Source organism: Propionivibrio sp. (genome assembly GCF_017995515.1).
Taxonomy (GTDB): domain Bacteria; phylum Pseudomonadota; class Gammaproteobacteria; order Burkholderiales; family Rhodocyclaceae; genus Propionivibrio.
The window spans coordinates 1-46,192 of the sequence record NZ_JAGOIT010000015.1 but is presented as its reverse complement, the minus strand read 5'-3'; the positions used below and the strand labels follow the sequence as shown (position 1 = coordinate 46,192).

Sequence of the window (46,192 nt, the reverse complement as noted above, 5' to 3'; positions counted from 1 at the left end):
AACCTGCGCCACCGGCGCCGTCCGCTTGCGCTGCAAGCCCTCCAACTCGTCCCGCTCCAATTCACTCAGATTCATCTTTCCCATGCCCCCTATATGGGGTGCAATTTCATTGATTCAATGGACTAGGAGAAAGCCCAATGAGCCTGACCAGACAAGAAGTTCTTCAACGCTTGAATGACCAAAAAGCCAAACGTTCGCCGATTGTCGGCTGCGGCGCGGGTACGGGTATCTCGGCCAAGTTGGCCGAAGCCGGCGGTGCCGACCTGATCATCATCTACAACTCCGGTCGCTATCGGATGGCTGGCCGGGGATCCCTGGCCGGTCTGATGCCCTACGGCGATGCAAATGCGATCGTGATGGATATGGCGTCCGAAGTGCTACCGGTCGTTAAACATACGCCGGTACTCGCCGGCGTATGCGGGACTGATCCGTTCCGCCTGATGCCACGCTTCATTACCCAACTCAAGGAAGCAGGTTTCTCGGGCGTGCAGAATTTCCCGACAGTGGGACTGATCGATGGTAACTTCCGCGCCAACCTTGAAGGCACAGGCATGGGCTACGACAAGGAAATCGAAATGGTACGCGAGGCCAATCGCCAGGATTTCTTTACCTCGCCCTACGTTTTCGATGCAGAGGATGCACGCAAGATGGCCGAAGCCGGCGCCGATCAACTGGTTGCCCACGTTGGCCTGACCACGGCGGGCACGATTGGCGCTGCCGTGGCATTTAGTCTGGATGAAGCGATTGATAAGGTCATGACCATCGCTGAAGCCGGTCGTCGTGTGCGGAAGGATATTTTGGTCATCTGCCACGGAGGACCGTTCGATGAACCGGAAAATGTAGCTATCGCGCTGTCCAAAATGCCTGGAATTGATGGTTTCTTTGGCGCTTCGTCGATTGAGCGTTTGCCTACAGAGCGCGCGATCACTGCCCAGGTTAAAGCCTTCAAAGGGAGTCGGCTCGCGTAGGTAACCGAAGGCAGCTTTCGTAAAGACTACCGGCCGTTCGAGTCACATCGCTTCCTGTGTCTCAAACGGCCGGAACTGGCCGGTTGTTTGAGTTCCTCAACGACTGGTTTGTAGAAGCGAAACTTGAAAACTCATCGTCGGAGCCTACGGCAGCTTTCGGGCAAAACGAAGGACAAGTTTGGGTCGGCAAGAGCCTGTCAGGTGATCGAGATTCTGCGGTCAAGTGCTATAAGAATCATTGGTCAAATTGGCGCGATTTCGCAGCAAACCGTAGCCACTTCTTCGAAGACGCTAACTCGCTACCTTGCAACAAGCTCACAAATTCGTCGTCCTGAATTACGGACAGATCGGTCAGCGTGGACATCAATCACAAATATGACCCAAAAATTGCAATTTTCGTGGACATGATCCGTTCTCTCAAATAACCGAATACTTGCCTTCCATTTTCGCCATGTCCATACGCACGTACCTCGCGCTTACATACTGACGCACAACTTCCACTGGAACGTCACCGGCCCGCAGTTCAACAGCCTGCACCTGATGCTCATGGGGCAATACACCGAGCAGTGGAACGCGCTCGACATCATCGCCGAGCGCATCCGCGCGCTCGGCCATCCGGCGCCTGGAACCTTCTCCGAGTTCGCCAAGCTGACGTCGGTCAAGGAGGTGTCGGGCGTGCCCAAGGCGACCGATATGGTCCGTCATCTGGTTGATGCGCAGGAAACGACGGCGCGCACGGCGCGAAAGCTGTTCCCGGTGGTTGAAGCGGCCAACGACCAGCCGACCGCCGATCTGCTGACGCAGCGCCTGGAAATCCACGAAAAGACTGCGTGGATGCTGCGCAGTCTGCTTGAGGATTAAGCGGCGAGGATCGCCCGCAAGGCGTCGACCAGCGCAGCGCATTCCTGATCGGTACCGATCGAGATGCGCAAGTGCTGGTTGATACGTGGTTGCTTGAAGTGGCGCACGATGATCTGGCGCTCGCGCAACTGCGCAGCGAGCTTGGCCGCGTCGTGTTGCGGGTGGCGCGCGAAGATGAAGTTCGCTGCGGAGGGCAGGACGGCGAAGCCGAGCTGCTCCAGGCCCGCGACCAGCGTCGCGCGGCTGGCCATGACGGCTTGCCGCGCTTTCTCCAGATGTTCCTTGTCGTCGATCGCCGCGGCGGCGCCGACGATCGCCAGGCGGTCGAGCGGGTACGAGTTGAAGCTGTTCTTGACGCGATCGAGCGCCTCGATCAGATCGGCGTGGCCGACCGCGTAGCCGACGCGCAGGCCAGCGAGCGAGTGCGACTTCGACAGCGTACGGATAACCAGCAGATTCGGGTAGCGCGTGACTAAGGCGATGGCTGTTTCGCCGCCGAAGTCGATGTAGGCTTCGTCGATGACGACGACCGCCCGCGGATGCGCGGCGACCAGCCGTTCGATCTCGGCGAGCGGCAGCAGTTGCCCGGTCGGCGCGTTCGGGTTGGCGAGGATGATGCCGCCGTTCTCGCGTGCGTAGTCGTCGACGCGGATCTCGAACGCGTCTCCGAGCGGAATCGCGACGCTTTCAATGCCGTACAGTCCGCAATACACCGGGTAGAAGCTGTAGCTGATGTCCGGCAGCAGCAGCGGCTTGTCGTGCTTCAAGAGTGCCATGAAGGCATGCGCGAGCACTTCGTCCGAACCGTTGCCGACGAAGACGTTGCGTGTGTTGATGCCGAACTCGGCGAAGTGGCGGGCGACGGCTTCCTTCAGGCGATCGCCGTTCGGGTCGGGGTAGAGGCGCAGCGTGCCGCCATCGGCGCCCAGCTCGGCCTGCATCGCTGCGACGGCGCGCGGCGACGGCGGGTACGGGTTCTCGTTGGTGTTCAGCTTGATCAGGTTGGCCAGCTTGGGTTGTTCGCCCGGAACGTAGGGCGTCAGGCTGTGGACGAGGGGGCTCCAGAATTGGCTCATAACGGCTCGCAGGGGTCGGGTGCAGCGGGAGCGTCAGATGGTATCATGCAGCCGTGCCGGTTACAGCCCGCGGGCGGCTGGCTCGGGCCGTGGCAGCGCCTCCCTGAGTAATTGCCGGCGTGCCTGCGATGGCCTTACCACCAGTAACACATCCTTTGTCATGAGGCTTTCATGCGGCAAGCCGAAATCAGCAGAAACACCCTGGAAACCCGGATCACGGTGCGTCTCAATCTCGACGGCACCGGGCAATGTCGCCTTGCGACCGGCGTCCCCTTTCTCGATCACATGCTCGATCAGGTGGCGCGTCACGGGCTGATCGACCTCGAGGTCGAAGCCGATGGCGACCTGCACGTCGACGCGCACCACACGGTGGAGGATATCGGCATCACGATCGGGCAGGCGCTGAGCAAGGCCGTTGGCGACAAGAAGGGCCTCCGCCGCTACGGGCACGCCTACGTGCCGCTCGACGAGGCGCTTTCGCGTGTGGTGATCGACCTCTCCGGGCGCCCAGGGCTGGTCTTCGGCGTCGAATTCACGCGCGCCACCATTGGCGCGTTCGACGTGGACCTGATACGCGAGTTTTTCCAGGGCTTGGTCAATCACGCGCTGATGACGCTGCACATCGACAATCTGCGTGGCGCGAACGCGCACCATCAGGCCGAAACGATCTTCAAGGCCTTCGGCCGCGCCCTGCGCGTCGCGCTCGAAGCCGATGAACGCGCCGCCGGCAGTATTCCGTCGACCAAGGGATCGCTGTGATGGCTTCTTCCGCAGGGAAAATTGCCGTCATCGACTACGGCATGGGGAATCTGCGTTCGGTCTGGCAGGCGCTGGTGCACGTGGCCGATGGCCGGAAAATCGTCGTCACGGCCGATCCGGAGGTGGTCGCTGGCGCCGGGCGCGTCGTCTTTCCCGGGCAGGGGGCGATGCCCGACTGCATGCGCGAGCTCGATGCGCGCGGTTTGCGTTCAGTCGTGATCGAGGCGGCGCGAACGAAACCCTTCCTCGGCATCTGCATCGGCCTGCAGATGCTCTTCGAACAGAGCGAAGAGGGCAACGTGCCCGGTCTCGGCGTTTTCGCCGGCCCGGTCCGCCGTTTTCCGGCGGAGAAGATGATCGGCCCATCCGGTGAGAAGCTGAAAGTGCCGCACATGGGCTGGAACCGTGTGGTGCACGCCGGGAGTCATCCGCTGTGGAGCGGCATCGACGACGGTGCGCGTTTCTACTTCGTACACAGCTACTTTGTCGATCCGGTCGATCGTGCCTGCATCGCCGCCACGACCGAGTACGGCATCCCCTTTACCAGTGCGGTGGCGCGGGATAATATCTTTGCCATCCAATGTCATCCCGAGAAGAGCGCGCAAGCCGGACTCGCCCTGTTATCCAACTTCGTACGCTGGAACCCATAAACAGGACCTGCTTTTCTCCATTCCTTCCATTCCTTTTTCCCTCCACTACTTTCGTTTTCCAAAATGCTGATCATTCCCGCGATTGACCTGAAGGACGGGCAGTGCGTTCGTCTGAAGCAAGGTTTGATGGACGAAGCGACCGTATTCTCCAACTCTCCCGGCGAACAGGCCGCCCATTGGCTGGAACAGGGCGCGCGTCGCCTGCATATCGTGGATCTCAACGGTGCGTTCGCCGGCAAGCAGAAGAACGAAAGAGCGATCAAGGAAATCGTCGCAGCTTTGGGCGACGAGATTCCGATCCAGCTGGGCGGCGGCATCCGCGACCTCGACACGATCGAGCGCTGCCTCGACAACGGCGTGAGCTACGTCATCATCGGCACGGCTGCGGTGAAGAACCCCGGTTTCCTGCACGACGCGTGCAGCGCGTTCCCCGGCCAGATCATCGTCGGACTCGACGCCAAGGACGGCAAGGTCGCCGTCGACGGCTGGTCGAAACTGACCGGTCACGACGTGATCGATCTGGCCAGGAAGTGCGAGGACTACGGCGTCGAGAGCGTCATCTACACCGATATCGGCCGCGACGGCATGCTTTCCGGCATCAACATCGAAGCGACGGTCAAGCTGGCGCAGGCGCTGACCATCCCGGTGATCGCCAGCGGCGGCCTGTCGAACATGGACGACATCCGGGCGTTGTGCAGCGTCGAGCACGAAGGCGTCGTCGCCACCATTGCCGGGCGCGCCATCTACGACGGCTCGCTCGACTTCGCAGCGGCGCAGGCCGAAGCCGACAGCCTCAACGGCGATTGATCTTTTTCCCTCTACGAAAGAACGGTAAACGCTTTGGGTCTCGCGAAACGCATCATCCCCTGCCTTGACGTCACCGCCGGGCGGGTCGTCAAGGGGACCAACTTCGTCGATCTGCGCGATGCCGGCGACCCCGTGGAGATTGCCCGCCGTTACGATCTGCAGGGCGCCGACGAGGTGACCTTCCTCGACATCACGGCGTCGTCAGACCAGCGCGACATCATCCTGCACATTGTCGAAGCGTGCGCGTCGCAGGTCTTTATCCCGCTGACCGTCGGCGGCGGCGTGCGCACGGTCGCCGACGTTCGGCGCCTGCTCAATGCGGGTGCGGACAAGGTGAGCATGAACACGGCTGCCGTCAACAATCCGGACCTCGTCGCCGAATCCGCGGCCAAGGTCGGGAACCAGTGCATCGTCGTCGCCATTGACGCCAAGCAGGTCGAGCCGGGCAGGTGGGAGGTCTTCACGCACGGCGGCCGCAACCGGACGGGCCTCGATGCCGTCGACTGGGCGCGTCGCGTGCAGCTACTCGGCGCCGGCGAAATCCTGCTGACCAGCATGGACCGCGATGGCACGAAGAACGGATTCGATCTGGCACTCACCCGCGCGGTTTCGGACGCGGTCGATATTCCGGTGATCGCCAGCGGCGGCGTCGGCAACCTGCTGCATCTCGCCGACGGCGTGACCGAGGGGCGGGCCGATGCGGTGCTGGCGGCGAGCATCTTCCACTTTGGCGAATACACCGTGCGCCAGGCCAAGGAGTACATGCGCGACCGCGGCATCGAGGTGCGTCTGTGAGCGACCTGGACGCGGGCAAGTTCTGGCTCGACGCGTTGAGGTGGGACGAGAACGGCATGATCCCGGCCATCGCGCAGGATTCAGCGAGCGGCCGTGTGGTAATGTTTGCCTGGATGAATCGCGTCTCGCTGGAAGAGACCGTCAAGACAGGAAACGCCGTCTATTGGTCGCGCTCGCGCCAGCGCTTGTGGCGCAAGGGCGAAGAGTCGGGCCACTTCCAGCGAGTCAAATCGATTCGCGCGGACTGCGACGGCGACGTCCTGCTGTTGTCCATCGATCAGGTCGGCGGAATTGCCTGCCACACCGGACGAGAAAGTTGCTTCTTCCTGGAATTGCAGGGAGAGCGCTGGGTCGCCACCGACCCGGTTCTGAAAGATCCTAAGGAAATCTACGCATAATGAGCACTCACGATATTCTGCACCGCCTCTCCGAAACCCTGGCTTCGCGCCGTCACGCCGACCCGGAGACCTCGTATACGGCCAAGTTGTTCGCCAACGGTCCGGATTCCATCCTGAAAAAGATCGGCGAGGAGAGCGCCGAGCTGATCATGGCGGCCAAGGACGGCAAGCGCCTGAACATCGTCTGGGAATCGACGGACCTCATCTATCACATCATGGTGTTGCTTGCCTTCTACGGCATGGGAATCGAGGACGTGTCGCAGGAAATGCGTCGTCGCGAGGGGATTTCCGGCATCGACGAAAAGAAATCGCGGACGGCGAAGTAGGCGTCAGGAGGAGTCGGCATGGACAACTGCCTGTTTTGCAAGATTGCGCGTGGAGACATTCCGTCGCGCAAGGTCTACGAAGACGACGAAGTCTTCGCGTTTCACGACATCAATCCGGCGCGCCCGATGCACCTGCTGGTCGTGCCCAAGCGTCACATCGACTCGCTGCAAACCATTACTTCCGAAGACGAGCCGGTGCTCGGCCGGATGTTGTCGGTGGCCAGGCGACTGGCCGAAGAGAACGGCAGTCCGGACGGCTTTCGTGTCATCATCAACAACGGCCGGGTCGGCGGGCAGGAGGTGCCGCATCTGCACGCGCACATCGTCGGCGGCCCGGAACCGGTCGGGCCGATGCTCAAGCGGGTTTAAAGGAGATTCATCATGGGAAGTTTCAGCATCTGGCACTGGTTGATCGTTCTGCTCATCGTCCTGCTGGTTTTTGGCACGAAGCGGCTGAAGAACATCGGCGAGGACCTCGGTGGCGCCGTCAGAGGCTTCAAGGAAGGCATGAAGTCGGCCGAGGAAAAGGCCGCCGAGGCGGCGCAGCAGCAGGTGACCGGCGGACAGACCATCGAAGGCGAGGTCAAGGAAAAGACGAAGTCGTAGCCGATAACGGTATCGACCACTGGTTGCGCTGTGAGGATGTCATCATTCACAGCGCTTTTCGTTTCTGCCTTCCTCCTGGAAATCCAAACCCATGTTTGACGTCGGTTTTAGCGAGCTCGTCGTGATCGGTATCGTGGCGCTGGTCGTCATCGGACCTGAGCGTCTGCCCCGGGTGGCGCGCATGGCGGGGCATCTGCTCGGCCGGATGCAGCGCTACGTCAACGACGTGAAGGCGGACATCAATCGCGAGATCCAGCTCGACGAACTCCGGAAGCTCAAGAGCGACGTGCAGGATACGGCACTCAATCTGGAAGCGAGCATCCGCGGGGAAATGCGGGCGGTGGAGACGGCAGTCGGCGAGCACGTCCAGTCGGCGCGCAGCGCGCTGGATGATCTGGCGCAGACATCGGCAGCAGGTACTCAAGCCGAGCCGAATGCCGTAACGACCGCGCCCGTGGTCGAACCCGCAGTGGCTCCCGAACAACAACCCGCCGCAAAGGCCTGACGACCTATGGATCAGCAGGAAGACACCTTCCTTTCGCACCTCTTCGAGTTGCGTGATCGTCTGATCAAGGCGCTGCTTTCCATCGGCATCGTCTTTGTCTGTCTTTTTCCGTGGGCGAAGGAACTGTACGCGCTGCTCGCGCAGCCGTTGATCGCGACATTGCCGCAGGGCGGGCAGATGATCGCCACCGACGTCGTCGGCGTCTTCCTGGTGCCGATGAAGGTGGCGCTGATGGTTGCCTTCCTGATCGCGCTGCCGTATGTCCTGTATCAGGTCTGGGCCTTTGTCGCCCCCGGTTTGTACTCGCACGAAAAGCGGCTGGCCTTGCCGCTGGTCGCGGCGAGCGTCGTGTTGTTCTTCGTCGGCATGTCCTTCGCGTACTTCCTCGTGTTTCCGACGGTGTTCAAGTTCATGGCGAACATCGCGCCGGAAGGCGTTGCCTGGATGACGGATATCGAGAAGTACCTGTCGTTCGTGATGTCGACCTTTCTCGCGTTTGGCGTGACGTTCGAGGTGCCGGTCGTCGTCGTGGTGCTCGTCCGGATGAACATCGTCGCCCTGGAGACGCTGAAGGAATGGCGTTCGTACATGATCGTCGCCGCCTTCGTCATCGCCGCGATCTTCACGCCGCCGGACGTGATTTCGCAGCTGATGCTGGCGATCCCGCTCTGTCTGCTCTACGAACTCGGGATGCTGATGGCGAAATTCGTCAGCAAGCCCGTCAAGCCGGAAAGCGACGGTACCGACCTCGTCTGATTCCCGTCGCTCGTCGCGTTATTCACGCTCGCGCGTCAGCGGCGGGCGTTTGCCGATCCTGATCGTCGTCGAGAACTCGGCTTTCTGGCGCAGCAGTCTGAACGGCACGCTGGCGCCGGGTTTGAGCGCGGCGATCAGGTCGAGCATGACCTGTGGGTCCTTGACCGGCTTTCCTTCAACCGAAAGCAGAATGTCGCCCGGGCGGATTCCGCTCGCGTCGGCCGGGCTGCCGCGCTGGACGCCGGCGATCAGGGCGCCGCTGGCGTCCTTCAATTCGAACGATTCGGCCAGTTCCGGTGTGATCTCCTGCGCTTCGACGCCGATCCAGCCGCGCGTCACGGTACCGGTCTGGATGATCTGCTCCATGACGCTGCCGGCGGTCGAGATGGGGATAGCGAAGCCGATGCCGAGCGAGCCGCCCGAGCGTGAGTAAATGGCCGTGTTGATGCCGAGCAGCTTGCCGTGCGTGTCGACGAGTGCGCCGCCGGAGTTGCCGGGGTTGATTGCGGCGTCGGTCTGGATGAAGTTCTCGAAGGTGTTGATGCCCAAGTGTGAGCGACCGAGCGCCGAGACGATGCCCATGGTGACGGTCTGCCCGACGCCGAAGGGATTGCCGATGGCCAGCACGACGTCGCCGACGATCACGTCGTCCATCCGGCCGAGGCTGATCGCCGGAAGCTTGAGTTCCTCCGACGCTTCCGCCTCAATCTGCAAAACGGCCAGATCGGTCTCGGGGTCGCTGCCGACGAGACGCGCCTTCAGATCGCGGCCGTCGTTGAGCGATACTTCGATCTGCTCGGCGGCTTCGATGACGTGATAGTTGGTGAGGACGTAACCACTGGCGCTGACGATGACGCCGGAGCCGAGTCCCGAATTGGGCTGGTCTTCGGATTCGGCCGAGTCGCCAAAGAAATGGCGGAAGATCGGATCGTCAACGAGCGGGTGTTTGGGCGCGACGAGCTTCTGCGTGGTGTATACGTGGACCACCGAAGGCAGCGCCTTCCTTGCCGCTTCGCGGTATGAGCCGCCGGGCGCGGTCTCGGCCGGTTTGCCGGGCTCCCCGGTGCCGCTGATTGCCGGATCGGCGCTGCGCTGCGGCAACCAGTCGGGTTTGAGCGTGCTGATGACGAAGACAACCGCAACCGCTACGGTGACGCTTTGTGCAAAAATCAGCCAGAGTTTACGCATGGGGAACAGAGGAAAAGGAATAAGCGATGAAACGTGAAACGCTGGCGCACTATCTCGACGAATTACTGGAAACCGCGCGCTTCAAGGATTATTGCCCAAACGGTTTGCAAGTGGAAGGACGCGCGGCGATCGGGAAGATCGTCACTGGCGTGACGGCGAGTCAGGCGCTGCTCGATGCGGCGATCGCGCGCGGGGCTGATGCGATACTTGTTCATCATGGCTGGTTCTGGCGCGGCGAGGATGGGCGCATTGCCGGTTTTCGCAGGAATCGGCTCAAGGCGCTGCTGGCGCACGACATCAATCTCTACGCCTATCACCTGCCGCTCGACAGCCACGCCGAGTTCGGCAACAACGCCCAACTGGCGCAGCGGATGGGGTGGGTTGTCGACGGCCGTTTCGGCGAGCACGACCTGGGCTGGTTCGGGCGGCTCGATCAGCCGCTGCGGCGGGCCGAGCTGGTGCAGCGGTTGACTGCCGAACTCGGGCGCGCACCGCAGGTGATCGGTGATGACGACAGCGACCGACCGCTGCTGCGCATCGCCTGGTGCTCGGGCGGCGCGCAGAGCCTGTTCGAGCAGGCCGTCGAGCAAGGCGTCGATGTGTATTTGAGTGGCGAAATTTCAGAGCAGAACGTCCATCTGGCGCGCGAGTCCGGCGTTACCTACATCGCCGCCGGGCATCATGCGACCGAGCGCTACGGCGTACGGGCGCTGGCGGAGCACCTGGCCGAGCGTTTTGACCTGCACTGCGAATTCGTCGATATCGACAGCCCGGTGTGATGAGCCGGCGATACGGATTTGATCGGGCGGTGAGCGTCAGCCGCCCAGCCATTGCTTGCGCAGCGGGTAGGCACCTTCCCGGATGGCCAGCCGCGCGTTGTCTTCCGGCGGCGGGTCGAGGCGCACGGTGAATTCCATCAACTCGTCGCGGCGGAAGGCGTGGATGTGCACCGTGTCGCCCGGCTGATGGCGCGCGAGCAGCTGGTCCAGCGTCGTTGGCGTGACGCGCAGGCCGTCGACGGCGAGCAGCGCATCGCCTGCCGCGAGTCCCGCGGTCTGCGCGGCACCGCCGTCGAAGACGGTGGCCAGGCGAATCTCGTTGGCGCCGTTGTCCCCATTGGTTTTGATGCCGAGCGATGGCGTCTTCGCCGCCGGCGCGGTTTCGAGCGACAGATCGACGCCGAGCGGCGCCAGCAACTTCTTGAGCGGCAGGTCGCGCGTTCCGGAGACGCCTTCCACGAAGAGCCTTTTCAGCTTGAGTCCGGAACATCCCTCGGCTATTTCCCGGATGTCGTCCTCGTCGACGCCGACGCCGGTCTTGCCGTGTTTCTCCCACAGCGCGCGCATGACGTCGTCGAGCGCGACGCGGCCGTCGGTCTTCGCGCGTAGCGTGAGGTCGAGCGCCAGCGCGAAGAGCGCGCCCTTGGCGTAGTAGCTGACGACGGCGTTCGGCGTGTTCTCGTCCGGGCGGTAGAACTTGCTCCAGGCGTCGAAGCTCGACTCGGCCAGCGATTGCTTCAGGCGGCCCGGTGTGCGCAGCACGTTGCTGATCGTCTTGCCCATCAACTCCAGCCAGTCCTTGCGTTCGATGGCGCCGCTGCGCAACAGCGCCAGATCGTCGTAATAGGACGTGAAGCCCTCGAACGCCCAGAGCAGCGTCGTGTAGTTCTCGCGCTCGAGATCACAGGGCGTGAAGGCCGCCGGTTTGATGCGCTTGACGTTCCAGGTGTGGAAGTACTCGTGGCTGCACAGGCCGAGGAAGGTGCGGTAGCCCTCGGGTAGGCCGGTCATGCCGGCGTAGGGGAGGTCGTTACGCGAGCAGAGCAGCGCCGTCGAGGCACGGTGTTCGAGGCCGCCGTAGCCGCTGCCGACTGCAGTGACGAGAAAAACGTAACGCGACATCGGCGCTGGTTCGCCGAAGAAGCGGATCTGCCATTCGCAGATGCGCTTGAGGTCGCGGCACAGGCGACTCATGTCGCAATCGTGGCGACCGGTAATCACGATCTCATGTGGAACGCCACAGGCCTCAAAGGTGGCGTGGCTGAAGCGGCCCATTTCGACCGGGTGGTCGATCAGTTCGTCGTAGTTTTCGGCGCCGTACAGGCCGAAGCCGTGGCGCCTGGCTTTGCCGCGCTTGTCGCCGGCGGCTTGAACTGGATTCATCGCCGTGGCGACGCGCCAGTCCTTGTAGCGTTCGCCTGCCGGCGGCTGGATATCGACGTGGCAAGGCGACTCTTCCTGCCCGATCACGCGCAGGAAGACGCTGGTGCCGTTGAAGAAGGCGTGCGTCTCGTCAAAGTGCGCGCCGCGCACCGAGAGATCCCAGGCGTAGACCTCGACGACGACAGTCAGCGCCGTCGGGTGCTTCAGCGCCGCCGCCTGCCAGGTGTGCTTGTCGAGCTTCTCCAGCGCGACCGGCTTGCCGCCTGCTTCGGCGCGAATAGACACGATGTTGCGGGCGAAGTCGCGGATCAGGTAGCTGCCGGGAATCCATGCCGGCAGCGCGAAACGTTGCCCGACCGGATCGGGCAAATCGACGGTGCAGCGCACTTCGAAGCGATGTGCGGCGGGATGGGCTGGCAGGACGGTGTATAGGATGGGGGTTCGGTCCATGGCTTGCGGGTCGCTGTGGGGAATGCCTCGCATTCTATGGCTAACGTCCGCCAGGCTGGAAAACTGACCGACTGCGGCTTTTTCGCAACGGCCCGAGGCCTTAGTCAATGTCGGGGTGGCGCGCGCACAACACTTTTCTCCCTGCGACGGGCATTATCCGGCTTTGGATGTAGATCAAAATCGCTTTGATTCTTTTCAGAGAGCGTCTGTCAAGAAAACCGCCAAATCGACCCGAGGGAACCATGCGCAAGAATCTTCCAGTGACCAACATCGAAACCAGCCTCCCCGACAATCAGTTCATCTACTCGAGAACGGACCTGAAAGGAGTGATCACCGAAGCCAACGAGGCGTTCTGCAACGTCAGCGGCTATACCCGTGAGGAAATGGTCGGCCAGCCGCACAACATGGTGCGCCACCCGGACATGCCGGAGGCGGCGTTCAAGGACATGTGGGCCGACCTCAAGACCGGGCGGCCGTGGCGCGGCATCGTCAAGAACCGGCGCAAGGACGGCGGCTTCTACTGGGTTGTCGCCAACGTCTCGCCGGTGCGCGAGAACGGCCAGATCGTCGGCTACCAGTCGGTGCGCAGCCGGCCGAGCCGTGAAGAAATCGAGGCGGCGACGGCGGCGTACGAGAAGATCAACCGGGGTAGCTCATCGTTGGTAATCATTCACGGCCACGCCGTCTACAGACATTCGGCGCTGGTCAAGGCGATGACCTCGCTGCGCGGACAGACGTACTTTCTCGGATTCCTGGTGTTGCTGCTGGGCTGTATTGATCTTTCCGAAGTGGTTTTTAGCCTCGATTTTGGATGGGTTCATGAAGCGCTGATGGGCCTTGCCATTGCCTATGCGATCTACTTTGTGGGATTTTTCGTGCCGAAGCTCAGCCGTGATCTCGACAAGATGGCGGACTGGACCGAGAGTCTTTTGACGACCGGTAACCTTAAGCGACGCCTGCTGATTCGACGATCCGACATGCTTGGGTCGGTAGTGAACCGGATGGATGCCTTTGTTTCTTCGGTGCAGGCGACCGTGCAAGGCATGGCCGATACCGCCAGGCATGTGGCCGAATCGACGTCTGAGGTCGAAGCCGGCATGCACGTCGTCCATCGCTCGGCCGAGAAACAGAGCGAGGCGACGTCGGCCGCCGCCGCGGCCGTCGAGGAAGTGACCGTGTCGATCGGCGAAGTGGCCGAGCACGCATACACGACGAAGGAAGTCGCGTTGAACACCGGCGACGTGTCGCGCGAGGGCGCCAAACGCTCGGGCGAAGCGTGTGCGACGATCACGGCGCTGGCCGGGACGGTCAAGGAGTCGGCAGAAAAGGTCGAGACGCTCGGCCAGCGTTCCGCCGAGATCAGCCACATCGCCGGCGAAATCAAGGAGATCGCCGACCAGACCAACCTGCTGGCGCTCAATGCCGCGATCGAAGCGGCACGTGCCGGCGAGCAGGGGCGCGGCTTTGCCGTGGTGGCTGACGAAGTGCGCAAGCTGGCCGAGCGTACCGGCCGTGCGACGCAGCAGATCAGCAGCATGATCGACCTGATCCAGCAGGATACGCAGCGCGCGGTCGAAGGCATGCGCTCCGGCGCCTCGCAGGTCGAGGAAGGCGTTTCGCTCGTGCATTCGGCGCAGGATGCCTTGCAGAAGATCAACGACGAGATGAGCGACACCATCCAGCGCGTCAATGAAATCTCGCACGCGTCCGATGAGCAGCGCGAAGCGATGACGCTGCTCGCGCAGAACGTCGAGCAGGTGGCGTCGATGACCGAGCAGAACGTCGCCGTCGTCACGCAGACCGAGTCGATGGTCGGCCGCCTGACATCGATCGTCGAGCGGATGAACAAGTCGGTGAACCAGTTCACGGTCTGACCCGCCGCGAGAACGACACGAAGGCGAGCCGGGGCTTCCGGCTCGCCTTCGTGCTTTCGGCCCTTCGCCCATGGCGGTCAATAATCGTTAAATAATATTGAACATTTCGTTAAATCCGTACTCGAACGGGCAACGTGCGCCAGTTGCCGGGTTTTCGGCCTCGCCGAACGTGGCCTGGGCGGGTACGCGCTGATGTAACTACAAGAAAAGCAGTACGACGATCACGGTCGATGGCTGGCCGTGGAGAACAGCAGGGCGATCAGTCACTTGAAGCTTCTGCCCCATGTCTGACCGACGGGTTCGCGCCGTTGCGCGCGCGTTTTGGTCGGTCTGGTGGGTGGGCGGCAGGTGGCTGTCGGGAGACAGGGTTCGGCTTGCCGCTTGCAGGTGGTGTGCTAGATTGAAAATCGAAAGTTGAATCCGGAATAAATGCGCTACTGACTTGTCACTTTCGGGATTGACGATGCCTCTTCCTCCTCCGACTGCGGAACGCGCGCGCTTGCATCTGCGCAGCGTCGCGCTTGAAGGCTTCAAGCGTTCCGACGGCTTGTGGGATATCGAGGCGCGCATCGTCGATACGAAAGACCAGGACTACCCGCTTTCCTCCGGTTTGCGCCGGCCCGGCGAGGCGGTGCACGACATGTCGGTGCGCGTCACCATTGACGCGAAGATGAATATCCTCGAAGCGGCCGCGTGTACCGACGCAGCGCCCTACATGGGCCACTGCGACAGCGTTCCGCCGGACTATTCAAGGATCGTCGGGCTGAACCTCTTTCACGGGTTCCGCAAGGCGGTCAAGGATCTGTACGGCGGCACGCGCGGCTGCGCGCACGTCAGCGAATTGCTGATGCAGTTGCCGACCGTGGCTCTGCAGACCTTCGCCAGTGAAGTTCTCGACAACGACGACAGCAAGCACAAGCCATATCAGCTCGAACGCTGTCACGCCCTCGTAGCACATTCGGAAGCGGTCAGGCGCTTTTACCCGCGCTGGTATCGCAGCGGAAACCCCGGGCAGGAGGAGGATGCAAAAGATCTGCCCAATGCTCTTCACTTACATTCAGGCAAGGAAGGTAAATGAACATTCACGAATATCAGGGAAAAGAACTTTTCAAAAAGTTCGGCGTGGCCGTGCCGCGCGGGGTGTTCTGCCAGAGCGTCGACGAGGCCGTGCGAGCGGCCGAGACGCTGGGCGGCAAGGTGTGGGTCGTCAAGGCACAGATCCACGCCGGCGGACGCGGGCAGGGCGGTGGCGTCAAGATTGCGAAGTCGATCGACGAAGTGCGCCAGTATGCCAGCCAGATTCTCGGCATGCAGCTGATCACCTACCAGAACGCACCCGACGGGCAGAAGGTGCGCCGCCTGCTGATCGAGGAAGGCGCCGACATCCGCAAGGAATACTACGTCTCGGTGCTGACCGACCGGCGCTCGCAGAAGGTGACGATGATCGCTTCGGCCGAGGGCGGCATGAACATCGAGGAAGTCGCCCATCACTCGCCGGAGAAGATCCTCACGTATTACATCGATCCGGCCGACGGGCTGACTGACACGCAGGCGGCCGATCTGGCCATCGGCATCGGCATCCCGGACGCGTCGGTCGAGCGCGCGGTCAAGCTGCTCAAGGGCATGTACCAGTGCTACATGCAGACCGACGCCTCGCTCGTCGAAGTCAATCCGCTGATCCTCGAAGGCACCGGCGACATCAAGGCGCTCGACGCCAAGATCATCATCGACGACAACTCGCTCTACCGTCAGCCCGAAGTCATGGAAATGCGCGACTTCGACGAGGAAGATCCGAACGAGATCGCCGCCTCCAAATTCGGCCTGGCCTACATCTCGCTCGACGGCAACATCGGCTGCCTGGTCAACGGCGCCGGCCTGGCGATGGCGACGATGGACACGATCAAGCTGTTCGGCGGCGAGCCGGCCAACTTCCTCGACGTCGGCGGCGGCGCGACGACCGAGAAGGTGACGGAAGCGTTCAAGATCATGATCGGCAACAGCAACGTCAAGGGCATCCTGGTGAACATCTTCGGCGGCATCATGAAGTGCGACACGATCGCCAACGGCGTCATCACGGCGGTGCGCGAAACGCAGCTGAACGTGCCGTTGGTCGTGCGCATGAAGGGGACGAACGAGGAACTCGGCAAGCAGCTGCTGAGAGACTCCGGTCTGCCGATCATTCCGGCGGATTCGATGGCCGAAGCGGCCGAAAAAATCGTTGCGGCCGTCAAGTAAGGGAGCCAAAGAACATGTCGATTCTCATCAACAAGGACACCAAGGTCATCACCCAGGGCATCACCGGCAAGACCGGCCAGTTCCACACCGAGAAATGCCAGGAATACGCCAACGGCAAGAACTGCTTCGTCGCCGGCGTCAATCCCAAGAAGGCCGGCGAAGCCATCTTCGGCATCCCGATCTACGGTACGGTCAAGGAAGCCGCGCAGCAGACCGGCGCCACCGTCTCCGTCATCTACGTGCCGCCACCCGGCGCCGCCGCGGCGATCTGGGAAGCGGTCGAAGCCGACCTCGACCTGGCCATCTGCATCACCGAAGGCATCCCGGTGCGCGACATGCTCGAACTGCGCAGCAAGATGCGCGCGAAGATCGCCGCCGGCGGCAAGGAAACGCTGCTGCTCGGCCCCAACTGCCCAGGTCTCATCACGCCGGACGAAATCAAGATCGGCATCATGCCCGGCCACATTCACAAGAAGGGCCGTATCGGCGTCGTCTCGCGCTCCGGCACGCTGACCTACGAATCGGTCGCCCAGCTCACCGAGATCGGCCTCGGCCAGTCGTCGGCCGTCGGCATCGGCGGCGACCCGATCAACGGCCTGAAACACAAGGACGTCATGCAGATGTTCAATGACGATCCGGAGACCGATGCCGTGATCATGATCGGCGAAATCGGCGGCCCGGACGAGGCCGACGCCGCGCAGTGGTGCAAGGCCAACATGAAGAAGCCGGTCGTCGGCTTCATCGCCGGCGTCACCGCCCCGGCCGGCAAGCGCATGGGCCACGCCGGCGCGCTGATCTCCGGCGGCGCCGACACGGCGGCGGCCAAGCTGGCGATCATGGAAGCGTGCGGCTTCAAGGTGACGCGCAATCCGTCGGAAATGGGCAAGCTCTTGAAGTCGCTGCTGTAATCAGATCTTCTTCACGCTTGAAGGGCCGGGAGCCGATGCTCCCGGCTTTTTTTCGTCCACGGCGCCAAACGATCTCGACCGTGAAGATTTGTAGCGGTACGATCCAGATTCGACCAAGGATCTGGTGGGGCGTGGAATGGCGGCCGAGGAAAGCAGGCAGGACGAAATCGCCAAATTGCAGGAACTGGTGCGGCGCGAGCGCGTGGCGCGGCTCAGGGCGGAGTTGCTGCTCGACAAGAAAACCCAGGAACTCAACGACGAGCGCGAGGCGCTCGCCCAGGAGCGCTTCCTGCTGCAGGCCTTGATGGACAACATCCCCGATTATGTCTACTTCAAGGATAGAAACAGCGCCTTCATCCGTACCAGCCGCGCGCAGGCGACATTGTTCGGCCTGAGCGATCCGGTCGAGGCGGTCGGAAAGACGGACTTCGATTTCTTCTCGCCGGCGCACGCGCAGCAGGCGCGAGCGGATGAACTCGAAATCATCCGCACCGGCAAGACGCTCAACATCGAAGAGCGCGAAACCTGGTTCCACCAGCCCGACACCTGGGTGTCCACGACCAAGGTGCCGCTGCGCAACGAGGAAGGAACGATCATCGGCACCTTCGGCGTTTCGCGCGACATCACCGGAAAGAGACAGGACGAGGAACAGCTGCGCCTCGCGGCGAGCGTCTTCACTCATGCGCGCGAGGGCATTCTGATCACCGACCCGGATGCGATGATCATCGACGTCAATGAGGCGTTCTGCGCGATTACGGGTTATCGGCGCAAGGAGGTGCTCGGCACCAATCCGCGTTTTCTCGGCTCCGGCCTGCATGACGAAGCGTTCTACCGCGCCATGTGGCGCAGTCTGACCGAGGATGGTTACTGGAGCGGCGAGGTCTGGAACCGGCGCAAGGACGGCGAACTGTTCGCCGTACTGCTGACGATCAGTGCCGTGCGCGACAACGAAGGTAATACGACGCAGTATCTCGGCCTGTTCTCGGATATCACCGCGCTCAAGCAGCATGAGCGCGAGCTCGAGCATAACGCGCACTTCGACGCGCTGACCAATCTGCCGAATCGCCTCCTGCTGGCCGACCGCATGCAGCAGAGCATGGCGCAGTCGTTGCGCCGAGGCCAGAAACTGGCCGTTGTTTTCATCGACATCGACGGTTTCAAGAGCGTTAACGATCTGTACGGCCACGGCACCGGCGACCACATGCTGGTGAACCTGGCGAACCGGATGCGCGGGGTGCTGCGCGAAGGCGATACGCTCGCCCGCCTGGGCGGTGACGAATTCGTGGCTGTGCTTCTCGACCTGCCGGATGAGCGCAGCAGCGTCACGACGCTGGAGCGCCTGCTCGCTGCGGCGGCTGAACCGGTGACCTTCGGCGGAACCACCTTCGAGCGCTCGGCGAGCATCGGCGTGACGTTCTTCCTGCAGGACGGTGATCCGTCGGGCGATCAGTTGTTGCGTCAGGCCGACCATGCGATGTACGACGCGAAGCTCGCCGGCAAGAACTGCTACCGCTTCTTCGACCCGGCGCGCGCCTGAGCCGCCGCTTGCGTTCCGGCCGGGGATTTGCCGATTTTTGATATCAGGTCTTGGCTTTCGCCCCCTTGTCGCCGCATACTTGAGGCTACATCAGCCGATTCGAAAGTACCCGTCCGGATCTGTCTTTCCCGATGCGGTACGTCGAATCGACAGCACATCATTGGCTTTGCAGAACATCCGTATCAGAACATTGTAGGTAACGCCCGCGCGCTCATCGCCGGGGTTTGCTAAAGGTGCTTGTTCATGGTCATTGGGTTTCCCGGTGTTGTTGTGGCAGTCGAAGCGTTGTCGTTTTTCTCTCTTGCGGATCGTGTGGCGAGTGCTCGTGTCTTCGCCCGCGCCAGTTGCCTCCCGTCCGCCAGCTTGCCGGTGCCCAAACTCCCGGTGAGTGCCTCCGGATAATTTCTGCGCCACTGCCTGTAACGGATTGGCGTCGCTAAAGCCTTCGTCCGTTATTCCACTGTCTGGTCAGGTCGTTCCATAGCGTCTGGCTTTTTGCCGCGCATCCCTTTTTTCGGATTGGTCATCATGAAAGCCTCAAAAGTGAAATATCCCGGCATCTCCAGCGTCATCCACGGCAACGGCGCGGTGGCGCACGTCATGAGCAACGTCTGCGGCGGCGTCATCGGCTACCCGATCACGCCATCGACCGAGATCGCCGAGATCTATGAAGCGTTCCGTGCCGAAGGCGGCGTCAATGTCTGGGGCAAGCACCCGTTCTTCTTCGAGCCCGAGGGCGAGCATTCGGCGCAGAGCGGCGCGCTCGGCGCGACGCTGACCGGCGGCCAGTTCGTCTCGAACGCCTCGTCGAGCCAGGGCATCCTGTACGCGCTCGAATCGCACTATGTGACGGTCGGCAAGAAGGTCGGCGGCTTCGTGCTGCAGGTGGCCGCACGCGTCGTCTCCAAGCACTCGCTCAACGTGATGGCCGGACACGACGACGTCTACGCGCTGCTTTCCTCCGGCTACACCATCCTCTTCGGCTCGAACCCGCAGGAAGCGGCCGACCTGGCGGCGATTTCCTACCGCGTCTCGGCGCTCTCGCTGATCCCGGTCGCCAATGCGATGGACGGTTTTGCCACCAGCCACATGATGAGCGAGGCGCGCATGCCCGAACCCGAGCTGTTGCGCGAATACCTCGGCGACCCGGCCGGACGTATCAAGGCGCCGACTTTGGCACAGGAAGTTTTGTTTGGTTCCAAGGGGCGCGTATTTCAGTTGTCGCAGTACCTGATGCGGCGCGATAGCGACATCACGCCGACCAACCTCGCCGCGCTGAAGAAATTCCTCGCCACCAACGGCGAAAAGATCGAGAAGGACAACGAAGGCAAACTGGTCGCCAAGACGCTCGCCTGGCTGCCGGAGGAGCTGCACGGTCAGTGGCGGCGGCAGTGGCTCAATTCTTTCGAAAAGGGCACGCGCCAGCTGGTGCCGGCACAGGTCGACATCAACAATCCGGGCCTCACCGGCGCGGTGCAGAACCAGCCGGACTTCCAGGCCGGCTCGGCCGACCACCGCACGCACTTCGTCAGCGAAGTGCCGGGCCTCGTGCGTCAGGCCATGGATGAATACTCGGCGCTGACCGGTCGCACGTATTCGCCGGTCCATACCTTCATGTGCGACGACGCGGAGATGGTGATGGTCGGCCTCGGTTCGGTGACCGACGACGTCGAAGCGGTCGTCACCCATCTGCGCAGCCAGGGCAAGAAGGTCGGCGTCGTCTCGATCAAGCTGCTGCAGCCCTTCCCGGAGGCGGAAGTCGTCGCTGCGCTGAAGGGCAAGAAGGCCGTCACCGTGCTTGAGCGTTCCGAGCAGACCGCACTGACTACGCTGGTGACGCAGGCGCTGTTCAAGGGCTGCGAAAACGCGAGTCAGATGCGCCACGAAGGCATCCCGGCGATCAAGACGATGCCGCGTTTGACCACCGCGATCTTCGGTCTCGGCGGACACGACCTGCAGCCGCGCCACCTGATCGCTGCGTTCAAGAACATGGAAGGCCAGGGCAGCAGCGCACCGCTGATCTACCTCGGCTCGCAGTTCTTCTCCAAGAGCCCGTCGCCGCGCATGGCCGAGCTGCAGAAGCGGCTGCGCGAAGCGTATCCGGCGACCGAGCTGATGGCGCTCGAAACGGGAGACAACCCGCGCCTGCTGCCGGACTCGGCCTTCCGCGTGCGTTTCCATTCGGTCGGCGGCTACGGCACGATCGCCTCGGGCAAGCTGCTGACCGACATCCTCGCCGGCGTGCTCGACATGCACTCGAAGTCGGCGCCGAAGTACGGTTCCGAGAAGAGCGGCGCGCCGACCAACTTCTACATCACGCTCTCGCCCGAGCCGATCAAGATCACCAACGCCGAACTGGAGGACGTCGAGGTCGTCATCTCGCCTGACCACCGCGCGTTCAGCCACACCAATCCGCTACGCGGGTTGGCCGAGGGCGGCACCTTCATCATGCAGTCGAACGCCACGCCCGAGGAAGTCTGGACCGAACTGCCGCCGGCGGCGCGCAAGACGATCCGCGAGAAGAACATCAACTTCTTCATCATCGACGCCTTCGGTGTCGCCAAGCGCAACGCGCCATCGGCCGAACTGGCGACGCGCATGATGGGCATCGCCTTCATCGGCGCCGTCGCCGGGCATGTCCGGCAGGTCGCCGCCGGCGCCTCGGCCGACGCGATCCTCGAGAAGATCGGCAAGCAGATCGCCAAGAAGTTCGGCGCCAAGGGCGCAGCGGTCGTCGAAGGCAATATGGCCGTGATCCGCGAAGGCTTGCAGTCGACGACGCGCGTCGACTACAGCGCCGCGGCGTTCAAGAAGATTGACGCGCGGCCGGCGCCGATTACCCTGCATAACGCCTCGTTGTCGGCGGCGATGTGCCAGCCGGGCGGTTCGTCGGCCTGCGGCGGCATGTTCGACCGCGAGTACTTCGAGGAAATGGTCGCCAAGCCTTTCCGCGAAGGCACGATTGGCGAAGCGCCGGTGCTGCCGGGCACCGGCCTCTTCATGCCGGCCGGCACCGCCGGAGCGAAAGACAAGGGGCTGTTCCGGCGCGCCGTGCCGATCTTCAACCCCGACGTCTGTACCGGCTGCATGGAATGCGCGCTGGTCTGCCCGGATGCGGCGATCCCGAATTCGGTGCACGACATCCACGAACTGCTGCTCACCGCCATCGACACGCTCGACATCACCGAGGCCCAACGCGAAGCGATGCGCGGTCAGATCTTCGGTGTGACCGAAGCCGTGCGCGAAGCGTACCGGCAGAGCAAGACGCCGCGCGCCTTCCATGAGCTCGTCGCCGAAGCCGCCGCCAGGATTACGACGCGGCAGGCGACGCTGCTTGGTAACTTCACCAAACTGGTCGACGTGCTGGCTACCTATCCGGTCGCCAAGACGCGGCCGTTCTTCGACGCGATGGAGAAATCCGTCGCCGGTACGGGCGGGCTGTTTGCCGCCAATATCGACCCGTGGAAGTGCACGGGCTGTCTTGAGTGCGTCGATGTCTGCGGCCCGAAGGCGCTCGTCCCGCACGAACAGGACGCGGCGCTGCTGTCGACCCTGCAGCAGCGCTTCGACTTCATGAGCAAGCTGCCGAACACGCCGGCGCGCTTCGTTGACGACGCGATCGAACCGGGCGGCGAGATCAAGCGCCTGCTGCTCGACCGCTCCAACTACTACTCGACGACCGGCGGTCACGGCGGCTGTCGCGGCTGCGGCGAAGTGACGGCCATCCGTCTCGTGATGGCGACCAACCACGCGATCACCGACAAGCGGCGGCACGAGCACATCGCCGAACTCGAACAACTGATCGCCGACCTCGGCGCGAAGCAGGCGACGCTCGGCAAGAAGGACGCGGCGCGCGGCCAGCGCATTGGCGAACTGATCGCGACGCTGGAAAAACGGCTCTACCTCTACGAGAGCGGCCCGACCGGCAACGGCCCGGCCGGCGCGGTGATCGCCAACTCGACCGGCTGCAGCAGCGTCTATGCCTCGACCTTCCCGTTCAATGCCTACAACGATCCGTGGGTGAACAGCCTCTTCCAGGACGCACAACCGCTGGCCAAGGGCATCTTTGAAGGCATCTCGGCGCAGATGGTCGCCGACGTGCGCGCGCTGCGCGTCGCCCGCCTGGAACTGGAGGACGCGTACGTTCCCGAGGAACAGGAACCGGCGCTGCGCATGCTCGAGTGGAAGGATTTCACGGCAGAGGAAATCGCGCTCATGCCGACGGTGATGACGATCGGCGGCGACGGCGCGACCTACGACATCGGCTTCGGCGCGCTCTCGCGCATCCTGGCGAGCGACACGCCGATCAAGGTGCTGGTGCTTAACACCGGAGCCTACTCGAATACCGGCGGGCAGGCGTCGACGTCGAGCTTCATCGGCCAGGATTCGGATCTGGCGCGCGTCGGCGCAGCGTCCTCCGGCAAGCACGAGGCGCGCAAGGAGCTCGGTCTGATCGCCTCCTTCCACTCCAACGTCTTCGTCTGCTCGACGAGCACCGCGCTGCAGGGGCACTTCCTCAAGAACACGATGGAGTTCCTCTCCTATACCGACTCGCCCGCCGTGCTCGACGTCTATACGCCGTGCCAGGGCGAGCACGGGATCGCCGACAACATCTCGGCGCGCCAGTCGCGCCTGGCCGTCGAGAGCCGGATGAACCCCGTGTTCGTGCATGACCCGCGGCGCGGCAAGACGCTGCACGAGTGGTTCTCGCTTGACGGCAACCCGGATCCCGAGCAGACCTGGAGCAGCACCTCGCTCGAATACCTCGACGCCGAAGGCGAGCTGCAGTTGATGACGATGGCGCTGACGCCGGCGCACTTCGCGCTCGGCGAAATCCGCTTCAAGAAGCAGTTCAGCAAGCTCAACGGCAACGAGGCAGGACTGGTTCCGATCGACGAGTTCATCGATCTGCACGAGTCGCAACGCGCCGGCAAGACGCCGTTCATCTACTCGGCCGACAGCAAGAAGCGTCTGATTCGTTTGCGTGTCTCGCCTTCGGTCGTTGCGCTCGTCGAGGAACGGCGCAAGTACTGGCATCTGCTGCAATACCTCGCCGGCCAGCACGTCTCGAAGATGAGCGCCGAATACCAGGCCGGCATCGCCGCGCTGAAGGCACAGGTGCAGGACGGCATGAAGCAGCGCGACTCGTCGATCGACAGCTTTGCGCGCGCCATGTCGGAGCTGGCGGCGTCGAGCAAGGCGCAGGTCGGCAACGGCGTCACGATCCCGATCGTGCCGGTCTCCGGTGCCGCGCCTGCCGCCAATGCGCCGGCTGCGGCGACAGCGACGGCCGATGCGCTTGTCACGTACGACGAGGCCGATCAGGTGAAATGCACCAACTGCAAGACCTGCTACCAGGATCTGTCCGAGCTCTTTGAGAAGACGCGCATCGTCGTCAATGGCGAGAGCCGCGAAGTCGGGCGCCTGATCCCCGGCATCCTTGAGCGCGTGACGCCGACACCTGAGCTCAAGGCGCGCGTCAAGCGGGTGTCGGCCAACTGCGACGCGGAGATCATTCGATGAGCACGGGCAACTCCAACGCCGGTTCCGCCGGCCGGGAAGACCTCTTCCGTTACCTCGATGCCGGCAAGTCGCTGGAGAGCACGCAGGCCCAGCTTGAGGCGCTCGAGGAATCGGAAGCGGTCGAAACCTTCCACCACCAGATGGCGCTCCTGCAGCGCCGGCTGCTTGCCGACCCGCAGGCGTTCCGCGACATGTTCATCGCCGACGGCACCAACGCGATCGTCTGGGAGTTCAAACAGCCCGAGCTCGGCGCAGATTTCATCAAGACGTTCTGGAGTCTGCTGCTGCGCGACGACGATACGAGCAAGGTGCTGATGCGCTTTGTCTGGAACGTGCCGCTCGGCTTGAAGCGCAAGTTCGTGCGCGCCATTGACCAGCATCTGTCGGAGCGCTATCCGATGTTCAAGGGGCTGTCCGAAGGCTGGCCGGCGGAAAGTTTCATCCCGCCGTACATCCGTTCGCCCGAAGAGCGGTCCACGGACTTCGAGCTGGTGAACCAGGGCTACCTCGGCTACATGAACCTCGGCTACAGCGCGCGCGAAGTCGATCTCATCGTCTGGCTCGAAGTGCTGCGCGACAAGCAGTGCGAGGAGCGTCCCTGCGAAATCGGCCTGCACGTCGCCGGCAAGGCCGATCCGAAGGGCGGCTGTCCGGTCAAGATCCACATCCCGAAGGTGCTGGAGCTGATGGGTAACGGCAAGTTCCGCGAGGCGATGGAGCTGATCGAGAGCTGCAACCCGCTGCCCAACGTCACCGGCCGCGTTTGCCCGCAAGAGCTGCAATGCCAGGGCGTCTGCGCGCACACCAAGCAGCCGATCGAAATCGGCCAGCTGGAGTGGTTCCTGCCGCAGCGCGAGAAGGTCGTCAATCCGGACGGCGTGGTCGAACGTTTTGCCAGCGTGCCCGATCCGTGGGCGCGTGCGGTCAAGCCGCCGATCGCCATCGTCGGCTCCGGGCCGGCTGGTCTGATCAACGCCTACCTGCTCGCCGCCGAGGGTTTCCCGGTGACGGTGTTCGAAGCCTTCCACGCGCTCGGCGGCGTGCTGCGCTACGGCATTCCCGAGTTTCGCCTGCCCAATTCGCTGATCGACGACGTGGTCGCCAAGATCAAGCTGCTCGGCGGCGAGTTCGTGCAGAACTTCGTCGTCGGCAAGACGGCGACGCTGCAGGACCTGCGTGCGGCCGGCTTCTGGAAAGTCTTCGTCGGCACCGGCGCCGGGCTGCCGCGTTTCATGAACGTGCCGGGCGAGCACCTGCTCAACGTGATGTCAGCCAACGAGTTCCTGACCCGCGTCAATCTGATGCAGGGGCTGCGCGCCGATTACGAGACGCCGCTGCCTGAGACGAAGGGCAAGGAAGTCATCATCATCGGCGGCGGCAACACCGCGATGGACGCGGCGCGCACGGCACGCCGGCTCGGCGGCAACGTCACCATCGTCTATCGCCGCACGCAGAGCGAAATGCCGGCGCGCGTCGAGGAACTGCACCACGCGCTGGAAGAGGGGATCAAGCTCAAGGTGCTGCGCTCGCCGTGCGAATTCATCGGCGACGACAAGACGCACTTCGTCAAGGCGGCGAACCTTGAAGTCATCGCGCTCGGCGAACCGGATGCGTCCGGCCGCCGCAGTCCGGTCGCCACCGGCGAGAAGGAGCTGATGAAGGCCGATCTCGTCATCATGGCGCTCGGCAACGCCCCGAACCCGATCATCAAGGATTCGGAGCCGAGCCTCAAGACGACCAAGTGGGGCACCATCGACCTCGCCACCAAGGGGTCGATGAAGACCTCGCTCGACGGCATCTACTCGGGCGGCGATGCGGCGCGCGGCGGTTCGACGGCGATCCGCGCCGCCGGCGATGGCCAGGCCGCGGCGCGCGAGATCGTCGGCGACATCGACCTTTCGCACGAGCAGATCGCGCACATGGTCGAAACGGCGCGCGAATACACCGAGATGGGCGCGACGCCGCAGACCATCGTCGACAAGATCGAACTCGCCGGCGGCATCGTCGAGTTCATCGTCAAGGCGCCGATGATTGCCAAATCGGCGCGCGCCGGCCAGTTCGTGCGCGTGCTCGCCTGGCCGGACGGCGAACTGATCCCGCTGACGCTCGCCGACTGGGACGCCAAGGCCGGCACCATCTGCCTCGTCGTGCAGGGCATGGGAACGACCAGCCTCAACATCAACAAGATGCAGATCGGCGAAGCCTTCACCGGCATCGCCGGGCCGCTTGGGCAGCCGAGCGAACTGCATCAGTACGATGCCGAGAAGGAAACCGTCGTCTTCACCGCCGGCGGCGTCGGCCTGCCGCCCGTCTACCCGATCGCACGCGAGCATCTCAGGCTCGGCAACCACGTGACGCTGATCTCGGGCTTCCGCAACGCCAACCTGCTGTTCTGGGTCGGCGAGGACGAGCGCATGGGCCAGCTCAAGGCCGAATTCGGCGACCAGCTCGATCTCATCTACTGTAGCAACGACGGCAGCTTCGGCCTGCACGGCTTCGTCACCACGCCGCTCGAGGAAATGCTCAAGAACGGCAAGACGAGCAAGGGCCGCAGCATCGCCGAAGTCGTCACCATCGGCCCGCCGTTGATGATGCGCGCGGTGAGCGACCTGACCAAGCCCTATGGCGTAAAGACCGTCGCCAGCCTCAACTCGATCATGGTCGACGCGACGGGCATGTGCGGCGCGTGCATGGTGCCGGTCAACATCGAAGGCAAGATGGTGCGCAAGCACGCCTGCATCGACGGCCCGGAAATCGACAGCCACATCATCGACTGGGACAAGTTCCTGCCGCGCTTCGGGCTATTCAAGGTGCAGGAGCAGGAAAGCAAGGTGAAGCACGGGTTGGCGTGATCCCCGATTCGGCAAGGGGTCCGGGGCCGCGAACGGCCCAGGGTTGGTTCTTGCTCTATCCTGGAAAAAGCAGTTAACCACAACGTGCACAACGCGCACGACGGAAAAGCAAGGCTTTATGACTCATTCGGGATTCACCCGGCGGGTGACGATGCCGCAGGGTTTGAAAACCTTGCTTTTCGTTGTGTCCGTTGTGTCGTTGTGGTTTGAACTGAGGTTTCAAGGTTGATTGAGCATGGTTGCGAGTGAAGTCAGCGCAGTGGCGAAATAGCGCTTTCGGCCAGCAACCGGCATGGCGGGATGGAAGAATCCGGTAGCGCGAATGACAGATAACCGATCCGGAACCCGCCGTTCGGATTGTCCCGGCCAACTGACGCAAGTCAGTTGCGGCGATGCGGTGACAAGCGCTTTACCTGGCGGGGTCGCGTTCGGAGTAGCCGGCTTCGCGCTGGTTGCGGATCGCCAGCACGAATACCGCATCCATCTCGGGTACGTAGCGATACAAGGCGACATACCCATGTGAACGACGGCCGATCACCAGTTCGCGCTTGGCATTTGCCACCGGACGACCGATCAACGGGTTCTGCGCCAGAATTTCCAGAGCGGCAATGATTTCGCCAATGCGCTGCACAGGATTTTCCTCTTCGTGGCTGGCCAGATAATCGAGGATGCGATCGAAATCCTCCGCAACCTCCGGCGCCAACTCAATGCAAGACGCCATCAGCGTGCCAGTTTGCGTGCAACGGGGCGCTTCGTCGCCTTGCCGGCCATGCGCGCTTCCAGATAAACGCGCATTTCCTGCCACGGGATGGTTTTCCCGGTGGACACAACGCCGGCATAGCGATTTTCCGCTACGGCATCGAAATCGGCGCGGCGTTCAGCTTGCTCTGCTTTCTCGATAATTGCCTCGAGAATGAAGCCATGAGCCGTCGTTCCGGCGTGTTTGGCTGCGGCCGCAATGCGGGTTTTCAGATCATCCGGCAGGCGGATGGTGGTGGTTGGCATGTCAGGCTCCAGACAAAGTAATGGAGGCCAATGTAGCACGTTTGTGCTACGCAGCAAGGTTTTCCAGGCGTCGCCTTGCTGCCTTGCTGTTCTCTGAAGGCGCAGGCATTTCCATCGGCGAATGCGGAGGGCGCTGCAACTCCCGCGCTTGTCGCAAAGTACTTCAACGGCGGGAAATCGATATGGCGTTCAGCCTTGCTCCCTTCGGTCGCAGGGCGCTACGTTGAACGGCTTCTTTCCTGTACCTCGAATGGCTGGGTGCTCTACGGAACGTTCGGCGAATTCTGCAAGTCAGGCAAGTTTTCATGACTAATGGGTGGAGCTCCGTTCCGGACACCTTGGATGCCGTTCGTGCTCCGATCGATCCGACTAGATCTTTGTCTTGACGGCAAAAATGGCGCTCTGTAGCATCCGGCGGTTACTCCGATTCGATCGTTGACCATCACCAGGGGGCTTCCATGAAAAAGACATTTTCTCTCTTGACGCTCGCGGCAGCTTTGGCCGCCAGCGTCTCCATCGTCGGGTGTTCCGGCTCAAGCAGCAGCAGCGACGACGTCATCAAGATCGGCGTGTTCGAGCCGCTGACCGGCGCCAACGGCGCGGGCGGTGCCGACGAATACGACGGCATCAAGCTGGCCAACAAGCTGTCCCCGGAAGTGCTGGGCAAGAAGGTGCAACTGGTCGTTGTCGACAACAAGTCGGACAAGGTGGAGGCCGCCAACGCCGCGACCGTGCTTGCGCAGAAGGAGAAGGTCAACGCCGTGCTCGGCTCATGGGGCAGTTCGCTGTCGATGGCCGGTGGCCCGATCTTCGCCGAAGCCAAGATTCCCGCAGTCGCCGTTTCGGCGACCAACCCGGCCGTGACCAAGGGCAACGATTTCTACTTCCGCGTCTGCTTCCTCGATCCGTTCCAGGGCACCGTCGGCGCTGCCTACGCGTTCAACGAACTCAAGGCGAAGAAGGTTGCGATCATCCGTGAAGTGTCGAACGACTACTCCGTCGGCCTCGCCAAGTTCTTCGTCGATCATTTCGTCAAGCTCTCCGGCGACGAGAAGGCTATCGTCGCGACGGCCGACTACAACACCGGCGACCAGGACTTCTCGGCGCAGCTGACCAACATCAAGCAGTTCGAGCCGGACGTCATCTTCGCGCCGGGCAACTACACGGAATCCGCGCTGATCATCAAGCAGGCACGCGATCTCGGCATCACCGCCAAGTTCATCGGCGGCGACACCTGGGACATCAACGCCTTCCTCGAAGTTGGCGGTGCCGCGGTCGAAGGCGCAATTGTTTCCACCTTCTTCGCCAATGACGTGCCGATCAACAAGACCTCGGAAGCCTTCCTGAAGTCCTTCCGCGACGAATACAAGAAGGAGCCGCCGGCTGTTGCAGCGCTCGGTTACGACGCTTACCTCGTCGTCCTCGACGCGATCAAGCGTGCCAATTCTGCCGAGCCGGAGAAGATCCGCGAAGCGCTGACGCAGACCAAGGACTTCGAAGGCTCTGCCGGTTCCATCACCATCAACGCTGAGCGCAACGCCGACAAGGCGGCGGTGTTCAAGACGGTTAAGGATGGCAAGTTCGTCTTCCTGACGACCGTCAAGCCCTGATCCGGTAGTGTGCGGCGGCTAGTTCGCCGCGATGTGGTAGGAGCCCGGTTACACCGGGCGATTGAAGCGGCTCTACGAAGAAAAGCTGCTATCGCGCAGAGAATCTGTGCTCCTATCATCTACATTTATAGTCAGCTTGCACCAGGAATCCGAATGTGCGGCCGAGTTCGCCGGCGCATTCGGATTTTTCTTGAAGCATCCGCACGGTTATCAACGCCGAAAACAAGAGCGTGAAACCGCGCCGCCGCTTCTGAAAGAACGTCATGGATTTTCAAACTTTTCTCCAGCAGTTCGTCAATGCACTGTCGCTCGGCAGCCTGTACGCGCTGATCGCCATCGGCTACACGATGGTCTACGGCATCCTCCGCCTGATCAACTTCGCCCACGGCGACGTCTTCATGCTTGGCGGCTATCTCGCCTTCTTCGGCGTCAGTACCTTCTTCATGCCCTGGTGGCTGGCGGTCGTCGTTGCCATCGCGCTGACCACGGTCTTCGGCGTCGGGCTCGAGCGCGCGGCCTACCGTCCGCTGCGTGATTCGCCGCGCATCTCGATCATGATCAGCGCGATCGGCGCCTCGTTCCTCATCGAGAATCTGGCCATCGTGCTCTTCGACGCGCGTCCCAAGGCCTTCCCGGTGCCGGCGTTCTTCTCGCAGAACCTCATGTTCGGCGGCGTGCGCGTTTCCACCGTCAGCCTGGTCATCCCGCTCGTCACCGCGCTGATCCTCGCCGCGCTGCTCTGGATCGTGCATCGCACCAAGACCGGCATGGCCATGCGCGCCGTGTCGACCGACATCGACGCCGCGCGCCTGATGGCGATCGACGTGAACAAGATCGTCTCGATCACCTTCGCCATCGGTAGTGCGCTGGCGGCGGTCGGCGGCATCATGTGGGCGATGAAGTACCCGCGCCTCGAGCCGCTGATGGGCATCATGCCCGGCTTGAAGTGCTTCATCGCGGCCGTCATCGGCGGTATCGGCAGCATCGCCGGCGCCGTGCTCGGCGGCCTGCTGCTCGGCATCATCGAGCTGATGACCATCGCCTTCCTGCCGGAGTTCACCGGCTACAAGGACGCTTTCGCTTTCATCCTGCTGATCGTCGTCCTGCTCGTCAAACCCACCGGCTTGCTCGGCAAGAACCAGGGGGAGAAGGTCTAATGAAATCGGGTCAAATGAATACGCCACACACACAGCTTTCCAAGCGCCAGAGCACGCTGCTCTCGCTCGGCGCGGCCATCGTCGGCCTGGCGCTGCTCTTCGTCTTCGAGGGCACGTTCGACGTGTTTACGATGCAGATCTTCAAGCTCTGCGCGATCAACGTCATCCTCGCCCTGTCGCTCAACCTGATCAACGGCTTCACCGGCCTGTTCAGCCTCGGGCACGCCGGCTTCATGGCGGTCGGCGCCTACACCTGCGCCATCCTCACCATGTCGCCGGATCAGAAGGAAGCCAACTACGTCCTGCAGCCGATCGTTCCCTGGCTGGCGAACGTGCACATTCCGTTTGTCCCGGCGCTGCTGCTCGGTGGCGTCATCGCCGGCTTCATCGGCTGGCTGCTCGGCGTCATCGCGCTGCGTCTGCGTGACGATTACCTAGCCATCGCGACGCTTGGCTTCTCCGAGATCATCCGCGTCGTGCTCACCAACCTTCAGACGGTGACCAACGGTTCGCTCGGACTCAAGGGCCTGCCGCGCTTCACGACGATGTGGTGGGCGTGGGGTTCGGCGATTGTCGTCACGCTGTTCCTTGTACTGCTGATCAAGTCCAGCTATGGGCGAGCTTTCAAGGCGATTCGCGACAACGAGATCGCCGCTGAGTCGATGGGCGTCAACGTCTTCGGCATGAAGGTCCTGTCCTTCACCATCTCCAGCTTCCTTGCCGGGATCGCCGGCGGCCTGCTGGCGCACTACCTGACGACGATCGACCCGAAGCAGTTCATCTTCCTCAAGACCTTCGACATCCTGCTCATCGTCGTCCTCGGCGGCGTCGGGTCGATCACCGGTTCGGTGGTCGCCGCCATCGTCGTCACCGTCGCGATGGAGGCGCTGCGTTTCCTCGACGGGCCGCTCAATCTCGGCTTCATGGTGACCCACGGTGTTCCCGGCCTGCGCATGGTCTTCTTCTCGGCGCTCTTGATGGTCGTCGTCATCTACCGGCAGCAGGGGCTGATGGGCAAGTCGGAGTTCAACTGGAACTCGCTGTCCCGGATCGGTCTGCTGCCCAAACGCGCCTCCGCGCAAGGCAAGGGGGGCAAGTAATGACCTCGATTCTGAAAACGACCGACGTTAACAAGCAGTTCGGCGGCCTCGCGGCGGTGACCGCGCTCAACGTCGACGTCCAGTCCGGCGAGATCATCGGCCTGATCGGCCCGAACGGCGCCGGCAAGACGACCTCGTTCAACCTGATCACCGGGGTCTACAAGCCCACGAGCGGCAGGATCGAGTTCTGCGGCACGAACATCACCGGCATGAAGCCGCACGCGATCACCAAACTGGGCGTCGCGCGCACCTTCCAGAACATTCGCCTGTTCAAGGAAATGAGCGTGCTCGACAACATCCTCGTTGCCCAGCACATGCGCATGGGGACGAACCTGGTCGAAGCGACGCTGCGTCTGCCTTCCTACATGACCAAGGAGCGTCGCATCCACGAGCGCGCCCGCGCGCTGCTCGCCGAAGTCGGCCTCGCGCATCACGAGAACGCGCCGGCAGCAGCTTTGCCCTACGGCGCGCAACGCCGGCTGGAGATTGCGCGTGCGCTGGCGACCGATCCGAAGCTGCTCTTCCTAGACGAGCCGGCGGCGGGCATGAATCCGCAGGAATCGGTCGAGTTGATGGAATTCATCCTGAAGATCCGCGACCAGTTCGACCTGACCATCGTGCTCATCGAGCACCACATGCAGGTCGTCATGGGCGTCTGCAAACGCATGTACGTGCTCGACTACGGCGTCACCATCGCGCACGGGACGCCCGAGGAAATCCAGAACAATCCCAAGGTCATCGAAGCCTATCTGGGGGTGGAATAAATGCTGTCTATCAATAATCTCTCGGTCCACTACGGCGGCATCCGTGCGCTGCGCGGCATCAGTCTCGACGTCCCGGCCGGCAAGATCGTCACGCTGATCGGCGCCAACGGCGCGGGCAAGAGCACGACGCTCAACTCGATCATGGGGCTGGTCAAGATCGGTGGCGGCACGGTCAGCTGGAACGGCAAGGACATCACCGGCGAAAAGACCAAGGACATCGTCGAATCGGGCATCGTCCTCGTGCCGGAAGGCCGCCGCGTCTTCCCCAACCTGACGGTCGACGAAAACCTGACGCTCGGCGCCTACGCGCGCCACAACCGCGAGGAGGTCGAAGCCGACCGCGAGCGGATATTCAAACTGTTCCCCATCCTCGAAGCGCGGCACAAACAGAAGGCCGGCACTTTCTCGGGCGGCGAGCAGCAGATGCTGGCCGTCGGCCGCGCGCTGATGTCGAAGCCCAAGGTGTTGATGATGGACGAGCCGTCGCTCGGCCTCGCGCCGATCATCGTCGGCATGATCTTCGACATCATCCGGCAGATCAACGCCGCCGGCGTCACGGTGCTGTTGGTCGAACAGAACGCCAAGGCGGCGCTTGATGTCGCCGATACCGGCTACGTCATGGAGACCGGCGCGATCAGCTTCTCCGGCCACGGCAAGGATCTGCTCGCCGACGACCGGGTGCGCAAGGCCTACCTCGGCGAGGCGTGATCCCCGGAGTCAGCGCGATTCCTTGATCACGCGCCCGTTGGTTGGCTGGATCGGGCGGGCGTTGTTCTTGTAGACGGTGGCGAAACTCGCCAGCTGCTCCTTCGATACCTGGATCGGCGTCTTCATCACCAGCCAGAGGACGCCTTCGGAGCACGGCGGCGTCGTCAGCGAGCCGAGGAAGGTGTAGTAGCCCGGCTTCGGCGGGATGAGCTGCGTCGGGTCGATCTTCACGTCGTCGCGCACGACCGGCTTTTCCTGTTCCAGCGGCAGGTGCGTCCACAGTGTGCGGATCAGCTTCTGCTCCTTGCCCGCTTCCATCAGCACGCCGATGACGGCGAGCTTGCCGCCCTTAGCCTGATGCACCAGATGGACGACCATGTCGTAGGCCTTGCCGTTGATCTTCTCCTCGCTCGGCTTGTGGAAGTGGAACTGCACGAGCTCGTAGCTCTCGCCGTCGACCGTGATGCCGCCGGCGTCCGGCGTGTCGACCTTGATGCTGTGTCCGTTATCGACAATCGATAGCGGGATTGGCTTGTAGGCGAACTGGATCGGCGGCAGGTCGGCCTTGACCGTGCGTCGGATGTCGATTGGCGATTGCCGCTGCCCGATACCGCAGGTCGCGAACTCGTTGTCCAGGCTGCCCCACTTGTCGGCGCCGTTCGCGCCGCTGTAGCTCCAGTGCGGCGTGACGTGCGGTGGCGGCGGCTCTTCCTTGCCTTTCTTGCCCTTGGCCGGTTTCCTGGCCGGCGTTTCGACCGCTGGCGTGGTGGCTGCGGCCGCCGCCGCGACCGGGGCTTCGGCCGTGGCCGCCGGGGTGGGGGGCGCCTCGGCGGGCTTCGCGGCTTCCGTCTTCGCCTCCGGATTTTTCGCTTGCCGGCAGGCGTAGTTGAAGACGATCTCCATCGCCGAGTCGGGCAGCACCGGCTGCGCCTCGGCGCCATCGAAGGTCTCGGCTTTCAGCTCGCTGCCGTCCGGTGCCGTATGGATCTGCCGGAGCGGCGTTGTCGTGCGCTTCTCACAGTTGAATTCGGTCATCAGGGTGCGGCGGATGAAGGTGAAGGCGCCTGAATCGGGCACCTTCGGCGCCGGCTGGACCTCGCGATGCCACAGCTTCAGCTTCCCGTCTTCGCTTTTGACGACGCTTGCGCTGTCGACTTCGAGCCGCACCTTGTCCTTGGTCGCGATGCGCGACCACTGGGCGGCGTACGCGCCGGTGGATAGGAACAGCGAGAGTGAAAACACGACGGGCAGTAAGCGGCGCATGGCGGATCCGGGTCTTGGAGTCTGGGACGCCCAGGGCGGGCGTCGGGAATGCGAGGACGCGTCGATTATACGGACCCCCCTGTCCGGCATGGCCGCCCGCGTGCGCCGGAATGCCGCTAAAATCCAGCCATTGCCGTTTTGCATCCATTCCGGGGGATTTTATGTCGTTGTTTTTGAATGAATCGGTCGTCGCTCAATTGCTGACCATGGATCTGGCGCTCGACGCCGTCGAGGAAGCGCATCGCGAACTGTCGTTCGGCAAGGCCATCGACATCCCGCGCCAGCGCACGCGTCTGCCGCAGACGGCGTTGCACATCCTGCAGGGCGCGCTGCCGGGGCGCGACGCGATCGGCTACAAGGCCTACACGAGCAACCGCTCCGGCGTGCGCTTCCTCGTGCATGTGTTCAGCGCGGCGGCCGGCACGCTGCGCGTCGTGCTCGAAGCCGACCTGCTCGGCATGATGCGCACCGGCGCCGCGTCCGGCGTCGCTACGCGCTGGCTGGCGCGGCCCGATTCCGAGATTCTCGGCGTCTTCGGCGCCGGCTGGCAGGCCGAGGGGCACATCGAGGCGATCGCCGCCGTGCGTCCGCTGCGCCGCGTCAAGGTCTGCGCGCGCAACCCGGAGAAGCTCGCGGCGTTCTGTACGAAGATGAGCGAGCGCCTGCGGATCGATGTGGTGCCGACCGCCTCGCCGGAGGAGACCGTGCGCGGCAGCGACATCGTCAGCACCGTCACCACGGCGACGACGCCGCTCTTCGACGCTGGGTGGCTGTCGCCGGGCACGCACATCAACGGTGCCGGCTCGAACTCGGTGATCCGGCGCGAGATCGGCGAGGATGTCCTGAAGCTGTGCCGTCCGATCGTCGTCGATAGTGTCGAGACGGCATTGAAGGAGGCCGGCGACCTGCTGCCGCTCCTCGAAAAGGGCCGTCTGAGCGAGCGCCAGATGGTTGAACTGGGCGACGTCATCATCGGCCGCCATCCCGGCCGTACCTCGCCCGAGCAGATCACGATCTTCGAATCGCAAGGCATGGCGATCCAGGACATCGCCGTCGCCGTGCGTCTCGAAGCAATGGCGCGCGAACAAGGTCTGGGCGTCGAGCTGCCTTACGGCGGCTGATCGGGAGATGCCGAGCGACGCCGGTATGAGGCGTCGAAAGCGAGGTGGGCATGCACGAAATGGTGTTCTGGAACGCTGGCTGGCTTCCGGTGCTGCTGGTCAGTGGCGTGGCGTTCGTTGTCGGCGTCGTGCTGCTCGCTCGCCTTGTACTGCAGAACAAGCGCCGCGAGGCTCCTGTGGCGCGCGAAAGATCAACCGTCGCCCAAACGGCTGCGCCGCGTCGAACCGTGGTTGATGAGAACATCGATCAGCCACCCGACCCGCTGCCGGCGCAGATCGGTCACTACCGTATCGAGAAGAAGCTCGGCCGCGGCGCCATGGGCGAAGTCTATCTCGGGCGCGATGGTGAAACCGGAATCCCCGCGGCGATCAAGACGCTGGCGCTGAGCCAGGCCTTCGCGCCCGATGAACTCGCCGACGTGCGTGCACGCTTCTTCCGCGAGGCCGAGACGGCCGGCCGTCTGCAGCATCCGGATATCGTGGCGATCCTCGACGCGGGCGAAGACGGCGAGCTCGCCTTCATCGCCATGGAGTTCGTGGCAGGCAGCAATCTGCGACCATTTACACGTCCCGACAGCCTGTTGTCTTTTGCCGAAGTCGCCAGCATCGGCGCACGCATCGCCGAAGCGCTCGCCTGCGCCCATGCCAACAACGTCGTGCATCGCGACGTGAAACCGGGCAACGTGATGTACGACCCCGCAACGCGTCAGCTCCGGGTCATGGACTTCGGTGTCGCGCGCCTTACCGACTCGTCGCATACCAAGACCGGCATGGTGCTCGGCACGCCGAGCTACATGTCGCCCGAGCAGTTGCTGGGCAAGAAGGTGGACGGCCGCAGTGATCTGTATTCGCTGGGTGTGATGCTCTTTCAGTTGACGTGCGGACAGCTGCCATTTGTCGGACAATCGCTGGGGCAATTGATGTCCCGGATCGCCAACGAAGCCTGCCCCGACGTGCGCGCGCTGAATCCGCAAGTGTCGGAGGCGCTGGCCGCGGTCATCGAGCGCGCGACGCGCAAGGATGCGGCGCAGCGTTTCCAGTCGGCTGACGAGATGGCGCGGGCGCTGCGCGCGTGCTGCGCGACGGCGAGCGATGCCGGGTACGAGAAGTAATAGGGAGACGAGGTGGTCAACACGCAGAAGAACGTGAGCGAGTCACTCGAAATCGTGGTCAAGACCGACCCGGGGATGGTGCGCGGGCACAATGAGGACGCCGTGCTCGCCAATCCGAATCTCGGTCTCGCGATTCTGGCCGACGGCATGGGTGGCTACAACGCCGGCGAGGTGGCAAGCGGCATGGCGACTACCCTGCTGGCTTCCGAACTCGAATCCGCCTTCGCGGCGACGCCGCCGCACGCGATCGACCCGGCGAGCGGCAAGTCGTACGCACATGCCTACTTGCGCGACAAGATCGCGGTGACCAACCGGGCCATCCACCATGCCTCGGAAACCCAGGCGCAGTACGCCGGCATGGGCACGACGCTGGTCGCGGCGCTGTTTCACAGCGATCAGGTGACCGTCGCGCACATCGGCGATTCCAGGCTTTATCGTCTGCGCGGCGGGGAGCTGAGCGTGATCACGCGCGACCACTCGCTGCTGCAGGAGCAGATCGACAGCGGCCTGATCAGCGCCGACGAGGCGCGTTTCTCTCTCAACAAGAACCTGGTGACGCGCGCCATCGGCGTCGATCCGGAGGTCGACGCCGAGATCCACGACTACGCGGTGCTCCCCGGCGACATCTATCTCCTGTGTTCGGACGGCCTCAACGACATGGTCGAGGACGACGAAATCCGGCTGACCTTGCAGATGCTTGCGGCGAACCTGGACCTGGCAGCGACGCAGCTGATCCAGATGGCCAACGACAACGGCGGTCGTGATAATGTTTCCGTCATTCTGGTGAAGGTGTTGCGCGCATTCCCGGCCGGCCGGGACGGGTGGCCGAGCATGTTCGCCTGGTTCAAGGCGCGTTGACGCAGGTAAAAATCGAGAAGAAGCGAAAAGGATAGGCGATGGCAAAACTGATACTGAGCATGGACGGGCTGGTCCTCAAGGAGATCACGCTGGTCAAGGAGCGCATGTCGATCGGCCGCAAGCCGAACAACGACATCCAGATCGACAACCTGGCGATCAGCGGCGAGCACGCGGCGGTGGTGACCATCCTCAACGACTCGTTCCTTGAAGACCTCAACAGCACCAACGGTACGCTGGTCAATGGACAGCCGGTCAAGAAGCACTTCCTGAAAAACGGCGACGTCATCGAGATGGGCAAGTACAAGCTCAAGTACATCACCGAACAGGCCGCGCCGTCCGAACCGTCGGACTACGAGAAGACGATGGTGCTGCGCGCGAACAGCGAACAGCGGGGGCCGGATGCGGTCGAGTCCGCGATTCCGGTGGCTCCGCCCGCGCTACAACCCGCGCCCGCCCCCGCGCCAAAAATGGCCTCGCCCGCAGCCGTTCTCGCAGCCGCCTCAGCCAATGCCGCCGCCGCGCCACCGCCCGGAACCGGCGCGATCCAGATCCTCAACGGTGTCAACGCCGGCCGTGAGCTGCTCCTGACCAAGACCCTGACGACGCTGGGCAAACCGCACGTCCAGGTCGCGGTGATCGCCCGCCGGCCGCACGGCTACTTCATCACGCACGTCGAAGGCGCGCAGTTTCCGACGATCAACGGCAAGGCGATCGCCGCCCAGGCGCATCAGTTGAGCGATCACGACATCATCGAGATCGCCGGCGCCAAGATGGAATTCTTCCTCAAGGCCTAGGCGCGCCGGTAAGCATCGTCAGAACGGTTCGAGGCGTCAGGAGATCGCATGAAAGTTCGGGTTCTCGGCTGCAGTGGCGGCATCGGCGGGCACCATCTGCGCACCACGGCTATGCTTGTCGACCACGACATCCTGATCGACGCCGGCACCGGTGTCGGCGAGTTGTCGCTCGACGAACTGGTGCTCATCGATCACGTGTTCATCACGCACTCACACCTCGACCACATTGCCGCGCTGCCGCTCCTGATCGACACGGTGGGCGACCGGCGCGAGGGGCCGGTCATCGTTCATGCGACCGAGGCGACGCTCGAGATCCTTAAGAGCCACATTTTCAACTGGGCGATCTGGCCGGATTTCAGCGAGATTGCGATTCGCGCCGACGCGGTCATGCAGTACCGGGCGATCGAGGTCGGGCAAAAAACGCATCTCGGCGGCCGCACGATCGCCGCCGTCCCCGCCGTGCACACGGTGCCGGCCGTCGGCTACCACCTTGATTCCGGTGCCGGCAGTCTTGTCTTCACCGGCGATACGACGAGCAACGACGAACTCTGGCCGCTGCTCAACGCCATCGACAACCTGCGCTACCTGATCATCGAAACGGCCTTCTCGAACGAGGAGGCCGCGCTCGCGACGCTGTCCCGGCATCTCTGCCCGACGCTGTTGCACGCCGGGCTCACCAAGCTGGAACGCGACGCCGAGGTCTACATCACCCACCTCAAGTCCGGCCAGGTCGAGCGCATCATGCGCGAGATCAATGCGTGCGAGGCCCTCGGCGGCCGCTTCAAACCGCATATGCTGCAAAACAACCAGGTCTTCGAGTTCTAGCCGTTTGCGATGGAAGATCTGAACGACCTGTTGCCGCGTCTCGAACAGCTCAACCGGATCGGCGCCGCGCTTTCCGACGAGCGCGACATCGACCGCCTGCTCGAGAACATCCTGCTCGCCGCCAAGGCGATCACGCACGCCGACGGCGGAACGCTCTATCGCGTCAGCGAAGACCGGAAGTCCTTGCGCTTCGAAATCGTGCGCACCGATTCACTCGGTCTGGCACTGGGCGGCGCCAGTGGCGAACCCATGTCTGGCCGCTTCCAGGATCTGCCGCTGTATCGCGAGGATGGCATGCCCAACACGTCGCTGGTCGCCGCCTACTCGGTTCTCAAGGCGGAAACGGTAAATATCGCCGATGCCTACACGGCGGACGGCTTCGATTTTTCAGGGACGCGCAAGTTCGACGAAGTGACGGGCTACCGTTCGGGCTCGTTCCTGACCGTACCGATGAAGAATCACGAGAACGAGATCATCGGTGTCCTGCAACTCATCAACGCGATCGACCCGGACGGTGGCTCGGCGCGCGTCTTCTCCAGCGCCGACCAGCGCCTTGCCGAGTCGCTCGCCTCCCAGGCCGCGGTGGCGCTGACCAATCGCTTGCTGGTCAGTCAACTGGAGCAATTGTTCGAGTCGTTCATCAAGCTCATCAACCTGGCGATCGACGAGAAGTCGCCCTATACCGGCGGCCACTGCCAGCGCGTGCCGGCGTTGACGATGATGCTGGCCGAGGCGGTTGAACTCACCAGCGACGGGCCGCTGGCCGGCTTCGCCATGAGCGACAAGGATCGCTACGAACTCAAGATCGCCGGCCTGCTGCACGACTGCGGCAAGGTGACGACGCCTGTTCACGTCGTAGACAAGGCGACCAAGCTGCAGACGATCTTCGATCGCATCCAGCTCGTCGATACGCGTTTCGAAGTCGTTCGCCGGGATGCCGAACTCGCCATGCTGCGCGCCGTCGTGGCCGGGGCCGAACGCGAAGCGGCCGAGTTGCGCTGGCGGGAGCTGTGCGCGGCGATCGACAGTGATCGCGCCTTCCTGCACCACGTCAATATCGGTGTCGAAGCGATGAGCGATAGTGACCAGGAGCGTGTGCGGCGCATCGCCAAGGCTTATCGCTGGGTTGCCCCGGAGGGTGTCGAAGCCGATTTCCTCAGTGCCGACGAGGTCGAAAACCTCACCATCCGCACCGGCACGCTGACGCACGCCGAGCGCGAGACAATCAACCATCACATCGTGGCGACGAACAGGATGCTCGAATCGCTACCGTGGCCGAAACACCTCCGGCACGTGCCCGAATACGCCGGCGGCCATCATGAACGCATGGACGGCGCCGGCTACCCGAAAGGGCTGAAACGCGACGACATGTCGGTTCAGGCGCGCATCATGGGTATCGCCGACATCTTCGAGGCGCTGACCGCGCGCGACCGCCCCTACAAGCAGGGCATGAAGCTCTCGCAGGCCTTGCGTGTCCTCGAACGTTTCAGCCGCGACGGGCACATCGACCCCGACCTGTTCGACGTCTTCGTCAAGCAGCAGGTCTATCTGCAGTACGCCGGGCAGTATCTCGACCCGTCACAAATCGACCTGCCGAACTGCTGAACTGCTGAGCGCCGGGCGCTTACGGCCGGGGGGCGCTTTCACGGTAGAATCGTCCATCCTCCAGCTTTCTCATTCCTTCGGGTTATCGCCATGTTCGTCATTGCCCCCAGCATCCTTTCCGCCGACTTCACCCGGCTCGGCGCCGAAATCACCGATGTCATCGCCTCCGGCGCCGACTGGATCCACTTCGACGTGATGGACAACCACTACGTCCCGAACCTGACGGTCGGCCCGCTCGTCTGCGAGGCGATCCGCCCGCTGACCAAGGCGACGATCGACGTGCACCTGATGGTCAAGCCGGTCGACCGGATGATCCCCGACTTTGCCAAGGCGGGCGCTGACGTCATCACCTTCCACCCGGAAGCGTCGGATCACATCGATCGCAGCCTTTCGTTGATCCGCGAGAACCGCTGCCAGGCCGGTCTGGTGTTCAATCCGGCGACTTCGCTCGACTATCTCGATTACGTGATGGACAAGATCGATGTCATCCTCCTGATGAGCGTCAATCCGGGTTTTGGCGGGCAGAAGTTCATCCCGGCGACGATGGGCAAGCTGCGGCAGGCGCGTGCGCGCATCGACGCCTACGCGCGCGAGAGCGGGCGCAGGATTCGCCTGGAGGTCGACGGTGGCGTCAAGGTCGACAACATCGCCGAGATTGCCCGCGCCGGCGCCGATACCTTCGTCGCCGGCTCGGCGATCTACGGCGCCAGCCGGCCGGATGATGCGCATCGCTACGATTCGATCATCGGCGCCATGCGCGCCGAACTGGCCAAGGTTTGAGGAAGGGCGCGCCGTGAACGAAATGCTCGCCGTCCGTGCCGTCCTCTTCGATCTCGACGGCACACTGCTCGACACCATCCCCGACCTGCACGCCGCGGCCAGCGCCATGCTGCGCGACATGGGGAAACCGGCGCCGGAAGTCGACGCCATCCGCAGCTATGTCGGGCGAGGCATTCCCAACCTCGTCAAGCGTGCGCTGGCCGGGTCGCTGGAGGTCGACGACACGCAACCGCCGCCAGCCGAAGCGTTGGCCAGCTTCCGCCACCATTACGCGCGCGAGAACGGCCGCAACGTGCGCTGCTTCCCGGGCGTGATCGAGGGGCTGGGCGACCTCAAGGCCAAGGGCATTCCGATGGCTGTGATCACCAACAAGGCGCATGCATTCACGATCCCCTTGCTTGAAATGACGGGGCTGGCCGGCTATTTCGACGTGGTGGTCAGCGGCGATACGCTGCCCAAAATCAAGCCGGACCCGATGGCGCTCGTCTGGGCCTGCGGGCGGCTCAACGTCTCGCCGGCCGACGCCCTGTTCGTCGGCGACTCGGTCAATGATTTCCTCGCCGGCCGCGCCGCCGGTTGCCGCGTCTTCCTGCTGCCGTATGGGTACAACGAAGGCCGCGATGTGCAGGAACTCGATTGCGATGCTATAGTCCCCACCGTCCTGTCCGCAGCACAGCGCATCCGGAAACTCGAAGCCGCATGAAGCACACTCCCGACAATCTGCATCTTGAGCCCGCATTCTGGGCGGAGGCGTGGCCCTGGCGTCCCTGCCAGTAACCCCCGCGTAGTGTTCCGGCACGCCTGTCGATCCTGCAGGTGCCGCATCTCCTGTTGCAGTAATTGTTTGTGGAGTCGTTCATGACCGAATCGTATTTCAATCGGCTCGCCGCCGAAGGTTACAACCGCATCCCCGTCACGCTCGAGACCTTCGCCGATCTCGATACCCCGCTCTCGATCTACCTCAAGCTCGCCAACGGTCCCTATACCTACCTGCTCGAATCGGTGCAGGGCGGCGAGCGTTTCGGTCGATACTCGATCATCGGCCTCGCCAGCCCGACGCGCATCGTCGTCAATGCGCATCAGGTGCTGGTGCTCACCGGCAATCGCATCTCGGAGCGCGAGGATGACACCAACCCGCTGGAGTTCATCGGCAAGTTCATGAAGCGCTTCCGCGCCGCGCCGTCGACCGGCCTGCCGCGTTTCTGCGGCGGTCTCGTCGGCTGCTTCGGCTACGACACCGTGCGCTACGTCGAAACCAGGCTGACCAGGACGTGCAAGGAAAACAAGGGCGCCGACGACATCGGTACGCCCGACGTCGTGCTCCTGCTCTCGGAAGAAATCGCCGTCGTCGATAACCTCACCGGCAAGCTGACGCTCGTCGTCTACGCCGAGCCGGGCGTGCCGGGCGCTTACCAGAAGGCGCAAGTCCGCTTGAAGGAGCTGCTCGCCAAGCTGCGCGAGCCGGCCAATATCCCGACCGAAACGCCGCGCCCGTCGCAACCCGCCGTGTCGATGTTCGGCGAGGCGCACTTCAAGCAGGCGGTTCTCAAGGCCAAGCACTACATCACCGAAGGCGACCTGATGCAGGTCGTCCTCTCGCAGCGCATGAGCAAGCCGTTCGCCGCCAGCCCGCTGGCGCTCTACCGCTCGCTGCGTTCGCTCAACCCGTCGCCGTACATGTTTTACTTCAATCTCGAAGACTTCTACGTCGTCGGCGCCTCGCCCGAAATTCTCGTGCGCCTTGAAGGCGATACGGTGACCGTGCGGCCGATCGCCGGCACGCGCAAGCGCGGGACGTCGTTCGAAGAAGATCAGGCGCTGGCCGCCGAGCTGCTGGCCGACGAGAAAGAACGCGCCGAGCACGTGCAGCTGCTCGACCTCGGCCGCAATGATGCCGGCCGCGTCGCCAAGGTCGGCTCGGTGAAGCTGACCGAGAACATGACCATCGAGCGCTACTCGCACGTGATGCACATCGTCTCCAACGTCGAAGGCAAGCTGCAACCCGGCCTCAACGCGCTCGACGTGCTGAAGGCGACCTTTCCGGCCGGCACTGTTTCCGGAGCACCGAAGGTCAGGGCGATGGAAATCATCGACGAACTCGAACCAACCAAGCGCGGCATCTACGCCGGTGCCGTCGGCTATCTCGGTTTCCACGGCGACATGGACCTCGCCATCGCCATCCGCACCGCCGTCGTCAAGGACGGCAAGCTGCATGTGCAGGCCGGCGCCGGCATCGTCGCCGACTCCGATCCATCGTCCGAGTGGCAGGAAACCCAGAACAAGGCGCGTGCCGTCCTGCGCGCGGCGGAATTGGCTGAGCAGGGGCTGGATACGCGGCTGGATTGATTCAGGAAACCGCTTTCAACGCAGAGTGCGCAGAGGCGCAGAGAACGCAGAGATGGACGACAGCAATCTTTCGGGCGAGGTGATCGGTGCAGCGATTGAGGTGCATCGTCTGTTGGGACCGGGCCTGTTGGAGTCGGCTTACGAACTCGCTCTTGCGCGCGAGTTGGCTTTGCGCGGTGTTCGCGTCGAGCGACAGAAGGCAGTCCCGCTGGAATACAAAGGCACTGCGTTGGGCGACGGTTTTCGTATCGACTTGCTGGTACAGGAACAAGTCATTGTTGAAATAAAAGCAGTTGAACGTATTCAAGCGATACATGAAGCGCAACTCCTCACCTACCTAAGGTTGGCTGACAAACGTCTCGGCTTGCTCATTAATTTCAACGAAAAAACAATCAAGGAGGGTGTGAAGCGCGTAGTGAAGCCTCGTTTTTGTTAGCTCAGCTAGCTCGAAGTACGTCATCGTTGATGTAAAGGCAGACAACCTGTTTGAGTACAGCTTCCTTGCTGGCTTCCAGTACGCATTCCAGACGCCGCAGCAGGGCGAACGGCAAAATAATGCGACCGTACTGGCTCTGCCTGAAATCACCCCGCAGTAGATCAGCGAGGGACCAGATATCAGCGGCGAGATTGTTTGTTTCTTGTGTCATGTCTGAGTGGCAATGCGCGTATTTTTATTGGTTGGGCAAACGGTTTGGGGCTAACTGGCGGTCCAGAGATGCTGAAAGTCGAACGACAACTGTTTGTGATGCCGAATCGAGAGCAGATGAATCACTGACCCAACGCGTGCGTAAAGCATCAGGTAGTGCTCAAGAACGTATTCACGCACTTCAGCATTTTCGCCGATTGCAGACAATTTGCCTTGAATAATGTCAATGCCATTACTGGTCTCAACCGAGCGGATAGGGCGGCTGAGGAATGAGCGGCCCATAGCTGGAAAGCGTTCGAGGTTGGGAATGACGGTTTCCGTCAGCTCATCAAGCAGCGCATCAAAGGCCTGTGGTGCCTCTGCTTCGGTAAGGAATGCCTCGATCTCGTCGAGGTTCCGTTCAAAGTTTGAAGTGAGCTTGACGGTAGTCTTTAGGGATTCCTGGCTCGCCACGATCAGGCTGCGCTCTTACGGCGATGCTTGATGGCTTGCACGGTGCCGCGTGCGTCGCTAGTACGTCCAGCCGCAATATCGTCAAGTCCCTTGCTTGCCTCACTGATGAGCAACAGGTGGATACGCTCACGCTCTAACTGGTGGTAGTAGTCCAGCCGGTCAGAGTCAATCAGCGCAACGTAGCTTTCACCATTCTTGGTGATGATCTTCTCGGCACCTGCTTTGACCTGATCTGCCAAGTCGGAAAGTTTGGCACGTGCTTGTGAAAAGGGGATGACGTCACTGGCAAAAATGGACATGTGGGTCTCACTGACTGATGTTGCAAAATGTTGTACACAATACCGATCAATCGTTGGCGGTGGTAGTGGCAGGAAAACGATGCATTGCCTATCGAACTGAGGGGCTAGGTTGTGGGCATTGAGTTTGGTGTGAGAGCAGGACAAAACCGGAGGATAGTTTTCAGTAGTCGACGATTACGTTAAGTCTTGATAGCGAGCTAGTATTTCAGTGTTGGCTTCGGCTTGGTTTGAGTCGGCGCAGATATAGAGGACAATAGAGGTTTTAGTGCATTCGGTTCCAGAACGTAAGCGCAGGGGTATCAAAAGAAATAGCGGGTATCCAAGCGGGTATTGCAGCTTGTTCTCTGGGTCAGTTGCTATATAGAACAATAGGATAAACGCAGTATGCTGCTGATGATCGACAACTACGACTCCTTCACCTACAACATCGTCCAGTACTTCGGCGAGCTGGGGCAGGAGGTCAAGGTGTTCCGCAACGACGCGATCACGCTGGGCGAGATCGCACGACTG

44 protein-coding genes and 2 pseudogenes are annotated in these 46,192 nt (G+C 62.6%); 36 read left to right on the top strand and 10 right to left on the bottom strand.

The genetic code is table 11. From position 1 onward, the window contains the following. Positions 1–137 precede the first annotated feature (137 nt). Positions 138–968 carry a phosphoenolpyruvate hydrolase family protein gene (locus KBA32_RS04205; protein ID WP_294355746.1) on the top strand — a complete coding sequence of 277 codons (831 nt, stop codon included), beginning with the start codon at positions 138–140 and terminating at the stop codon, positions 966–968. A gap of 477 nt (positions 969–1,445) precedes the next feature. Beyond that, positions 1,446–1,829: pseudogene (locus KBA32_RS04200) on the top strand (Dps family protein); the annotation flags it as partial. Here the strand turns inward: KBA32_RS04200 and hisC are convergent. Further along, positions 1,826–2,905 carry a histidinol-phosphate transaminase gene (gene hisC, locus KBA32_RS04195; RefSeq protein ID WP_294355744.1) on the bottom strand — a complete coding sequence of 360 codons (1,080 nt, stop codon included), beginning with the start codon at positions 2,903–2,905 and terminating at the stop codon, positions 1,826–1,828. The pseudogene KBA32_RS04200 and the gene hisC sit on opposite strands and share 4 nt — an antisense overlap. A 171-nt stretch (positions 2,906–3,076) precedes the next feature. Between hisC and hisB the strand changes: the two genes are divergently transcribed. From hisB to tatC, 10 genes are all read left to right on the top strand, one after another. Further along, the gene (gene hisB, locus KBA32_RS04190; protein ID WP_294355740.1) at positions 3,077–3,664 is read left to right on the top strand and encodes an imidazoleglycerol-phosphate dehydratase HisB; all 588 of its coding nucleotides are present in this window, start codon (positions 3,077–3,079) and stop codon (positions 3,662–3,664) included. Then, complete coding sequence (gene hisH / locus KBA32_RS04185; RefSeq protein WP_294355738.1) at positions 3,664–4,314, top strand: imidazole glycerol phosphate synthase subunit HisH; 651 nt, start codon at positions 3,664–3,666, stop codon at positions 4,312–4,314. Before hisB ends, hisH begins: the two co-directional genes overlap by 1 nt. Before the next feature lie 63 nt (positions 4,315–4,377). Continuing rightward, positions 4,378–5,121: a 1-(5-phosphoribosyl)-5-[(5-phosphoribosylamino)methylideneamino]imidazole-4-carboxamide isomerase gene (gene hisA, locus KBA32_RS04180; RefSeq protein WP_294355735.1), complete on the top strand. Its 744-nt coding sequence runs from the start codon at positions 4,378–4,380 to the stop codon at positions 5,119–5,121. Positions 5,122–5,154: 33 nt separating this feature from the next. Continuing rightward, positions 5,155–5,916 (top strand): imidazole glycerol phosphate synthase subunit HisF, encoded by a 762-nt coding sequence (gene hisF, locus KBA32_RS04175; protein ID WP_294355731.1) that lies wholly within the window; start codon positions 5,155–5,157, stop codon positions 5,914–5,916. Beyond that, positions 5,913–6,314, top strand: a complete 402-nt coding sequence (gene hisI / locus KBA32_RS04170) for a phosphoribosyl-AMP cyclohydrolase (RefSeq protein WP_294355729.1) — start codon at positions 5,913–5,915, stop codon at positions 6,312–6,314. Before hisF ends, hisI begins: the two co-directional genes overlap by 4 nt. Beyond that, a complete protein-coding gene (locus KBA32_RS04165) occupies positions 6,314–6,640 on the top strand; it encodes a phosphoribosyl-ATP diphosphatase (protein ID WP_294355726.1) in 327 nt (108 codons plus the stop codon). Before hisI ends, KBA32_RS04165 begins: the two co-directional genes overlap by 1 nt. An 18-nt stretch (positions 6,641–6,658) precedes the next feature. Continuing rightward, positions 6,659–7,009: a histidine triad nucleotide-binding protein gene (locus tag KBA32_RS04160; protein ID WP_294355725.1), complete on the top strand. Its 351-nt coding sequence runs from the start codon at positions 6,659–6,661 to the stop codon at positions 7,007–7,009. 12 nt (positions 7,010–7,021) lie between these two features. Further along, positions 7,022–7,246: a Sec-independent protein translocase subunit TatA gene (tatA, locus tag KBA32_RS04155; RefSeq protein ID WP_294355722.1), complete on the top strand. Its 225-nt coding sequence runs from the start codon at positions 7,022–7,024 to the stop codon at positions 7,244–7,246. A 91-nt stretch (positions 7,247–7,337) separates the two neighbouring features. Continuing rightward, positions 7,338–7,751: a Sec-independent protein translocase protein TatB gene (tatB, locus tag KBA32_RS04150; RefSeq protein WP_294355718.1), complete on the top strand. Its 414-nt coding sequence runs from the start codon at positions 7,338–7,340 to the stop codon at positions 7,749–7,751. A gap of 6 nt (positions 7,752–7,757) precedes the next feature. Further along, positions 7,758–8,507 carry a twin-arginine translocase subunit TatC gene (gene tatC, locus KBA32_RS04145; RefSeq protein ID WP_294355715.1) on the top strand — a complete coding sequence of 250 codons (750 nt, stop codon included), beginning with the start codon at positions 7,758–7,760 and terminating at the stop codon, positions 8,505–8,507. Between the two features lie 18 nt (positions 8,508–8,525). Here tatC and KBA32_RS04140 read toward each other — a convergent pair whose 3' ends face one another. Continuing rightward, complete coding sequence (locus KBA32_RS04140; protein WP_294355713.1) at positions 8,526–9,695, bottom strand: Do family serine endopeptidase; 1,170 nt, start codon at positions 9,693–9,695, stop codon at positions 8,526–8,528. Between the two features lie 26 nt (positions 9,696–9,721). On the opposite strand from KBA32_RS04140, the gene KBA32_RS04135 reads away from it, so the two are divergent. Further along, complete coding sequence (locus tag KBA32_RS04135) at positions 9,722–10,474, top strand: Nif3-like dinuclear metal center hexameric protein (protein ID WP_294355711.1); 753 nt, start codon at positions 9,722–9,724, stop codon at positions 10,472–10,474. A gap of 36 nt (positions 10,475–10,510) precedes the next feature. On the opposite strand, the gene KBA32_RS04130 is transcribed toward KBA32_RS04135, so the two are convergent. Further along, positions 10,511–12,307 (bottom strand): M61 family metallopeptidase, encoded by a 1,797-nt coding sequence (locus tag KBA32_RS04130; protein WP_294355709.1) that lies wholly within the window; start codon positions 12,305–12,307, stop codon positions 10,511–10,513. Positions 12,308–12,549: 242 nt separating this feature from the next. Between KBA32_RS04130 and KBA32_RS04125 the strand changes: the two genes are divergently transcribed. The 5 genes from KBA32_RS04125 to KBA32_RS04105 all read left to right on the top strand — a co-directional run bounded on the left by KBA32_RS04125 (position 12,550) and on the right by KBA32_RS04105 (position 18,861). Then, positions 12,550–14,181, top strand: coding sequence for a PAS domain-containing methyl-accepting chemotaxis protein (locus KBA32_RS04125; RefSeq protein ID WP_294355706.1), 1,632 nt, complete (start codon positions 12,550–12,552; stop codon positions 14,179–14,181). Between the two features lie 463 nt (positions 14,182–14,644). Beyond that, positions 14,645–15,259: a DUF2889 domain-containing protein gene (locus KBA32_RS04120; protein WP_294355705.1), complete on the top strand. Its 615-nt coding sequence runs from the start codon at positions 14,645–14,647 to the stop codon at positions 15,257–15,259. Beyond that, positions 15,256–16,416, top strand: coding sequence for an ADP-forming succinate--CoA ligase subunit beta (gene sucC / locus KBA32_RS04115; protein ID WP_294355702.1), 1,161 nt, complete (start codon positions 15,256–15,258; stop codon positions 16,414–16,416). Before KBA32_RS04120 ends, sucC begins: the two co-directional genes overlap by 4 nt. A 14-nt stretch (positions 16,417–16,430) precedes the next feature. Beyond that, positions 16,431–17,324, top strand: coding sequence for a succinate--CoA ligase subunit alpha (gene sucD / locus KBA32_RS04110; RefSeq protein ID WP_294355699.1), 894 nt, complete (start codon positions 16,431–16,433; stop codon positions 17,322–17,324). A gap of 136 nt (positions 17,325–17,460) precedes the next feature. Beyond that, on the top strand, positions 17,461–18,861 hold the full coding sequence (locus tag KBA32_RS04105; protein ID WP_294355697.1) for a diguanylate cyclase: 1,401 nt from the start codon (positions 17,461–17,463) through the stop codon (positions 18,859–18,861). A 90-nt stretch (positions 18,862–18,951) separates the two neighbouring features. Here KBA32_RS04105 and KBA32_RS04100 read toward each other — a convergent pair whose 3' ends face one another. Continuing rightward, positions 18,952–19,275, bottom strand: coding sequence for a hypothetical protein (locus KBA32_RS04100; RefSeq protein ID WP_294355695.1), 324 nt, complete (start codon positions 19,273–19,275; stop codon positions 18,952–18,954). Positions 19,276–19,389: 114 nt separating this feature from the next. Between KBA32_RS04100 and KBA32_RS04095 the strand changes: the two genes are divergently transcribed. Next, positions 19,390–24,384 carry a 2-oxoacid:acceptor oxidoreductase family protein gene (locus tag KBA32_RS04095; RefSeq protein WP_294355693.1) on the top strand — a complete coding sequence of 1,665 codons (4,995 nt, stop codon included), beginning with the start codon at positions 19,390–19,392 and terminating at the stop codon, positions 24,382–24,384. Beyond that, positions 24,381–27,236 (top strand): sulfide/dihydroorotate dehydrogenase-like FAD/NAD-binding protein, encoded by a 2,856-nt coding sequence (locus KBA32_RS04090; RefSeq protein WP_294355691.1) that lies wholly within the window; start codon positions 24,381–24,383, stop codon positions 27,234–27,236. The genes KBA32_RS04095 and KBA32_RS04090 overlap by 4 nt, the downstream gene beginning before the upstream one ends. Positions 27,237–27,645: 409 nt before the next feature. Here KBA32_RS04090 and KBA32_RS04085 read toward each other — a convergent pair whose 3' ends face one another. Continuing rightward, complete coding sequence (locus KBA32_RS04085) at positions 27,646–27,957, bottom strand: type II toxin-antitoxin system RelE/ParE family toxin (protein ID WP_294355688.1); 312 nt, start codon at positions 27,955–27,957, stop codon at positions 27,646–27,648. Next, positions 27,957–28,241: a DUF1778 domain-containing protein gene (locus KBA32_RS04080; protein WP_294355683.1), complete on the bottom strand. Its 285-nt coding sequence runs from the start codon at positions 28,239–28,241 to the stop codon at positions 27,957–27,959. The genes KBA32_RS04085 and KBA32_RS04080 overlap by 1 nt, the downstream gene beginning before the upstream one ends. Before the next feature lie 458 nt (positions 28,242–28,699). Between KBA32_RS04080 and KBA32_RS04075 the strand changes: the two genes are divergently transcribed. From KBA32_RS04075 to KBA32_RS04055, 5 genes are all read left to right on the top strand, one after another. After that, positions 28,700–29,851, top strand: a complete 1,152-nt coding sequence (locus KBA32_RS04075; protein ID WP_294355682.1) for an ABC transporter substrate-binding protein — start codon at positions 28,700–28,702, stop codon at positions 29,849–29,851. A 263-nt stretch (positions 29,852–30,114) separates the two neighbouring features. Beyond that, positions 30,115–31,008, top strand: coding sequence for a branched-chain amino acid ABC transporter permease (locus KBA32_RS04070; protein ID WP_294355679.1), 894 nt, complete (start codon positions 30,115–30,117; stop codon positions 31,006–31,008). A 14-nt stretch (positions 31,009–31,022) separates the two neighbouring features. Continuing rightward, positions 31,023–32,108, top strand: a complete 1,086-nt coding sequence (locus KBA32_RS04065) for a branched-chain amino acid ABC transporter permease (protein ID WP_294355677.1) — start codon at positions 31,023–31,025, stop codon at positions 32,106–32,108. Next, positions 32,108–32,872, top strand: a complete 765-nt coding sequence (locus KBA32_RS04060; protein ID WP_294355674.1) for an ABC transporter ATP-binding protein — start codon at positions 32,108–32,110, stop codon at positions 32,870–32,872. Before KBA32_RS04065 ends, KBA32_RS04060 begins: the two co-directional genes overlap by 1 nt. Continuing rightward, entirely contained in the window at positions 32,873–33,580 is a 708-nt protein-coding gene (locus KBA32_RS04055; RefSeq protein ID WP_294355671.1) for an ABC transporter ATP-binding protein, read from the top strand. It abuts the gene before it with no gap. Between the two features lie 9 nt (positions 33,581–33,589). Here KBA32_RS04055 and KBA32_RS04050 read toward each other — a convergent pair whose 3' ends face one another. Further along, complete coding sequence (locus KBA32_RS04050; protein WP_294355669.1) at positions 33,590–34,843, bottom strand: carbonic anhydrase; 1,254 nt, start codon at positions 34,841–34,843, stop codon at positions 33,590–33,592. Positions 34,844–35,004: 161 nt separating this feature from the next. On the opposite strand from KBA32_RS04050, the gene KBA32_RS04045 reads away from it, so the two are divergent. The 10 genes from KBA32_RS04045 to KBA32_RS04000 all read left to right on the top strand — a co-directional run bounded on the left by KBA32_RS04045 (position 35,005) and on the right by KBA32_RS04000 (position 44,720). Then, positions 35,005–35,964 (top strand): ornithine cyclodeaminase family protein, encoded by a 960-nt coding sequence (locus KBA32_RS04045; protein ID WP_294355664.1) that lies wholly within the window; start codon positions 35,005–35,007, stop codon positions 35,962–35,964. A gap of 50 nt (positions 35,965–36,014) precedes the next feature. Beyond that, a complete protein-coding gene (locus tag KBA32_RS04040) occupies positions 36,015–37,076 on the top strand; it encodes a serine/threonine-protein kinase (RefSeq protein WP_294355662.1) in 1,062 nt (353 codons plus the stop codon). Between the two features lie 33 nt (positions 37,077–37,109). Further along, on the top strand, positions 37,110–37,934 hold the full coding sequence (locus KBA32_RS04035) for a Stp1/IreP family PP2C-type Ser/Thr phosphatase (RefSeq protein WP_294355658.1): 825 nt from the start codon (positions 37,110–37,112) through the stop codon (positions 37,932–37,934). 38 nt (positions 37,935–37,972) lie between these two features. Next, positions 37,973–38,728, top strand: coding sequence for an FHA domain-containing protein (locus tag KBA32_RS04030; RefSeq protein ID WP_294355652.1), 756 nt, complete (start codon positions 37,973–37,975; stop codon positions 38,726–38,728). Between the two features lie 48 nt (positions 38,729–38,776). Further along, positions 38,777–39,553 carry a 3',5'-cyclic-nucleotide phosphodiesterase gene (locus KBA32_RS04025; RefSeq protein ID WP_294355650.1) on the top strand — a complete coding sequence of 259 codons (777 nt, stop codon included), beginning with the start codon at positions 38,777–38,779 and terminating at the stop codon, positions 39,551–39,553. A 9-nt stretch (positions 39,554–39,562) separates the two neighbouring features. Further along, the gene (locus KBA32_RS04020; RefSeq protein WP_294355646.1) at positions 39,563–41,158 is read left to right on the top strand and encodes an HD family phosphohydrolase; all 1,596 of its coding nucleotides are present in this window, start codon (positions 39,563–39,565) and stop codon (positions 41,156–41,158) included. 90 nt (positions 41,159–41,248) lie between these two features. Continuing rightward, the gene (gene rpe / locus KBA32_RS04015; protein ID WP_294355643.1) at positions 41,249–41,938 is read left to right on the top strand and encodes a ribulose-phosphate 3-epimerase; all 690 of its coding nucleotides are present in this window, start codon (positions 41,249–41,251) and stop codon (positions 41,936–41,938) included. Positions 41,939–41,960: 22 nt separating this feature from the next. Next, the gene (locus tag KBA32_RS04010) at positions 41,961–42,641 is read left to right on the top strand and encodes a phosphoglycolate phosphatase (protein WP_294355749.1); all 681 of its coding nucleotides are present in this window, start codon (positions 41,961–41,963) and stop codon (positions 42,639–42,641) included. Positions 42,642–42,796: 155 nt separating this feature from the next. After that, entirely contained in the window at positions 42,797–44,284 is a 1,488-nt protein-coding gene (gene trpE / locus KBA32_RS04005; RefSeq protein WP_294355640.1) for an anthranilate synthase component I, read from the top strand. A gap of 52 nt (positions 44,285–44,336) precedes the next feature. Further along, the gene (locus tag KBA32_RS04000; RefSeq protein ID WP_294355637.1) at positions 44,337–44,720 is read left to right on the top strand and encodes a GxxExxY protein; all 384 of its coding nucleotides are present in this window, start codon (positions 44,337–44,339) and stop codon (positions 44,718–44,720) included. Between the two features lies 1 nt (position 44,721). Here the strand turns inward: KBA32_RS04000 and KBA32_RS03995 are convergent, their stop codons facing one another. The 3 genes from KBA32_RS03995 to KBA32_RS03985 are packed head-to-tail and all read right to left on the bottom strand — an operon-like array spanning position 44,722 to position 45,682. Further along, a complete protein-coding gene (locus tag KBA32_RS03995; RefSeq protein ID WP_294355635.1) occupies positions 44,722–44,931 on the bottom strand; it encodes a type I restriction-modification system subunit M N-terminal domain-containing protein in 210 nt (69 codons plus the stop codon). Between the two features lie 50 nt (positions 44,932–44,981). Next, positions 44,982–45,383 (bottom strand): type II toxin-antitoxin system RelE/ParE family toxin, encoded by a 402-nt coding sequence (locus tag KBA32_RS03990; RefSeq protein ID WP_294355632.1) that lies wholly within the window; start codon positions 45,381–45,383, stop codon positions 44,982–44,984. A gap of 2 nt (positions 45,384–45,385) precedes the next feature. Continuing rightward, positions 45,386–45,682, bottom strand: a complete 297-nt coding sequence (locus tag KBA32_RS03985) for a type II toxin-antitoxin system Phd/YefM family antitoxin (protein WP_294355630.1) — start codon at positions 45,680–45,682, stop codon at positions 45,386–45,388. A 384-nt stretch (positions 45,683–46,066) separates the two neighbouring features. Here KBA32_RS03985 and KBA32_RS03980 point away from each other — a divergent pair. Continuing rightward, positions 46,067–46,192 (top strand): annotated as a pseudogene (locus KBA32_RS03980) (anthranilate/aminodeoxychorismate synthase component II); the annotation flags it as partial.

Coding starts and splice junctions, on each gene's coding strand:
- KBA32_RS04040 (WP_294355662.1), top strand. CDS start 36,015: ATGCACGAAATGGTGTTCTGGAACGCTGGCTGGCTTCCGGTGCTGCTG.
- KBA32_RS04000 (WP_294355637.1), top strand. CDS start 44,337: ATGGACGACAGCAATCTTTCGGGCGAGGTGATCGGTGCAGCGATTGAG.
- KBA32_RS04095 (WP_294355693.1), top strand. CDS start 19,390: ATGAAAGCCTCAAAAGTGAAATATCCCGGCATCTCCAGCGTCATCCAC.
- KBA32_RS04105 (WP_294355697.1), top strand. CDS start 17,461: ATGGCGGCCGAGGAAAGCAGGCAGGACGAAATCGCCAAATTGCAGGAA.
- KBA32_RS04135 (WP_294355711.1), top strand. CDS start 9,722: ATGAAACGTGAAACGCTGGCGCACTATCTCGACGAATTACTGGAAACC.
- KBA32_RS04205 (WP_294355746.1), top strand. CDS start 138: ATGAGCCTGACCAGACAAGAAGTTCTTCAACGCTTGAATGACCAAAAA.
- tatC (WP_294355715.1), top strand. CDS start 7,758: ATGGATCAGCAGGAAGACACCTTCCTTTCGCACCTCTTCGAGTTGCGT.
- hisA (WP_294355735.1), top strand. CDS start 4,378: ATGCTGATCATTCCCGCGATTGACCTGAAGGACGGGCAGTGCGTTCGT.
- KBA32_RS04160 (WP_294355725.1), top strand. CDS start 6,659: ATGGACAACTGCCTGTTTTGCAAGATTGCGCGTGGAGACATTCCGTCG.
- KBA32_RS03985 (WP_294355630.1), bottom strand. CDS start 45,682: ATGTCCATTTTTGCCAGTGACGTCATCCCCTTTTCACAAGCACGTGCC.
- KBA32_RS04010 (WP_294355749.1), top strand. CDS start 41,961: ATGCTCGCCGTCCGTGCCGTCCTCTTCGATCTCGACGGCACACTGCTC.
- sucC (WP_294355702.1), top strand. CDS start 15,256: ATGAACATTCACGAATATCAGGGAAAAGAACTTTTCAAAAAGTTCGGC.
- rpe (WP_294355643.1), top strand. CDS start 41,249: ATGTTCGTCATTGCCCCCAGCATCCTTTCCGCCGACTTCACCCGGCTC.
- KBA32_RS04080 (WP_294355683.1), bottom strand. CDS start 28,241: ATGCCAACCACCACCATCCGCCTGCCGGATGATCTGAAAACCCGCATT.
- KBA32_RS04045 (WP_294355664.1), top strand. CDS start 35,005: ATGTCGTTGTTTTTGAATGAATCGGTCGTCGCTCAATTGCTGACCATG.
- KBA32_RS04055 (WP_294355671.1), top strand. CDS start 32,873: ATGCTGTCTATCAATAATCTCTCGGTCCACTACGGCGGCATCCGTGCG.
- hisH (WP_294355738.1), top strand. CDS start 3,664: ATGGCTTCTTCCGCAGGGAAAATTGCCGTCATCGACTACGGCATGGGG.
- KBA32_RS04085 (WP_294355688.1), bottom strand. CDS start 27,957: ATGGCGTCTTGCATTGAGTTGGCGCCGGAGGTTGCGGAGGATTTCGAT.
- hisC (WP_294355744.1), bottom strand. CDS start 2,905: ATGAGCCAATTCTGGAGCCCCCTCGTCCACAGCCTGACGCCCTACGTT.
- tatB (WP_294355718.1), top strand. CDS start 7,338: ATGTTTGACGTCGGTTTTAGCGAGCTCGTCGTGATCGGTATCGTGGCG.
- KBA32_RS04090 (WP_294355691.1), top strand. CDS start 24,381: ATGAGCACGGGCAACTCCAACGCCGGTTCCGCCGGCCGGGAAGACCTC.
- KBA32_RS04165 (WP_294355726.1), top strand. CDS start 6,314: ATGAGCACTCACGATATTCTGCACCGCCTCTCCGAAACCCTGGCTTCG.
- KBA32_RS04025 (WP_294355650.1), top strand. CDS start 38,777: ATGAAAGTTCGGGTTCTCGGCTGCAGTGGCGGCATCGGCGGGCACCAT.
- sucD (WP_294355699.1), top strand. CDS start 16,431: ATGTCGATTCTCATCAACAAGGACACCAAGGTCATCACCCAGGGCATC.
- KBA32_RS04125 (WP_294355706.1), top strand. CDS start 12,550: ATGCGCAAGAATCTTCCAGTGACCAACATCGAAACCAGCCTCCCCGAC.
- KBA32_RS04050 (WP_294355669.1), bottom strand. CDS start 34,843: ATGCGCCGCTTACTGCCCGTCGTGTTTTCACTCTCGCTGTTCCTATCC.
- KBA32_RS04020 (WP_294355646.1), top strand. CDS start 39,563: ATGGAAGATCTGAACGACCTGTTGCCGCGTCTCGAACAGCTCAACCGG.
- KBA32_RS04075 (WP_294355682.1), top strand. CDS start 28,700: ATGAAAAAGACATTTTCTCTCTTGACGCTCGCGGCAGCTTTGGCCGCC.
- hisB (WP_294355740.1), top strand. CDS start 3,077: ATGCGGCAAGCCGAAATCAGCAGAAACACCCTGGAAACCCGGATCACG.
- KBA32_RS04120 (WP_294355705.1), top strand. CDS start 14,645: ATGCCTCTTCCTCCTCCGACTGCGGAACGCGCGCGCTTGCATCTGCGC.
- KBA32_RS04070 (WP_294355679.1), top strand. CDS start 30,115: ATGGATTTTCAAACTTTTCTCCAGCAGTTCGTCAATGCACTGTCGCTC.
- KBA32_RS04065 (WP_294355677.1), top strand. CDS start 31,023: ATGAATACGCCACACACACAGCTTTCCAAGCGCCAGAGCACGCTGCTC.
- trpE (WP_294355640.1), top strand. CDS start 42,797: ATGACCGAATCGTATTTCAATCGGCTCGCCGCCGAAGGTTACAACCGC.
- tatA (WP_294355722.1), top strand. CDS start 7,022: ATGGGAAGTTTCAGCATCTGGCACTGGTTGATCGTTCTGCTCATCGTC.
- KBA32_RS04060 (WP_294355674.1), top strand. CDS start 32,108: ATGACCTCGATTCTGAAAACGACCGACGTTAACAAGCAGTTCGGCGGC.
- KBA32_RS04130 (WP_294355709.1), bottom strand. CDS start 12,307: ATGGACCGAACCCCCATCCTATACACCGTCCTGCCAGCCCATCCCGCC.
- KBA32_RS03995 (WP_294355635.1), bottom strand. CDS start 44,931: ATGACACAAGAAACAAACAATCTCGCCGCTGATATCTGGTCCCTCGCT.
- KBA32_RS04030 (WP_294355652.1), top strand. CDS start 37,973: ATGGCAAAACTGATACTGAGCATGGACGGGCTGGTCCTCAAGGAGATC.
- KBA32_RS04140 (WP_294355713.1), bottom strand. CDS start 9,695: ATGCGTAAACTCTGGCTGATTTTTGCACAAAGCGTCACCGTAGCGGTT.